Origin of the sequence: Kribbella sp. NPDC058245 (genome assembly GCF_042882005.1) — a bacterium.
Taxonomy (GTDB): domain Bacteria; phylum Actinomycetota; class Actinomycetes; order Propionibacteriales; family Kribbellaceae; genus Kribbella.
Window position 1 is genome coordinate 56,183 of record NZ_JBHVWY010000024.1, and the last position, 55,038, is coordinate 111,220.

At 67.3% G+C, this 55,038-nt stretch carries 56 protein-coding genes (3 of these 56 cut by a window edge); 25 read left to right on the plus strand and 31 right to left on the minus strand.

Annotation, left to right across the window (positions count from 1 at the left end):
• Positions 1-9 carry the start of a LysR family transcriptional regulator gene (locus tag ACFVWG_RS38670; RefSeq protein WP_391548484.1) on the minus strand. The gene continues 918 nt to the left of window position 1, outside the view, so 9 of the gene's 927 nt are visible here — the first part of the coding sequence; the start codon lies at positions 7-9; its stop codon lies off the left edge, out of view.
• Positions 1-184: the 5' portion of a hypothetical protein gene (locus tag ACFVWG_RS38675; RefSeq protein WP_391548485.1), read on the minus strand. It extends 35 nt beyond the left edge of the window; only the first 184 of its 219 coding nucleotides appear in the window; the start codon lies at positions 182-184; the stop codon falls past the left edge of the window. Before ACFVWG_RS38675 ends, ACFVWG_RS38670 begins: the two co-directional genes overlap by 44 nt.
• 84 nt (positions 185-268) lie before the next feature.
• On the opposite strand from ACFVWG_RS38675, the gene ACFVWG_RS38680 reads away from it, so the two are divergent.
• Positions 269-1,162 carry a LysR substrate-binding domain-containing protein gene (locus ACFVWG_RS38680; protein WP_391548486.1) on the plus strand — a complete coding sequence of 298 codons (894 nt, stop codon included), beginning with the start codon at positions 269-271 and terminating at the stop codon, positions 1,160-1,162.
• On the opposite strand, the gene ACFVWG_RS38685 is transcribed toward ACFVWG_RS38680, so the two are convergent.
• From ACFVWG_RS38685 to tdh, 6 genes are all read right to left on the minus strand, one after another.
• Positions 1,159-1,983, minus strand: coding sequence for an aldo/keto reductase (locus tag ACFVWG_RS38685; protein WP_391548487.1), 825 nt, complete (start codon positions 1,981-1,983; stop codon positions 1,159-1,161). The two genes, ACFVWG_RS38680 and ACFVWG_RS38685, sit on opposite strands and share 4 nt — an antisense overlap.
• Before the next feature lie 62 nt (positions 1,984-2,045).
• A complete protein-coding gene (locus ACFVWG_RS38690) occupies positions 2,046-3,131 on the minus strand; it encodes a winged helix DNA-binding domain-containing protein (protein ID WP_391548488.1) in 1,086 nt (361 codons plus the stop codon).
• A 231-nt stretch (positions 3,132-3,362) separates the two neighbouring features.
• Positions 3,363-3,626 carry a hypothetical protein gene (locus tag ACFVWG_RS38695; protein ID WP_391548489.1) on the minus strand — a complete coding sequence of 88 codons (264 nt, stop codon included), beginning with the start codon at positions 3,624-3,626 and terminating at the stop codon, positions 3,363-3,365.
• Between the two features lie 65 nt (positions 3,627-3,691).
• A complete protein-coding gene (locus ACFVWG_RS38700; RefSeq protein WP_391548490.1) occupies positions 3,692-4,816 on the minus strand; it encodes an epoxide hydrolase family protein in 1,125 nt (374 codons plus the stop codon).
• A 93-nt stretch (positions 4,817-4,909) separates the two neighbouring features.
• Positions 4,910-6,091 (minus strand): glycine C-acetyltransferase, encoded by a 1,182-nt coding sequence (locus tag ACFVWG_RS38705; protein ID WP_391548491.1) that lies wholly within the window; start codon positions 6,089-6,091, stop codon positions 4,910-4,912.
• Positions 6,091-7,140, minus strand: coding sequence for an L-threonine 3-dehydrogenase (tdh, locus tag ACFVWG_RS38710; protein ID WP_391548492.1), 1,050 nt, complete (start codon positions 7,138-7,140; stop codon positions 6,091-6,093). Before tdh ends, ACFVWG_RS38705 begins: the two co-directional genes overlap by 1 nt.
• A gap of 106 nt (positions 7,141-7,246) precedes the next feature.
• On the opposite strand from tdh, the gene ACFVWG_RS38715 reads away from it, so the two are divergent.
• The 5 genes from ACFVWG_RS38715 to ACFVWG_RS38735 all read left to right on the plus strand — a co-directional run bounded on the left by ACFVWG_RS38715 (position 7,247) and on the right by ACFVWG_RS38735 (position 13,538).
• Complete coding sequence (locus ACFVWG_RS38715) at positions 7,247-7,873, plus strand: class E sortase (protein ID WP_391548493.1); 627 nt, start codon at positions 7,247-7,249, stop codon at positions 7,871-7,873.
• A 470-nt stretch (positions 7,874-8,343) separates the two neighbouring features.
• Positions 8,344-8,886: an orotate phosphoribosyltransferase gene (gene pyrE, locus ACFVWG_RS38720; RefSeq protein ID WP_391548494.1), complete on the plus strand. Its 543-nt coding sequence runs from the start codon at positions 8,344-8,346 to the stop codon at positions 8,884-8,886.
• A 101-nt stretch (positions 8,887-8,987) separates the two neighbouring features.
• Positions 8,988-9,752, plus strand: a complete 765-nt coding sequence (locus ACFVWG_RS38725) for a LemA family protein (protein ID WP_391548495.1) — start codon at positions 8,988-8,990, stop codon at positions 9,750-9,752.
• Positions 9,753-10,014: 262 nt separating this feature from the next.
• The gene (locus ACFVWG_RS38730) at positions 10,015-12,999 is read left to right on the plus strand and encodes a BTAD domain-containing putative transcriptional regulator (protein WP_391548496.1); all 2,985 of its coding nucleotides are present in this window, start codon (positions 10,015-10,017) and stop codon (positions 12,997-12,999) included.
• A gap of 134 nt (positions 13,000-13,133) precedes the next feature.
• Entirely contained in the window at positions 13,134-13,538 is a 405-nt protein-coding gene (locus tag ACFVWG_RS38735; protein WP_391548497.1) for a hypothetical protein, read from the plus strand.
• 12 nt (positions 13,539-13,550) lie between these two features.
• On the opposite strand, the gene ACFVWG_RS38740 is transcribed toward ACFVWG_RS38735, so the two are convergent.
• Positions 13,551-14,243 (minus strand): DedA family protein, encoded by a 693-nt coding sequence (locus ACFVWG_RS38740; RefSeq protein ID WP_391548498.1) that lies wholly within the window; start codon positions 14,241-14,243, stop codon positions 13,551-13,553.
• A gap of 24 nt (positions 14,244-14,267) precedes the next feature.
• Here ACFVWG_RS38740 and ACFVWG_RS38745 point away from each other — a divergent pair, with 24 nt between their 5' ends.
• From ACFVWG_RS38745 to ACFVWG_RS38755, 3 genes are all read left to right on the plus strand, one after another.
• On the plus strand, positions 14,268-14,939 hold the full coding sequence (locus tag ACFVWG_RS38745) for a TrmH family RNA methyltransferase (RefSeq protein ID WP_391548499.1): 672 nt from the start codon (positions 14,268-14,270) through the stop codon (positions 14,937-14,939).
• A 216-nt stretch (positions 14,940-15,155) separates the two neighbouring features.
• The gene (locus ACFVWG_RS38750; protein ID WP_391548500.1) at positions 15,156-16,325 is read left to right on the plus strand and encodes an alpha-amylase family protein; all 1,170 of its coding nucleotides are present in this window, start codon (positions 15,156-15,158) and stop codon (positions 16,323-16,325) included.
• 138 nt (positions 16,326-16,463) lie between these two features.
• Complete coding sequence (locus tag ACFVWG_RS38755) at positions 16,464-16,670, plus strand: hypothetical protein (RefSeq protein WP_391548501.1); 207 nt, start codon at positions 16,464-16,466, stop codon at positions 16,668-16,670.
• A gap of 148 nt (positions 16,671-16,818) precedes the next feature.
• Here ACFVWG_RS38755 and ACFVWG_RS38760 read toward each other — a convergent pair whose 3' ends face one another.
• The 6 genes from ACFVWG_RS38760 to ACFVWG_RS38785 are packed head-to-tail and all read right to left on the minus strand — an operon-like array spanning position 16,819 to position 23,210.
• Positions 16,819-18,555 (minus strand): FAD-dependent oxidoreductase, encoded by a 1,737-nt coding sequence (locus ACFVWG_RS38760; protein ID WP_391548502.1) that lies wholly within the window; start codon positions 18,553-18,555, stop codon positions 16,819-16,821.
• Entirely contained in the window at positions 18,552-19,382 is an 831-nt protein-coding gene (locus ACFVWG_RS38765; protein ID WP_391548503.1) for an intradiol ring-cleavage dioxygenase, read from the minus strand. Before ACFVWG_RS38765 ends, ACFVWG_RS38760 begins: the two co-directional genes overlap by 4 nt.
• An 11-nt stretch (positions 19,383-19,393) precedes the next feature.
• Positions 19,394-20,599 carry a thiolase family protein gene (locus ACFVWG_RS38770; protein WP_391548504.1) on the minus strand — a complete coding sequence of 402 codons (1,206 nt, stop codon included), beginning with the start codon at positions 20,597-20,599 and terminating at the stop codon, positions 19,394-19,396.
• A gap of 12 nt (positions 20,600-20,611) precedes the next feature.
• Complete coding sequence (locus tag ACFVWG_RS38775) at positions 20,612-21,634, minus strand: maleylacetate reductase (RefSeq protein ID WP_391548505.1); 1,023 nt, start codon at positions 21,632-21,634, stop codon at positions 20,612-20,614.
• Between the two features lie 9 nt (positions 21,635-21,643).
• Complete coding sequence (locus tag ACFVWG_RS38780) at positions 21,644-22,399, minus strand: CoA-transferase subunit beta (RefSeq protein ID WP_391548506.1); 756 nt, start codon at positions 22,397-22,399, stop codon at positions 21,644-21,646.
• A complete protein-coding gene (locus tag ACFVWG_RS38785; RefSeq protein ID WP_391548507.1) occupies positions 22,392-23,210 on the minus strand; it encodes a CoA transferase subunit A in 819 nt (272 codons plus the stop codon). Before ACFVWG_RS38785 ends, ACFVWG_RS38780 begins: the two co-directional genes overlap by 8 nt.
• Positions 23,211-23,274: 64 nt before the next feature.
• On the opposite strand from ACFVWG_RS38785, the gene ACFVWG_RS38790 reads away from it, so the two are divergent.
• Positions 23,275-24,057 (plus strand): IclR family transcriptional regulator C-terminal domain-containing protein, encoded by a 783-nt coding sequence (locus tag ACFVWG_RS38790; RefSeq protein WP_391548508.1) that lies wholly within the window; start codon positions 23,275-23,277, stop codon positions 24,055-24,057.
• Between the two features lie 266 nt (positions 24,058-24,323).
• On the opposite strand, the gene ACFVWG_RS38795 is transcribed toward ACFVWG_RS38790, so the two are convergent.
• Both ACFVWG_RS38795 and ACFVWG_RS38800 read right to left on the minus strand, forming a co-directional pair.
• Positions 24,324-24,731, minus strand: a complete 408-nt coding sequence (locus ACFVWG_RS38795; protein ID WP_391548509.1) for a VOC family protein — start codon at positions 24,729-24,731, stop codon at positions 24,324-24,326.
• A gap of 158 nt (positions 24,732-24,889) precedes the next feature.
• Positions 24,890-25,909, minus strand: coding sequence for an SIS domain-containing protein (locus ACFVWG_RS38800; RefSeq protein WP_391548510.1), 1,020 nt, complete (start codon positions 25,907-25,909; stop codon positions 24,890-24,892).
• A gap of 139 nt (positions 25,910-26,048) precedes the next feature.
• Here ACFVWG_RS38800 and ACFVWG_RS38805 point away from each other — a divergent pair, with 139 nt between their 5' ends.
• Positions 26,049-26,768 carry a GntR family transcriptional regulator gene (locus ACFVWG_RS38805; RefSeq protein WP_391548511.1) on the plus strand — a complete coding sequence of 240 codons (720 nt, stop codon included), beginning with the start codon at positions 26,049-26,051 and terminating at the stop codon, positions 26,766-26,768.
• Positions 26,769-26,930: 162 nt separating this feature from the next.
• Positions 26,931-27,956 (plus strand): class II fructose-bisphosphate aldolase, encoded by a 1,026-nt coding sequence (gene fbaA / locus ACFVWG_RS38810; RefSeq protein ID WP_391548512.1) that lies wholly within the window; start codon positions 26,931-26,933, stop codon positions 27,954-27,956.
• A gap of 89 nt (positions 27,957-28,045) precedes the next feature.
• Here the strand turns inward: fbaA and ACFVWG_RS38815 are convergent, their stop codons facing one another.
• Both ACFVWG_RS38815 and ACFVWG_RS38820 read right to left on the minus strand, forming a co-directional pair.
• Entirely contained in the window at positions 28,046-28,996 is a 951-nt protein-coding gene (locus ACFVWG_RS38815; RefSeq protein WP_391548513.1) for a type IV toxin-antitoxin system AbiEi family antitoxin domain-containing protein, read from the minus strand.
• Between the two features lie 85 nt (positions 28,997-29,081).
• The gene (locus ACFVWG_RS38820; RefSeq protein ID WP_391548514.1) at positions 29,082-29,531 is read right to left on the minus strand and encodes an HNH endonuclease; all 450 of its coding nucleotides are present in this window, start codon (positions 29,529-29,531) and stop codon (positions 29,082-29,084) included.
• 145 nt (positions 29,532-29,676) lie between these two features.
• On the opposite strand from ACFVWG_RS38820, the gene ACFVWG_RS38825 reads away from it, so the two are divergent.
• From ACFVWG_RS38825 to ACFVWG_RS38835, 3 genes are all read left to right on the plus strand, one after another.
• Positions 29,677-30,084, plus strand: a complete 408-nt coding sequence (locus ACFVWG_RS38825) for a DUF3151 domain-containing protein (protein ID WP_391548515.1) — start codon at positions 29,677-29,679, stop codon at positions 30,082-30,084.
• A gap of 43 nt (positions 30,085-30,127) precedes the next feature.
• Positions 30,128-30,883: a 2-phosphosulfolactate phosphatase gene (locus tag ACFVWG_RS38830; RefSeq protein WP_391548516.1), complete on the plus strand. Its 756-nt coding sequence runs from the start codon at positions 30,128-30,130 to the stop codon at positions 30,881-30,883.
• A gap of 143 nt (positions 30,884-31,026) precedes the next feature.
• A complete protein-coding gene (locus ACFVWG_RS38835) occupies positions 31,027-32,238 on the plus strand; it encodes an MFS transporter (RefSeq protein WP_391548517.1) in 1,212 nt (403 codons plus the stop codon).
• On the opposite strand, the gene ACFVWG_RS38840 is transcribed toward ACFVWG_RS38835, so the two are convergent.
• The 6 genes from ACFVWG_RS38840 to ACFVWG_RS38865 all read right to left on the minus strand — a co-directional run bounded on the left by ACFVWG_RS38840 (position 32,218) and on the right by ACFVWG_RS38865 (position 38,600).
• Positions 32,218-33,048 carry a discoidin domain-containing protein gene (locus ACFVWG_RS38840; RefSeq protein ID WP_391548518.1) on the minus strand — a complete coding sequence of 277 codons (831 nt, stop codon included), beginning with the start codon at positions 33,046-33,048 and terminating at the stop codon, positions 32,218-32,220. The genes ACFVWG_RS38835 and ACFVWG_RS38840 overlap by 21 nt on opposite strands.
• A complete protein-coding gene (locus ACFVWG_RS38845; RefSeq protein ID WP_391548519.1) occupies positions 33,048-34,637 on the minus strand; it encodes an alkaline phosphatase D family protein in 1,590 nt (529 codons plus the stop codon). The genes ACFVWG_RS38840 and ACFVWG_RS38845 overlap by 1 nt, the downstream gene beginning before the upstream one ends.
• A 3-nt stretch (positions 34,638-34,640) precedes the next feature.
• Positions 34,641-35,468: a carbohydrate ABC transporter permease gene (locus ACFVWG_RS38850; protein WP_391548520.1), complete on the minus strand. Its 828-nt coding sequence runs from the start codon at positions 35,466-35,468 to the stop codon at positions 34,641-34,643.
• Positions 35,465-36,364 (minus strand): carbohydrate ABC transporter permease, encoded by a 900-nt coding sequence (locus ACFVWG_RS38855; RefSeq protein ID WP_391548521.1) that lies wholly within the window; start codon positions 36,362-36,364, stop codon positions 35,465-35,467. Before ACFVWG_RS38855 ends, ACFVWG_RS38850 begins: the two co-directional genes overlap by 4 nt.
• Positions 36,361-37,647 carry an ABC transporter substrate-binding protein gene (locus ACFVWG_RS38860; protein ID WP_391548522.1) on the minus strand — a complete coding sequence of 429 codons (1,287 nt, stop codon included), beginning with the start codon at positions 37,645-37,647 and terminating at the stop codon, positions 36,361-36,363. The genes ACFVWG_RS38855 and ACFVWG_RS38860 overlap by 4 nt, the downstream gene beginning before the upstream one ends.
• Before the next feature lie 119 nt (positions 37,648-37,766).
• Entirely contained in the window at positions 37,767-38,600 is an 834-nt protein-coding gene (locus ACFVWG_RS38865; protein WP_391548523.1) for a DUF6597 domain-containing transcriptional factor, read from the minus strand.
• 81 nt (positions 38,601-38,681) lie between these two features.
• On the opposite strand from ACFVWG_RS38865, the gene ACFVWG_RS38870 reads away from it, so the two are divergent.
• From ACFVWG_RS38870 to ACFVWG_RS38885, 4 genes are all read left to right on the plus strand, one after another.
• Positions 38,682-39,182, plus strand: a complete 501-nt coding sequence (locus ACFVWG_RS38870) for a VOC family protein (protein WP_391548524.1) — start codon at positions 38,682-38,684, stop codon at positions 39,180-39,182.
• A gap of 310 nt (positions 39,183-39,492) precedes the next feature.
• Entirely contained in the window at positions 39,493-40,773 is a 1,281-nt protein-coding gene (locus ACFVWG_RS38875; RefSeq protein WP_391548525.1) for an adenylosuccinate synthase, read from the plus strand.
• Between the two features lie 70 nt (positions 40,774-40,843).
• Positions 40,844-41,119, plus strand: coding sequence for a hypothetical protein (locus ACFVWG_RS38880; protein ID WP_391548526.1), 276 nt, complete (start codon positions 40,844-40,846; stop codon positions 41,117-41,119).
• A complete protein-coding gene (locus ACFVWG_RS38885; protein WP_391548527.1) occupies positions 41,116-41,523 on the plus strand; it encodes a type II toxin-antitoxin system VapC family toxin in 408 nt (135 codons plus the stop codon). The genes ACFVWG_RS38880 and ACFVWG_RS38885 overlap by 4 nt, the downstream gene beginning before the upstream one ends.
• A 56-nt stretch (positions 41,524-41,579) precedes the next feature.
• On the opposite strand, the gene ACFVWG_RS38890 is transcribed toward ACFVWG_RS38885, so the two are convergent.
• Positions 41,580-43,622 carry a protein kinase gene (locus ACFVWG_RS38890; protein ID WP_391548528.1) on the minus strand — a complete coding sequence of 681 codons (2,043 nt, stop codon included), beginning with the start codon at positions 43,620-43,622 and terminating at the stop codon, positions 41,580-41,582.
• A gap of 39 nt (positions 43,623-43,661) precedes the next feature.
• On the opposite strand from ACFVWG_RS38890, the gene ACFVWG_RS38895 reads away from it, so the two are divergent.
• Positions 43,662-44,033, plus strand: a complete 372-nt coding sequence (locus ACFVWG_RS38895) for a DUF1330 domain-containing protein (RefSeq protein ID WP_391548529.1) — start codon at positions 43,662-43,664, stop codon at positions 44,031-44,033.
• Between the two features lie 25 nt (positions 44,034-44,058).
• Here ACFVWG_RS38895 and ACFVWG_RS38900 read toward each other — a convergent pair whose 3' ends face one another.
• Both ACFVWG_RS38900 and ACFVWG_RS38905 read right to left on the minus strand, forming a co-directional pair.
• Positions 44,059-46,104 (minus strand): sialate O-acetylesterase, encoded by a 2,046-nt coding sequence (locus tag ACFVWG_RS38900; RefSeq protein WP_391548530.1) that lies wholly within the window; start codon positions 46,102-46,104, stop codon positions 44,059-44,061.
• A gap of 290 nt (positions 46,105-46,394) precedes the next feature.
• Complete coding sequence (locus ACFVWG_RS38905) at positions 46,395-47,099, minus strand: SDR family oxidoreductase (protein WP_391548531.1); 705 nt, start codon at positions 47,097-47,099, stop codon at positions 46,395-46,397.
• Between the two features lie 92 nt (positions 47,100-47,191).
• Here ACFVWG_RS38905 and ACFVWG_RS38910 point away from each other — a divergent pair, with 92 nt between their 5' ends.
• Positions 47,192-47,779 (plus strand): TetR/AcrR family transcriptional regulator, encoded by a 588-nt coding sequence (locus ACFVWG_RS38910; protein ID WP_391548532.1) that lies wholly within the window; start codon positions 47,192-47,194, stop codon positions 47,777-47,779.
• Between the two features lie 57 nt (positions 47,780-47,836).
• On the opposite strand, the gene ACFVWG_RS38915 is transcribed toward ACFVWG_RS38910, so the two are convergent.
• A complete protein-coding gene (locus ACFVWG_RS38915) occupies positions 47,837-48,955 on the minus strand; it encodes a glycoside hydrolase family 88 protein (protein WP_391548533.1) in 1,119 nt (372 codons plus the stop codon).
• A gap of 177 nt (positions 48,956-49,132) precedes the next feature.
• Here ACFVWG_RS38915 and ACFVWG_RS38920 point away from each other — a divergent pair, with 177 nt between their 5' ends.
• Positions 49,133-50,347, plus strand: a complete 1,215-nt coding sequence (locus ACFVWG_RS38920; RefSeq protein WP_391548534.1) for an alginate lyase family protein — start codon at positions 49,133-49,135, stop codon at positions 50,345-50,347.
• 77 nt (positions 50,348-50,424) lie between these two features.
• On the opposite strand, the gene ACFVWG_RS38925 is transcribed toward ACFVWG_RS38920, so the two are convergent.
• The gene (locus ACFVWG_RS38925; protein ID WP_391548535.1) at positions 50,425-51,576 is read right to left on the minus strand and encodes a PucR family transcriptional regulator; all 1,152 of its coding nucleotides are present in this window, start codon (positions 51,574-51,576) and stop codon (positions 50,425-50,427) included.
• Positions 51,577-51,632: 56 nt separating this feature from the next.
• On the opposite strand from ACFVWG_RS38925, the gene ACFVWG_RS38930 reads away from it, so the two are divergent.
• Genes ACFVWG_RS38930 through ACFVWG_RS38940 form a run of 3 tightly spaced genes read left to right on the plus strand, consistent with a single transcriptional unit; the run spans position 51,633 to position 54,201 of the window.
• Positions 51,633-51,809, plus strand: coding sequence for a hypothetical protein (locus tag ACFVWG_RS38930; protein ID WP_391548536.1), 177 nt, complete (start codon positions 51,633-51,635; stop codon positions 51,807-51,809).
• Complete coding sequence (locus ACFVWG_RS38935) at positions 51,806-52,663, plus strand: SDR family oxidoreductase (protein WP_391548537.1); 858 nt, start codon at positions 51,806-51,808, stop codon at positions 52,661-52,663. The genes ACFVWG_RS38930 and ACFVWG_RS38935 overlap by 4 nt, the downstream gene beginning before the upstream one ends.
• On the plus strand, positions 52,660-54,201 hold the full coding sequence (locus ACFVWG_RS38940; protein ID WP_391548538.1) for an AMP-binding protein: 1,542 nt from the start codon (positions 52,660-52,662) through the stop codon (positions 54,199-54,201). The genes ACFVWG_RS38935 and ACFVWG_RS38940 overlap by 4 nt, the downstream gene beginning before the upstream one ends.
• A gap of 81 nt (positions 54,202-54,282) precedes the next feature.
• Here the strand turns inward: ACFVWG_RS38940 and ACFVWG_RS38945 are convergent, their stop codons facing one another.
• Positions 54,283-55,038 carry the 3' portion of a siderophore-interacting protein gene (locus tag ACFVWG_RS38945; protein WP_391548539.1) on the minus strand. Its footprint extends 69 nt past the window's final position, so only the last 756 of its 825 coding nucleotides appear in the window; its start codon lies off the right edge, out of view — the gene reads right to left on this strand; its stop codon occupies positions 54,283-54,285.

Genomic DNA, 55,038 nt, shown 5'->3' on the forward strand with positions numbered 1-55,038 from the left:
CTCGATCACAGGCCTCAGCTTGGCACACCTCGCCGCCGACGCGGTTCGGTCGGTCCAGCAGACGCCGTACGGCGTTGGTCAACAGGCGGCGCTTCGGCTTGTGGAGGCGGATCGGGGCGTCAGGGGCGGCGGAGTGCATTTCCTGATGGATGGATTTGACGAAGGAGAACGGGATGTAGCTCATGTCTTCGACGGTAAGAACTGACGAGGTGATACGTCCAATGAAAGTTATCCACACTGTTGATACATCCTGTGCATAATGTCGGCCATGGAGCTGCGGCAGTTGCGGTCGTTCGTGGTGGTGGCCGAGGAGCTGAATGTCGGGCGCGCGGCGGTGCGTCTGCACCTGACCCAGCCCACCTTGAGCCGGCAGATCGCGGCGCTCGAGCGGGATCTCGGGGTGGAGCTGTTCGCGCGGATCAAGAAGCGGTTCGTGCTGACAGCGGCGGGGGAGACGTTCCTGGCGGAGGCGCAAGATCTGTTGCGGCGGTCGGACGAAGCGGTTCGGGCGGCACAGCGGACGCAACGCGGTGAACTGGGGACGCTGCGGCTGCGGTTCGTGCAGTCGGCGACCTTCGAGGTGCTGCCGCGACTGCTCGGCGCGTTCCGGACGGCGTACCCGAAGGTGGTGCTCGACCTGGAGACGATGACCACGCTGCACCAGACGGAAGCCCTGCGGGACGGGCGAATCGACGTCGGGCTGCTGCGACCGAGTGCACCGTCGGGCGGTACCGAGAAGGTGGAGCTGGCGCCTGGGCTCTCGTCGAGGGTGGTGTCGTCGGATCCGGTGCTGGTTGCGCTGCCCGCGCGGCATCGACTGGCGCGACGGAAGCGATTGCGGTTGAGCGAGCTGGCCGATGAGTCGTTCGTGTTCTATGCGCGGCCGACCGGGCCGGTCGTGTACGACACGTTGGTCGGCTTCTGCCGGGCGGCGGGTTTCACACCGCGGATCGAGCAGGACGCGGCCGACGTACAGACGATCGTCTCGCTGGTCGCGGCCGGGCTCGGGGTCTCGCTGCTGATCGCGCCGACACCGCCGTCCGACCCGACGAGCGTGGTCTACCGCGAGTTGTCCGACGACCTACCTCCTTGGCAACTCTCCGTCGCCTGGTCGCCGGACAATCGGTCCCCGGTTCTGACGCGGTTCCTCGAGGTGATTTAGCCGAGGGTGTCGGGGTCGCCGCCGGTGCGGACGCCGGTCTCGAGGTCGGCGATCGCGGCCATGTCGTCGTTGTCGAGCTGGAAGTCGAAGACCGCGATGTTCTCCTGGATCCGGCCGGCGGTCACCGACTTCGGGATCACCACGTTGCCCAGCTGCAGGTGCCAGCGGATCATCACCTGGGCCGGCGACTTGCCGTGCTTGTCACCGAGCGCCTTCAGCGTGGTGTCGCCGAGCAGCTCGCCCGAGGCCAGCGGGCTCCACGCCTGGGTGATGATGTCGTTCTCCGCGTTGAACGCGCGCAGCTCGTCCTGCGGGAGCGCCGGGTGTAGCTCGATCTGGTTCACCGCCGGTCGGATCGTGGTCTCATCGAAGATCCGCTTGAGCGCCGGCTCGTGGAAGTTCGACACACCGATCGCGCGGATCCGCTTGTCGGCGTACAACTGCTCGAACGCCTTCCACGTCTCGACGTACTTGTCCTTCTTCAGGCACTGCCAGTGGATCAGGTACAGGTCGACGTACTCGAGGCCGAGCCGTTCCACACTGGCGTCGAAGGCGGCCAGGGTGCTGTCGTAGCCCTGATCGTCGTTCTGCAGCTTGGTGGTGATGAACAGGTCGTCGCGCGGCAGGCCGCTCGCCGCGATCGCACGCCCGACACCGGGCTCGTTGCCGTACGCCGCGGCGGTGTCGATGTGGCGGTAACCGGCCTCGAATGCGGTCGTGACCACATCGGTCGCGATCGCGTCCTCGACCTGCCAGACCCCCAGGCCCAGCTGCGGGATCTCGACGCCGTTGTCCAGAGTGATGGAGGGGACTGTGTTCATCTATCCATTTCACCGGGCCGACGGGTTCTGGCCCAGTCATCTGATGTGTGACAACAACCTCATCAACCGCCCGTAACCACCTCGTAGGTCTTCGCAGCGGGCTCCAGGAACCCCAGCAGGGCCGTCCCTTCCCGCTCCAGCGCCGCCAGATCCTTCTTCAGCAACCGCCCGAACGGGGTCAGCGTGAGAGTCGCCACATCACGCTTCTTCGCTGCCGTCCACAGCCCGGCGACCACGCCGTCCACCGTGTACGTCGCTTTGATCCGCAGGTTCTTCGTGAACACGGCCGGGCGGTGCTCGTCGGCAATGATTCGTTGGCGTTTCGCGTGTGCCAGCAACAGATTGTCGAACTCCGGCAGGAACCGCACCGGAACCGTGGTGTCGGGATCAGGGTGCGGCGCATCCGGTACGTCGTACAGGGTCTTGCCGTCTTCGTCGGTGAACTGCTCGAGATCGAGGCTGTCGAACACCGGCTTCGCTTTTGATAGTCCGGACCACGTCTGGAAGTCGGCCGGCGTCGCGGGGCCGAACGCCTGCAGGTACCTGGTGACGAGCTCGCCCTGCTCTTCCTTCTGATGCAGCTTCTTCCCGAGCCAGTCCTCCGCCGGGGTGAACCGCGCATTCGCCGGCCACCCCCACCGCACGCCCGTCGGATACATCACCAACGGAACCAGCATCCGCGTGCAGAACCCCAGCGCCCGCTCATTCACCTCGGGAAACTCAGCCTGCAAAGCATCCCGAACCTCCGTGAACGTCAACGGCTCCTTCTTGAGAATCCGCTCCGCCGCAGCCACCACCTTCGCGGGCTCCATCCCCTCCGCCCGCTCCTTCAACATCCGCAAACCCGCCTCCAGCACCGGAGCCATCGTGGTGCGAAACCGCAGGTAGTCCTCCGCCGTCACCAAATGCAAAGTCCCCCGGAAAAGCGTCGCCCGGACAACCTCCCGCGCCTCGACAGCCCGATCCAGGTCACCCTCCGCAAACCCGGCAACCCGAGACCACAACCCGACGTACGGATGCTTGGCCTCCTGCCCCTGCATCCCAGCGAGCCGCTCAACCGCCGTACCGACGGAGACGTCCGCCCGCTCCACCAACATCTGCCGAGCCAACGTCGCCCGCCCAACCGCCCGCCCACTCAAAACCACCATCCCCGCATAATCCCGCACCCCACCGACAAACCGCTCCGCGATGGCAACCCAGCCCCCCGGCCCCTCGCGGCATCTGATGGGTTTACCCACGAGGTTGCGGGTTCTGTACTCGCATGCGATGGGGGAACCCACAAGCGGATGGGGGAACCCATCAGAGTGTGGAGGAGGCACGCGGCCGGCAGTACGGGCTCTGCTCTCCTGCCAGCATGGTGGCCCGGGCACGCGGGCGCCTTAGAAGCGGTCGTCGCGGTCTAGGAGATCGAGGGTGGTGGAGTTGGCCGGGGGTAGAAGGCGCGGCTCGACCTTGCGGTAGGGGATCCGTGCGGGCTGGACGAGACCTTCCGCGCGCGCACGCTCTCGGTCGGAGCCGGGTGCGCCGTTGCCGGACAGGCGGTGAGCGATGGCTTCGTGGACGAGTTCTTCCGGGGATTTGCCTGTGCGCTCGGAGGCGATCTGCAGGGTGGACGCGAGTTCCGCGCTCAAGTCCAGGTTCATGGCTCAATGGTGGCGCGGGGGAGTTGGCCTGTGCCACTCAGTAACCGGGTCGGTGGGACCGATCGTCAGGTGAGGGTGTTGAAGAAGGTTTGGATGTCGGCGGCGAAGAGGGTGGGTTGTTCAAGAGCTAGGAAGTGGCCGCCTTGGGCGGGTTCGTGCCAGAGGCGGATGTCGGGGTAGGTGCGGTCGGCCAGTTCGCGGGGGTAGGCGATTGAGGAGGGGGCAGCGATCCAGTGGTCTTCGGCGCTCAAGGTCACGGCCACTGGGACGATGATCGGCGGGCGGGGTGGGTTGTGGGGGTAGTCGTAGTACGAGCGGAACGACGTACCGATGGTGTTCGTGGCCCAGTAGAGCGTGAGCAGGGTGAGTAGCTCGTCGCGGTCGAAGGCCTCGGTGATGCGGCCGTCGGCCCAGGCGTCGAATTTGTCGACGATCCAGGACGCCAGGCCGGCCGGTGAGTCGGCCAGGGCGGCGGCGACTGTGTCGGGGCGGGTCGCTTGCAGGTGGCTGTAGCCGCCGTCCCGCTCCTCTTCGAGGACGTCGCGCTGGTGCAGGTAGGCCTGCTCGGCTTCGGAGAGGGGGCCGCCCTCGGTCGATGCCTTCGGGTGGATGGTGTGCAGTCCGACGACGTGGTCCGGGTAGAGGCCGGCCATCCAATGCACGACATCACCGCCGACGTCTCCGCCGACCACGCCGTACCGCTGGTAGTCGAGGACATCTGTCATCAGCCGGTGCCATTGCTCCGCGATCCACTTCCGCGTCACCGGTCCTGCTGGGACCTCGGAGTACCCGTGCCCCGGCAGCGACGGAATGACCAGGTCGAATCCGTCCTGCAGCTTCGCGGCCAGCGGCAGGTATTCGGTGAACAAGCTCGGCCACCCGTGCGCGAGCACCAGGGGCAGCGCGTCCGCGCGACCCGATCGAACGTGCACGAAGTGAACCTGGACGCCGTCGAGCATCACTGTGTACTGCGGCCATTCGTTGAGCCGCCGCTCCTGCGTAGGCCAGTCGAACCCGTCTGCCCAGTAACCGACCAGCTCTTTCAGATAGCCGATGTCGGTCCCGGCCTGCCACGGCTCGCCCGGCGTCGGCGGAGGGAACCGGGTCCGCCGCAATCGCTCACCCAGGTCCCGCCAGACCGCGTCGTCGACCCGAATCTGGAACCGCTCCGGTACTCCCGATACGTCCACAGATCAGAGCTTGCCAACGCTCACCGACAATTCCCGCGCTGACGTCCGAAGAACCGGAGAGCCCGCCTCCGATCTTTCGGACGTCAGTGAGGGTCAGGCGAGGGCAGCGCGGGCTTCGATGAAGGCGGCGATGGCTTTTTCTACGTCTTCGGTGGAGTGGGCGGCCGACAGTTGCACGCGGATTCGGGCCTTGCCGTGGGGGACTACGGGGTAGGAGAAGGCGATGACGTAGATGCCTAGGGCGAGGAGCTTTTCGGCCAGTACGGCGGCTTGGGCGGCGTCGCCGATCATGACGGGGGAGATGGGGTGGTTACCGGGGAGGACGTCGAAGCCGGCCTCGGTCATCTTGGTGCGGAACAACTCGGTGTTCGAGTCCAACTGGTTGCGAAGTGCGGTGGAGGTGGCGATCAGTTCTAGGGCCTTCAGGGACGCGGCGGTCACTGAGGGGGCCAGGGAGTTGGAGAAGAGGTAGGGGCGGGAGCGCTGCCTCAACAGCTCGACGATCTCGCGGCGGGCGGAGACGTAGCCGCCGGAGGCGCCGCCGAGGGCTTTGCCGAGGGTGCCGGTGACGATGTCGACGCGGTCCTTGACGCCGAAGAGGGACGGGGTGCCGGCGCCGTCGGGGCCGACGAAGCCGACGGCGTGCGAGTCGTCGACCATGACGAGGGCGTCGTAGCGCTCGGCGAGGTCGCAGATCTCGTCGAGCGGGGCCACGTAGCCGTCCATCGAGAAGACGCCGTCGGTGGCGATCAGGCGGTAGCGGGCGTCGGCGGCGTCCTTGAGCTGGGCCTCGAGGTCGGCCATGTCGCGGTTCTTGTAGCGGAAGCGCTTGGCCTTCGACAGACGGATGCCGTCGATGATGCTGGCGTGGTTGAGCTCGTCGGAGATGATCGCGTCCTCGGCGCCGAGCAGGGTCTCGAAGAGACCGCCGTTCGCGTCGAAGCAGGAGCTGTAGAGGATCGTGTCCTCGGTCCCGAGGAAGGTGCTCAGCGCGGCCTCGAGGTCCTTGTGGATCTGTTGGGTTCCGCAGATGAAGCGGACCGACGCCATCCCGAATCCCCAGGTGTCCAAGGCGTTCCGGGCCGCGGCGATCACCTCGGGGTGGTCGGCCAGGCCGAGGTAGTTGTTCGCGCAGAAGTTCAGTACCTCGTTGCCGCTGGCAACCGAAATGAGTGACTGCTGCGGCGAGGTGATCACCCGCTCGGACTTGTACAGTCCCGCGTCCCGGATCTCGCCGATCGTCGTCGTCAGGTCGTCCCGCATCTGCCCGAACATCAGTGCTTCTCCTCCAGCGTTTCGTGAGTCCAGTCCAAGATGACCTTGCCGCACTGCCCCGCGCGGGCGACGTCGAAGGCCCGCTCGAAGTCGCCGTACCCGAACCGGTGCGTGATCACCGGGGTCAGGTCGAGGCCGCGTTCGAGCATCACCGACATCGAGTACCAGGTCTCGAACATCTCCCGGCCGTAGATGCCCTTGATGGTCAGCATGTTGAGCACCACCGTGCTCCAGTCGATCGCGATCTCGTCGGCCGGCAGGCCGAGCATCGCGATCTTGCCGCCGTGGTTCATGTTCGCGAGCATGTCGCGCAGCGCCGCCGGCTGGCCGGACATCTCCATCCCGACGTCGAACCCTTCGCGCATCCCGAGGCTCTGCTGGGCCTCCGCGATCGTCTCCGAGCCGATGTTGACCGCGCGGGTCACGCCGATCTTCCGGGCCAGATCCAGCCGGTACTCCGAAAGGTCCGTGATCACCACGTTCCGCGCCCCGGCGTGCAGGGCGACGGCCGCGGCCATGACCCCGATCGGCCCGGCGCCGGTGATCAGCACGTCCTCGCCGACCAGCGGGAACGACAAAGCAGTGTGTACGGCGTTCCCGAACGGATCGAATACCGCCGCGACATCGAGGTCGACCGGATCCTTGTGGACCCACGCGTTCTGCGCGGGGAGAGCGACGTACTCGGCGAAGGCGCCCGGGTGGTGCACGCCCAGGCCGCGCGTCTTGATGCAGAGGTGGCGGCGGCCGGCGCGGCAGTTGCGGCAGCGGCCGCAGACCAGGTGACCCTCGCCGCTGACCAGGTCACCGACCGCGACATCGCGGACCCCGACGCCGGTCTCGACGACCTCACCGACGAACTCGTGCCCGGTGACCATCGGTACCGGCACGTTCTTCTGGGCCCACGGGTCCCAGCTCTGGATGTGCAGGTCGGTACCGCACAACCCCGTCCGCAGCACCTTGATCAGGACCTCGTCGGCCTCGATCTTCGGCTCCGGAACCTCCTGCAACCACAGACCGGGCTTCGCCTCAGCCTTGACCAGCGCCTTCACCGCATACCTCCGTTGATCGGTCGCCCACATCGTCGTCCCGGGCAACCACCCGCGTCCATCGACACGTCGTACACAGCCTTTGCAGTTGAACTGCATACTTGGGGCCATGCGGGGAGTCGTGCGGGGGCTGGGGATCGTCCTGCTGGTGGCGGGTCTCGGGTTGCTCGGCTGGGTGGGGTGGCAGTACTTCGGGACCGGGATCACCTCGAACAGCAAGATGGGTGAGGCGGAGAACGCGCTCCGCGAGCAGTGGAAGAAACCTTCCAAGACCAAGGCGGCCGAGGGCGATCCCGTCGTACTGGTCCGGATCCCGAAGTTCGGTAAGGACTGGGAGAAGCCGGTCATCGAGGGTGTCGGCAAGGGCGAGCTGGCGCGCGGGATCGGGCATTACCCGCAGACGGCGATGCCTGGTGAGCCGGGGAATTTCGCGATCGCCGGTCACCGCGTCACGCATGGTTCGCCGTTCCGCAAGCTGCTCGAGCTGCGCAAGGGCGACCAGGTGATCGTCGAGACCGCGGACGCGATCTACACCTACGAGCTGGACGGTTCCCCGCGCGACCTGACCGTGAAGCCGGCCGACAACTGGGTACTCGAACCGGTCCCCGGCAAGCCGCGGGATACCGCGACAAAATCCATCATCACCCTCACCACGTGCCAAGACCTCTTCCACTCACCGGACCGCTCGGTGGCCTTCGGCCAACTGGTGAAGGTCACCAAAAAGCCCCAGAGGTAAGCGGTGTGGCGACCGACCGACGATGCCCTTCCCACAACGTCCGAAGGATCGGAGGGCCCGTCTCCGGTTTTTCGGACGTTGATCACATCGCGGCCGTAACGTCCGAAGGTTCGGAGGGCTCGTCTCCGGTTTTTCGGACGTTGTGGCGTGGTGGGGTGGGGTGGGGTTTGCGGGGAACTGCTGCCGCTATACGGCAGTAAGTCCACGCAAAGGTGGGGCGGGGGCGTGGGTTCGCCCGCCTGCGGCGGGTACTGAGCCTTCGGGTTGCGCGTCGTGGTGGCTGGGTGGGAACCTCAAGCAACCGGTACGTCGGTCACCGGGGCTCGCCATCTCCCTCAGCCGAAGGCGGCCCCAGCCACCCTTCCACTGTCAATCGGCCGCAGCGGCGACCGACCACGGCGGACGGATTCCGGCCGCATCGGAGCGACGGAGCGACTGGTGAGGATGACCAACAAGTAAGCTGACCGCTCATGAGCTATGACCGGGACGCACTGCTGGAGCAGGTCAAGACGAAGGCCGTCGTGCACGGCAAGGTGACGCTGGCGTCGGGCAAGGAAGCCGACTACTACGTGGACCTGCGCCGGATCACGCTGGACGCGGCCGCGGCGCCGCTGATCGGCCCGGCGATGCTCGAGCTGACCAAGGACATCGAGTACGACGCTGTCGGCGGCCTCACGCTTGGTGCGGACCCGGTCGCGATGTCGATGCTGCACGCGGCGGCGCACGAGGGTCGCACGCTGGACGCGTTCGTGGTCCGCAAGGCCGAGAAGACGCACGGTCTGCAGCGCCGGATCGAGGGCCCGGACGTCAAGGGCCGCCGGGTGCTCGCGGTCGAGGACACCTCCACCACAGGTGGTTCGGTGCTGACCGCGGTCGAGGCGCTGCGTGAGGCCGGTGCCGAGGTGGTCGCGGTCGCGGTCATCGTCGACCGGAACACCGGAGCCAAGGAAAGAGTCGAGGCCGAGGGCCTCGAGTACCGGACGGTGTTCGGCCTGGACGACCTGGGTCTGTAGCCCGCGCCGGCGGGGAACGCGGGCAGGCCCGGTTACGTCCGAGTGGCACTCGGCTCCCCGTAGAGTCGGGGCCAGCATCGCCAACACTCGGGAGCAAGGCAATGACCTTCGTCATCATCGCGATCGTGGTGATCGTCGTGATTCTGGCCATCGCGCTGATCACGTCGTACAACCGGTTCGTCAAGCAGCGGAACCTGATCCAGGAGTCCTGGCGGCAGATCGATGTCGAGCTGCACCGTCGCTATGACCTGATCCCCAACCTGGTCGAGACCGTCCGGGCGTACGCCGCGCACGAGCGGCACGTGTTCGAGGAGGTCGCCCGGCTGCGCACGCAGGCCGTGAACGTCCAGGGTGCGACCCCCGAGCAGCGGGCCGCGGCCGAGGGTGAGCTGTCCGGCGCCCTGCGGCAGATGATGGTGTCGGTCGAGGCCTACCCGCAGCTGCAGTCGAACCAGAACTTCCTCGGTCTGCAGCGCGAGCTGACCGACACCGAGGACCGGATCGCGGCCGGCCGCCGGTTCTACAACGCGAACGTCGGCGACTACAACACCCGGATCGAGGCGTTCCCGTCGAACATCGTCGCGGGTTCGTTCAAGTTCGAGAAGGCCGGCTACTTCGAGGTGAAGGACGAGTCCGTCCGCGCGGTGCCGCAGGTCTCGTTCGGCACGATCGGTTCGGTCGCGGGTGAGCAGGCGCCGCCGCAGATGCAGCAGGGCGGGCAGTCCTCGGGCCAGATCCAGCCCCCGCTGCCCGGCGAGCAGCCCCAAGATCAGCCCCAGTACGGCGCTCCTCAGGGACCGCCGGTGGGCGGCCCGCCTGCGGGTTCCCCCAGCCCGCAGGACGGACAGCCACCCTTTACGGGCTAACACCGGCGGCCACTGATCGGAGTGCCTGGCGGACACTCCTAGGCACCGGTTCCCCGTGGCTCAGGACCCCCGATCCCGAACTCCACTCCGGTGCTGGGTCCAGGGCGCGGCGGCGGTCGGTCGCCGTGCCCCAGGCCCTGCCTCCCCCCGGTACCTGTGTCAACAGTGCCCGACTGAGATACATCCGGCGTACATCGGGCTTCCCGCGCAGTACGGCGAGATGTGACGATGGGTCGGTTCGAGTCGTGGAGAGGGTAGCCAAGTGGACAGTCCGAGGTACGGGATCCTCGGGCCGCTGCGCCTCAGCCACGGGCAGGGGCAGCCGCTGAAGGCCGCGAAACCGCGGCAACTGCTGGCCACCCTGCTCCTGCACCCGAACCGTTTCGTCTCCACCGACCTGATCGCGGATGCACTCTGGGAGAGCACTCCACCACGCTCCGCGACGGCGAACATCCGCACGTACGTCCGCGCCCTGCGCGCAGTGCTGCAGGACGCCGGACTGCCGGCCCCGATCGACACCTCGGCGGCCGGCTACAGCATCGAGGTGGGCGTCGACGAGCTCGACGCCAGCCTGTTCGAATCACTCCTCGCCGAGGGCGGTCACCTCCGCGACGCCGGTGACGGCCGCCACGCCATGCAGGTGCTGTCCCGGGCCTACGCGCTGTGGCGCGGCCGCCCGCTGGAGGACCTGATCATCCCGGCCGCCTGGGAGGGCTCGCTCAATCGGCTCGAGGCCCAACACCGCGGACTCGTCGACAGCCTGCTCGACCTGCGTCTGGAGTACGGCGATGCCGGCGGCGCCGCCGTACTGCTGAGCGCACGTCTCACTGAGGACCCGTACGACGAACAGCTGTGGCGACGGCTCGTGGACGCGCTCCTGGCCGCTGGTCGGGTCGGGGAGGCGCGCGCGGCGTACGGGAAGGCTGTTCAGACCCTCGCAGATGACCTGGACATCAAGCCTGGGCCGGAGCTCGAGGCCGCCGGTGCGCGCGCCGAGAACGGCCGCTCGGCCAACTGGCCGAACCCAGGCATCCCAGCAGCAGTCCGTACGACGGCAGGTCCGGCGGAGGCAGCAGCTCCCGGCCCGATGGCGGCGCCGGAGCTCACGGATCCGCTGCGCGCACCGAGCCAGCTGCCACTCGATCTACCCGACTTCAGCGGCCGCGCGGACCATCTGGATCAGCTCCGCGACCTCGTCTGCGGTCGCGACCCGGTCCGGCCGCCGATTGCGGTCGTCTCGGGTGCGCCAGGAACGGGCAAGACCTCACTTGCCGTTCGGCTGGGTCATATGGTCAGGGATTCTTTCCCGGACGGGCAGATCTACCTCGACATGCATGGCGCCACGCAGCCCCGCGATCCGGCGGCCGCGCTGACCGATCTGCTGCTCAGCCTCAACCTGCCCGACTACGCGATCCCGACCGATCCCGAGCGACGCTCGGCGATGCTGCGGTCGGAGCTGGCCAGCCGGCGCGTGCTGATCATCCTCGACGATGTCGCGACCGCTGGTCAGGTCACGCCGCTGATGCCGGGCACCGGGGCGTCCGCGGTGGTGGTGACGAGCCGCAACCGGCTGGCTGATCTCGCCGGGGCGGACAGCCTGGCCTTGGACACGTTCGACGATGGTGAAGCCGTTGCCCTGCTGGAGTCCGTGGCCGGCGCTGGTCGAGTCGACCGTACGACGTCCGCCGCTGAGGAGATCTTGGCCGCCTGCGGGAACCTGCCGCTCGCGATCCGGATCGTCGGCAGCCGACTGGCCCAGCGACCGGACCTGAGCCCGGGCGAGCTCGCCCGCCGGCTGCGGGACGAGAGCTCGCGGCTGGACGAACTGAGCATCGGCGAGCTGGCCGTCCGGACCAGTGCGGACCTGAGCTACGACGCGCTGAGCGCCGACGAGGCCCGGCTGTACCGGCTGATCGGGCACTTCGCCGTCGGCGTCTTCTCCGCACGAGCGCTGGAGGCGATCGCGTCCCCAGCCTCGGTACGACGTAGCCTGGACCGCCTGATCGAGGTCAACCTGGTCCGGATCAGTTCGGTCGATCATCGCGGTACGGCGCGCTACCGGATGCACGATCTGCTGCGCCTGCACGCGATCGGGGTCGGCGACGAGAGTCAGCAGGCCGAGGCGGTCAAGGACGTGGCGACTGTGGTCGACGCGATCCTGCAGAAGATCCGTCGGGCCAACAAGGCGCTCGCGGTGGAGTACTTCGGCGTACCGGAACACAGCGGGCCGCTGACGTCACCGGACCCGGCGCCGTTCACCGAGACCGATGCGATCGCGTGGTTCGACAGCGAGCGCAGCACCTTCGTGCCCGCGATCCGGGCGGCTGCCCAGAACGGCCTGCACGAGTATGCGTGGCGGATCGCTTCGGCGTGGGGCCCGTACCTCGACATGCGGGCCGGGTTCGACGACTGGGGTGAGTCGCACCGGCAAGGACTGCAGAGTGCGATCGAGTCGGGCGACCGCTGGGGTGAAGCGATCATGCATCGCAACCTCGGTCAGCTCGGGATCTACCAGGACGACTGGGATGCGGCCTCGCATCACCTCGACCAGGCGGCGACGATGTTCGCCGAGGTCGGCGACCGGCTCGGTGACGGGGTCAGCGCGGTCGGCCTCGGGACCTGGCTGCGTGAACGCGGCCGGCCGGACGAGAGCCTTGCCCAGTACGAGAAGGCGATCCAGGCCTTCATGGAGGTCGGCAACGCGAACGGCGAAGCGGTCGCGCGGACCGCGGCGTCGTCGATCTGGCTGTCGCGCGAGGACACGGTCACGGCCGGTCGCTACCTGGCCGAGGCGTTCCTGCTCGGTCACCGTCTCGCTGACGCACACCGCGTTGCCAAGGTACGGCGGCGGATCGCGGAACTGCGGATTCACCAGGGCCGCCACTACCAAGCGGTCCGGCAGTTGCGGAACTCACTCGACATCTTCACCGGTCTCGGCGATGACCACTGCGCGGCGTACGCGCGAGCCGATCTCGGCCATGCGCTGATGGAGTGCGGCGAACTGGCCGCGGCGCGCAAGATGCTGCTGGACTCGATGGAGATCGGCCGCCGGCTCGGCGACCGCAGTGTCGAGGGCCAGGCCGCGCAGCACCTCGGGCGGCTCTACCTCAAGACCGGCAACCTGGACCGGGCCCGCCGGACGCTCGACCGCGCCGCGCGCGTCTGGCAGCAGGCCGGTCACGACGCCCGCGCGACCGCGTGCCGTCGCGAGCTCGCCAGCTTCGAAACCAACGCCGCAGCCGGCTGATCGCCGTACAGCGCTGATCGTCGTACAGGGCGGATCGTCGTACAGCGGAGCAATGTACGGCGGCTGTATCGGGCTGCGGCACGCTTTCTTCAAGCACGGCAACAGAAGGCCGGCGGTTCAACGGGGATCGGGGGATGCCTATGGCCTGGGGGGATGTTGTCGTGGAGCGCCGGGTGGCCAACCCGCGGGATACCGAGGCGGCGTTGAACTGGCAGCTGGAGCGATTGGGCTCGACGGCCTGGCAGGACTGGCCGTTGAAGTTCCAGCGGATGGCGTTCGGCTACGCCCAGGACAGCGGTTGGCACGATGCGACCGATGCAGTGCGATGGCTCGACCACCACGCCCTTCTCCAGGAAGGGGCGGCGCCACGGGGGGCGCTGGTCTGGTACCAGGCGGTGGACCGGATCCGAGTGGCTTGTGCGCTCGGTTCCGGTCAGGTGGTCGGTCCGCTGATCGACGGTCCGGTCGCCATTGCCGTGCTCAGTGAGGTGAGCACGGACTGGGTCTGGTCGGAACCGGTGTTTCCGTTCGGGCAGTAACCGCAGTAACGCTCAGTCTTTGGTGGCGGCGTGCTTCGGACCCGCGTGCTTCGCGCCGTCACCGCCGGCTGCCTTGTTCCGGCGGCGGGCCAGCAGGATCTCGACAGCCATCGGGATCAGCGAGATGAACACCAGCAGGATCAGCGCCGACTCGAGGTGGGCGTGGATGAACTCCACGTTGCCCAGCGCGTGCCCGAGCAGGGTGATCCCCGGCGCCCAGATGACCGCGCCGACACCGGTCCAGAGGAAGAACTTCTTCGGGTCCATCTTCCCGGCACCGGCCACGACCGTGATGAACGTCCGGACGATCGGCACGAAGCGGGCCAGCACCAGCGCCCGCGGGCCGTAGCGATCGAAGAACTCGTGGGTCTGCTCGATGTACTTCGGTTTCAGGAACCGCGCGTTCGGGTTGGTGAACAGCGACGTCCCGAGCACCCGGCCGATGTAGTAGCCGGAGACGTTGCCGAGGAACGCGGCCGCCGTCAGCAGCACGCAGGCCAGCCACAGCGGGACGTCGATCGAGCCGCGCGCGATGAACAGGCCGACCGCGAACAGCAGCGAGTCACCGGGCAGGATCGGGAACAGCACCCCGCACTCGATGAACACCACCGCGAGCGTGCCCCACAGGGCCCAGTCGCCCAGCCAGTTCAGCAGGAACTCCGGGTCCATCCAGTTCGGCATCAGCATCGCGAGTTGTACAAGCACGCGCACAGGGTAGCGTCCCAACCTGTGCAGGAGCTGAATCGCGATGAGAAGGACCTCCGCGGGACCGACGTGGTCGGCCCGCACGAGGTCGGGGTCGGCCCGTGGACGGGTGACTGGCCGGACGACCCGCGCCTGGATCCGGAGCTGCTGACCGGCGGTGACCGGCGCAACGTGGTCGACAAGTACCGGTACTGGCGGCTCGAGGCGATCGTCGAGGACCTCGACCGGCAGCGGAACCCGTTCCACGTCGCGATCGAGAACTGGCAGCACGACCTGAACATCGGATCGGTCGTCCGCACTGCGAACGCGTTCCTGGCCAGCGAGGTCCACATCGTCGGTCACCGGAAGTGGAACCGCCGTGGCGCCATGGTCACCGACCGCTACCAGCACGTCCGTCACCACCCGCAGTTGGCCGACCTGGCGTCGTACGCGGCCGAACGCGAGCTGCCGGTGATCGGCATCGACAACCTGCCCGGCTCCGTGCCGCTGGAGACCTTCGACCTCCCAGCCGGCTGCGTCCTCCTCTTCGGTCAGGAGGGGCCAGGCCTCACCGACGAAGCGCACAAGATCTGTACGGCGGTGCTGTCGATCGCCCAGTTCGGATCGACCCGCTCGATCAACGCCAGCGCGGCGGCCGCCATCGCCATGCACGGGTGGATCCGGCGACACACCTTCGGTCAGCCGTCGAGCACCTAACGTCCGATGCGGGCTCGCGCCACCAGTTGTGGCCGGAGACAGGATGTTCGGGCTGGAGACAGCGGGCAACAGGTCTCCAGCAACCACAAGGTGTCTCAAGGCATCAGTGAGGGCGCGAGAGCCGGCTCCTGAACTGGCTACGATCGGGTACCGGCTAGTCGATACCGTTCTCGGCTGCGTGATCGCCGTCGTACCGACCCCTCTGGAGGAGACCTGATGTGGGCTGACCACGCGATCTGGTGGCAGGTGTATCCGCTCGGCTTCACCGGTGCGGATTCGGCGGCCGCGCATCGGTTGCCGCGGATCGAGAACTGGCTGGACTATGCGATCGAACTTGGTTGCTCAGGGCTACTACTTGGGCCGGTGTTCGCGTCGGAGACCCATGGCTACGACACGGTTGACCATCTGCGGATCGATCCGCGGCTGGGCGACGACGCGGACTTCGATCGGTTGGTTGCGGCCGCGCATCAGCGAGGGTTGAAGGTTGCGCTCGACGGGGTCTTCAATCATGTCGCTCGGTCCTTCGACGCTCCGGACGACTGGTTCCGGCGGCAGGCGGACGGCACGCTGGACACCTTCGAGGGGCACGAACACTTGGTGGCGCTCGATCACAGCAACCCGGCGGTCGCGTCGTACGTGGCAAAGGTGTTGGAGCATTGGCTCGACCGTGGAGTCGACGCGTGGCGGTTGGATGCGGCTTATGCGGTGCCGGCGGAATTCTGGCGGGCGGTGTTGCCGCGGGAGCGCTACCCGGACGCGTGGTTCTTCGGCGAGGTGATTCACGGGGACTACGCCGGGTACGTCGCTACGAGCGGGCTGGATTCCGTCACGCAATACGAGCTGTGGAAGGCGATCTGGAGTTCACTGAACGACGGCAACTTCTTCGAGCTGTCGTATGCGCTCGGTCGTCACAACGCGTTGCTGGACACGTTCGTGCCGCAGACCTTCGTCGGCAACCACGACGTGACCCGGCTCGCTACTCGGTTGGAGGACGAGCGGCACGTCGGGCATGCGTTGGCGATCCTGTTCGCGGTGGCTGGGGTTCCGAGTGTGTACTCCGGTGACGAGCAGGGGTTCCAGGGGCTGAAGGAGGATCGCGTGGGTGGTGACGATGCGATCCGGCCGGAGTTCCCCGAGTCGCCGGCTGAGCTCGCGCCGTACGGGGAGGCGACGTACCGGACGCATCACGAGCTGATCGGCGTACGGCGGCGGAACCCGTGGCTGACGCGGAGCCGGACGACCGTCGAGCACCTGGCCAACCGAACCATGGCGCTCCGGTCGGTCAGTGGTGACGAGTCCGGGGTGCTGTTGCTGAACATCAGCGACGACGAATTCCGCTTCGAGGGAGAGTCCGTTCCCCCGCACAGCTGGAGATTGTTGACGTAACGCGTAACCCCCGGGCCGGGTGCGCCGTTGTTCCTCTGACAGAAGTGAGGCTTCTCGACCAAAGTCAGCCCCTCGGGTGGGGCGGCGCGCCCTCACGCGCGCCGTACTGGGTTTGTGACGGGAAAACAGGGGATGTAGATGAGTTCACTGTGGGACGAACTGATCCATGAGCTGGGGACGGTGCGCGCCTTGAGCGCGGCCGCTCTGGAAGCGCGCTCCGAGTCGTCGCGGGTCGCGTTGATCACGTTGCTGGATGCCGAGACCGCGGAGATCTCGGCCATCCTCGACCAGATTCTCCGCGATGCCCGGCAGCGGGCAGAGGCCCAGCAGTCGTCAGCGGCCTAGGGCATATCCCTCAACTCCCCGCCTACTGCGCTGCACTCGGCACGGCACCTCGCCGCACTGGAGGAAAGACCACGATGGAAAAGCATCGAGGCCTCCCCTCCAGCACGCCGATGCACCGCACCGAGCACATGCTCGCTACGGCGCGGAGTTAAGCGATACGCCCTAGCAACTGGCTGACGGCTGCCTGCAGGGCTTCGGTGGGATCGGCGGGTAGCTCGGACGCGCGGTAGGCGATGTGCGCGTCCGGGCGGACCAGGAGACAGCCGTTGTCCGCGATCTCGCGGACGCGCGCCCAGTCGCCGTACAGGTCCTCGAGTTCGCGGCCCGGGCCGATCACGAAGGGCTCGATCGGTACGCCGAGCTGTTCGGCGACCGACTGGGCTGCCTTCACCCACGCCTCGCCACCGATGCCGGTGAGCAGGGTGAACCGGCCTTTGCCGACCACGTCGAGCGTGCTGACGGTGTCGGATCCGCGGGTCAGCCAGCTGTGCGGGATGCGCGCGCCCGGCCAGGTCGTCGGGTGGTAGAAGAGCTCAGGATCCCGTTCGTACGACGGTTCCGGCGTACCGTCGGTGATGACCGCGGCCGACCGATAGCGCTGGCCCAGTTCGACGCCGTGCGCGTTGAACTCGTAATCCTTGAGTTCGATCGCGGTCCGCAGCTCCTCGCGCTGCACGATGCCCTCGGGAGTGTCGTCCTTGCGGGACTCGATCGTGCGGCCTTCCGGGGCGTCCGGGGTCATCCCCAGCGCCTTGAAGATCTGACCGAACTGGGTCCGGCTCTTGTTCGCCCGATCGACGATTTGCTTGGCGATCGGCGTCCGCTCCTCGTCGTACGTCTTCAAGAGGTCAGGTGACGCGTGGCCCTTGAGGACGTGCGCGAGCTTCCAGGCCAGGTTGTACGCGTCCTGGATGGACGTGTTCGAGCCGAGGCCGTTGCTCGGCGGATGGCGGTGGATCGCGTCGCCCATGCAGAACACCCGGCCGGAGGACGCCTTCTCGGCGTACATGTGGTTGACGCTCCACACCGAGGTGCCCTTCAGCTTCACGTCGATCGTGTCGTCACCCACCAGGTTGTGCACGATCTCGGTCGCCATCGCCTCGTCCACCACCGGCGCCGGCTGGGTGATGTCGTAGCCCCAGACGATCAGCCACTCGGTCCACGGGCGGACCATCCGGATCAGGCCGGCGCCGATCCCACCGATCTGCGCGCCCGGCTGGAGCACCCAGTAGAGGACGCTCGGCCGGTGGGCGACGTACTTGGACAGGTCGGCCTCGAAGACGATGTTCATCGAGCCCTCGATGTCCATCGCGCCGGCCATCGGCAGATTGATGTCCTGGGCAACCTTGCTCCGGCCGCCGTCCGCGCCGATCAGGTACTTGGCCCGGATCTGGTAGGTCTTGCCGCTGAGCCGATCGCGGACGGTCGCGGTCACGCCGTCGTCGTCCTGTTCGAGGGACAGGTACTCCGTGTTGAACCGGACCTTCGCGCCGCGAGAGGCCGCCGTACTGATGAGGATCGGTTCGAAGAGGGTCTGCGGCAGGTCTAGCGGCAGTGTTGGGCTGGCTTCGGTGTAGTCGGCGAGGCGGCGCGGATGGGTGCCCCACGTGCGGATCCGGCCGATCTCTTCACCGGCGAGGCTGGTGCAGAACGCGGTCTGGCCCATCAGGTGATGCGCGGTGCCCTTGCCCGTCACCTGATCCTCGATGCCCATGTCCCGCATCAGTTCGACCGTGCGCTGGTTGGTGATGTGGGCCCTCGGGGTGTTCGCGGTCCAGCCGTAGCGGGTCAGCACGATGTTGTCGACGCCGTACGAGGACAGGAAGAGAGAGGCAGCTCCACCGGCCGGGCCGCTGCCGACGATCAGGACGTCGGTGGTGATCATCGCGACTCCTCAGCGAGTACCAGGTCGTAGTTGACGGAGTAGTGGCCGTCGGGATGTTCGGTGAAGTCGGTGACGAGGGAGTCCTTGACGCCGAAGACGGCGTCTTGGTCCAGGTACGGGTCGCCCTTTTCGAACACGTGGGTGATCAGGCGGCGGTAGCCGGGCGCAGCGACCATGAAGTGAATATGCGCCGGGCGCATCCAGCCGCGACCACCGGCGCGGAGCAGCTCACCGACCGGCCCGTCGACGGGGATCGGGTACGCGACCGGTTTCACCGCCCAGAACGAATAGTTGCCGTCGGCATCGGTTGTCAGATGGCCTCGGTTCTGTGGCCCGGTGAGACCGTCCTTCTGGACGTCGTAGAACCCGTCCTCGTCGGCCTGCCAGGTCTCCACCTGGGCGTTTGCTATGGGCTCGCCGCGAGTGTTCAGGACCCGCCCGCTCACCAGGCACGGGAGTCCGGGCGCGCCGTTCGCGATGTCGTCGCCGTTCTTCACCTCGGGTGAACCCTCGACGAAGAAGGGCCCGAACACCGTCGACTCGGTCGCGTTGTCTGCCGCCGGACTGCCCAGACCCACCGTCAGCATCGAGAGTCCGAGGACATCGGCGAGCAGGACGAACTCCTGCCGCTTGTCGTTCGAGATCTGGCCGGTGCGGGTGAGGAAGTCGATCGCGTGGAAGTACTCGTCCTCGGTGAGGTTGACCTCGTGCGCGAACGCGTGCAGATGCCGCACGAGCGCCTTCATCACCTCCGCGGTCCGCGGCTCCATGCTCCCGTCGAAGCTGGCCACCACCGCGGCCGTCAGCTCGTCTCCTTGCAGATCCATCGAGTCACCTTTCATGCTTCGATCACCATGGCCAGCCCCTGCCCGACGCCGATGCAGAGGGTGGCCAGTCCGTAGCCGCCGCCACGCCGCTTCAGCTCGTGCGCGAGGGTGGTGAGAATGCGGGTGCCGGAGCTGCCGAGGGGGTGCCCGAGGGCGATCGCTCCGCCGTTCACGTTGACCTTGGTCGGGTCGAGTTCGGGCCATTGGCCCAAGCAGGCAAGGCTTTGCGCGGCGTACGCCTCGTTGAGCTCGACCAGGGTGAGGTCGTCCCAGCCGATGCCTGCCTTGGCCAGCGCCTTGTTCGATGCCTCCACCGGACCGATGCCGAAGTACTGCGGCTCCACGCCGTGCACCGCCCGGCTGACGATCCTTGCCAATGGTGTGATTCCAAGCCTTTGGGCAGCTTCATCGTCACCGACCAGTACGGCGGATGCTCCGTCGTTCAAGGTGGAGGCGTTGCCGGCGGTGACGGTGCCGTTGTCACGGAAGGCGGGCTTGAGCTTCGCCATCAGCTCCGGGGTGCTGCCGTCGCGAATCGACTCGTCCCGGGTCAGCGGGGTGTGCTTCTTGGGCAGGATCTCAGTGAGGTGATCCCACGGCAGGACCTCATCGTCGAAGGTGCCGGCGGCCCACGCCTTGGCGGCCTTCTCGTGGGATTCGAGGGCGAACAGATCCTGTGCCTCCCGGGTGATGCCGTACTTCTCCGCGAGCTGTTCGGTCGCCTCACCGAGCGAGACCGTCCACTCCTTCGGCATCCTCGGGTTGATGAATCGCCAGCCCAGCGAGGTCGACTCCGCCTGGAGACTGCCGTGCGGGAAGGCTCTGTCCGGCTTGGGGAGGACCCACGGTGCGCGGCTCATCGACTCGACACCGCCCGCGATGAGTAGGTTCGCGTCGCCGGTTTCGATGGCACGGGCCGCCTGGATCGCGGCTTCCAGACCCGATCCGCAGAGCCGGTTGACCGTCGTACCGGGGACGCTGGTGGGGAAGCCGGCCAGCAGGGCAGCCATCCGGGCGACGTCGCGGTTCTCCTCGCCGGCGCCGTTCGCGTTGCCGAGGATGACGTCATCTAGCTCGGCCGGGTCGAGGCTCGGGTTTCTTTGGGTGAGCTCTTGCAGGGTGACGGCCGCCAGGTCGTCGGGGCGGGCGCCGGCCAGCGCGCCGCCGAGTTTGCCGACCGGGGTGCGGACGGCGTCCAGCAAATAGGCCGATCTCATGGTGCTGCTCCTTCAGGGCCTGGTGCCGGCCCACGCTCTCGTCACGATCTCTTCCACGTCGCCAGGGAAACGGTCAGCGGCCTCAAGGGCCTGCTCCCGCGTCAGCCCGAGCGCTTGCAGGCTCGTCGGAACCTTCGCCGCCTCGAACAGGTCGAACAGGCCCGTTGCCAGGTCGTCGGTTTGCAGTGCTTCTTCCAGTCGTGCCTTCGCCCGCGGTACCTCGGGTGCCTTCACCCGGGTGACTTGGGGGAGGACCGCTGCGTGTGTCTCTGCGTGCGGGAGGTTGTAGGTGCCTCCGAGGAGGTGACACAGCTTGTGGTGGATGCCGGTGCCTGCGGAGGCCAATGCGGTACCGGCGAGACAGGCGCCGTACAGGAGGTTGCTTCGAGCATCTATGTCGGTCGGGCTGGCGATGACCGCGCGCAGTCCGGTCGTGAGAGCCCGAGCGGCTTCTACCGCGGTCGTTTCGGTGATCGGGTTCGCCTTCTCCGTCCACACGGCTTCCACGCAATGCGCGAGCGCATTGGCGACGCTCGCCGCAGTCACGGCGGGTGGGAGGTGGAGGGTGAGTTGAGGGTCGTAGACGACCGTCTTCGGCAGCACCCTCAGGTCGGTGCCGGTGGTCTTGCTGCCGCCGCTGGTCTCACCCCACACCGGTGTCATCTCGGATCCGGCGTACGTGGTTGGAACCGCCACGATCTGTACGTCGGCGGTCAGCGCGATCGCCTTCGCCAGCCCGACGGCCGATCCGCCGCCGATGGCGATGACGCCGTCTGCCTGGACTTCTTGGGCCTTGGTCCGGGCCGCCTCGGCGACTTCGGTGGGGACGTGTTGCCGGACGCCGTCGATGCGCCCGGCGAAACGTTCTCTCAATCCTGCTTGGACTTCATTGGCTGCTTGCTGTGCGGATCCGGTCGCGATGACGAGGGCGCTGCGAATGCCGAGGAGTTCGACCTCCGCGGCGACCTGGTGCAGGCTGCCTGGTCCGAAGACCACGCGACCGGCGTATGAGGTGTGGATGAACGACTCGGTCATCTTGTTGCCTTAGGCCTCGATGACCTCGCGGGCGCGCAACCGGCGCAGCATGTCCAGCTCGACCTCGGTCGGTGCCGGGACGGGTTCGATGTTCTCGGCGATCTTCAGGTCCCAACCCGTGACCGCGCGAGCTTGCTCGACCGTCACGCCGGGGTGCAGACGCGTCATGGTCAGCTCGTTGGTCTCCGGGTCCGGCTCGAGGACGCCGTGGTCGGTGATCACCAGCGTCGGACCGGCGCCGGGCGCCTGCCGTTCGCGGCCGGTCGGTCCGTAGCCGACGCTCGTCACGAAGTCGAGCCGGCCGACGAACGTTCGCGGCGATTGCTTCACGATCACGATCACCCGGCCGGCGTTCGCCGCGATCTCCGGTGCGCCACCGGCACCCGGCAGCCGGGTCTTCGGTGCGTCGTGATCGCCGATCACCGTCGTGTTGATGTTCCCGAACCGGTCGATCTGCGCGGCACCGAGGAAGCCGACGTCGATCCGGCCGGCGCCGACCCAGTAGTTGAACATCTCCGGCACCGAGACCACCGAGGTCGCCGTCGCGGCCAAGTCGTCGTCCCCGATCGACAGCGGCAGCCGGCGCGGCTTGGCGTCGATCGCGCCCGACTCGTAGACCAGCCGGCAGTCGGGCGCATGCGTGTGCCTGGCCAGGTTCGCCGCGAGGTTCGGCGGACCGACACCGACCAGGCACACGTCCCCGTCATGCAGTTCGCGGGCGGCGGCGACGTTCATCATGTCCGCGCTGTTCCAGCTCTCAGACATCTGCAGCTGCCTCCAGTCCATACTCCTTGGCCCAGGCGAGGAAGGAGCCGCGATCACGCGACACCGCATCCCACTGCTGGTAGAAGTCGTTGTCCCGCGTCGAGTAGCCGAGCGCGTACGACGGCCACGCCCCACCCGGTACGACGCTGACCGCCTTCAGCACCCACTCCGGCAGAATCACCGCTCCGGTGCGCTCGGGGAACTCGTCCACGATGTCCTCGACCGTGACGATCGCCCGGTCGGCCGCGAGGATCGCCTCGCGCTGGACGCCGGTGAGACCCCACAGCATCACGTTGCCCTCGCGGTCGGCGAGCTGTGCGTGGATGACCGTCACATCGGGGTTCACGGCTCGCACCGCGGCCAGTTCTTCGCCGGTGAACGGGCAGGTGACCCGGCTGATGATGTCGCTCTGCTGCTCGAGGTCGGTGCCGCGGTAGCCCCGCAGTACGGCGAAGGGCAGTCGACCGGCGCCAGCGACGTACGCGTTGGCCAGGCCGGCATGGCTGTGCTCGTGGACGACCAGCTTGTGCGGCCAGTGGTTCTCCACGGCATCACGCAGGCGGTGCAACGAGCCGACGCCCGGATTGCCGCCGTACGAGAAGACAAGTTCGTCCGCGACGCCGAGGCCGATCAGCTGGTCGTAGACGACGTCGGGCGTCATCCGGACCAGCTTCAGGTGCCGGCGGCCCTGGCGGGCGATCTCGTGCGCGGCGGCGAACGGGATCAGGTGGGTGAAGCCCTCGAGCGCGACGGTGTCACCGTCGTGGACGTGAGTCGCTATCGCTTCGTCGAGGGGGACTGGACGGGGCATGCGCGGCTCCACTATGATTTCGCTGAGCGAAAAGTTCTTCTTTCAACGAAAAGTAGGTTAACCGATGGCCGGTGAGGCGTCCAGTGGGACCTTCCTGCAAGGTCTCGAGCGTGGGCTTGCGGTGATCCGCGCCTTCTCCACCGCGGCGCCCGCGCTGACGCTGAGCGAGGTGGCGCGCGACGTCGGCATCACGCCGGCCACCGCGCGGCGGATCCTGCTCACGCTCGAGCAGCTCGGCTACGTCCGCACCGACGGCCGCCAGTTCTCGCTGACCCCGCGCGTGCTCGCGCTCGGTTGGGCCTACCTGTCCTCGCTGGACCTCGGTGAGCTGGCCGGGCCGTACATGGAGGAGCTGAGCGCCGCAACGCGCGAGTCCTGCTCGATCGCGACGCTCGACCTCCCCGACATCGTGTACGTCGCTCGCGTCCCCACCAGCCGGATCATGACCGTGGCCCTCGGGGTAGGCGCTCGACTCCCCGCCTACCCCACCTCGATGGGCCGCGTCCTGCTGTCCGGTCTCCCGCCAGCCGACCTGGATGCGTACCTGTCGTCCCTGCAGGCCGAGTCCCTCACCGACCGCACAGTCACCTCACCCGAAGCTCTCCGCGCGGCCGTCGACCAGGCGCGCGTCGACGGCTACGCCCTGGTCGACCAGGAGCTCGAGCTAGGCCTCCGCTCCCTGGCTGCCCCCATCCGCAACTCCCGCGGCCGGATCATCGCCGCCCTCAACGTCTCCGCCCACGCCTCCCGCTCAACCCCCGACTCCCTCTGCCAGGAAGTCCTCCCGCACCTCCTGTGCGCCGCCGACCACATCACCACCGCCCTAAAACACCGCGGCCACCTCTAGCCCCCGGCTCACGCCATCTGATGGGTTACCCCACGAGCTTGTGGGTTCTGCACCCGCATGCGGGTCCAGAACCCACCATCGGATGGGTGAACCCATGAGATGCCGGAGGGGTGGGTGAGGCGAGGCGAGGAGCATGCCGACGATCCTCAGTGCTCAGTGCTCAGTGCTCAGTGCTCAGTGCTCAGTGCTCAGTGCTCAGTGCTCAGTGCTCAGTCCGGGTACGACGAAGCCCACGCCGACTGACTGGCGTGGGCTTCGAGGGCGACTTAGGCGCGGGTGGCGTTGAAGATCTCGAGGTAGTGCGGGTTGTTCATGATGCCGATGATGTTGCCGAACGGGTCCGTGACCGAGGCGGTGATGAAGCCGGTGTTCTGACCGCGCTCGGTGATCTCCTCGACGAGGGTGGCGCCGAGTTCGAGCAGCCGGGCGAGTGACGCCTCGACGTTGTCCACGTGCCAGTAGAGGATCGATCCCGCCGGTCCGCCGCCCACGGTGTGCGGGGCGAACTTGGCGTTGATGATGCCGAGCTCGGCCTGGAAGTCGCCGATCCGGAATTCGACGTACTGCGGGTCCTCCGCGGTCGGAACCGCGAAGTACGCCTCGACCCCGAGGAGCTCCGCGTACCAGTCGCGCGCCGCCTTCACGTCGTCCGCGTAGAAACTCACCGTCGCCATGCCTCGCAACATCTGCCCACATCCCTCATCCGCTGTGCTGAGGTCTCTACTCTCACAGCAGAAGCGGCCAGCTTCTGTCCGCTACTTCGACGATTCCTGCTGCTCGGATGCTTCCGAGCAGCAGCTGAAACCGTGGCCTTTGGGCACAGTCAAAGTCGTCAGTCGGTCTGGGTGACCTTGCGGAGACCGCGCGGGGCGTCGGGGTCGAGGCCGAGCTTGCGGGCGAGGGCCTCGATCGCGCGCTGGGCGGGGATGACGAGGGCCAGCGGGGCCAGAGTCTCGGGGAGATCCGGGCCGGGCAGGTTCACGTCGCAGCGGGAGGCGAAGTTCGGGTCGCCGCCGATGCCGAGGATCTTGCTGCCCTTCTCGCGGACCAGACCGGCCAGCTCGGTCATGCCGGGCAGGGCCGGGCCTTCGCCGGCGGCGACCAGGATGGTGACCAGGTCGGCGTCGACGACCGCGATCGGGCCGTGCTTCAGGTCGGCGTACGAGAGACCGCGGACCGGCTGGAGGCAGGTCTCCTCGAGCTTGAGTGCGACCTCGAGGGTGGTGCCGAAGGTCAGACCGCGACCGCTGGCGAGGACGTCGTGCGCAGCGGCGAGCAGCGCGGCGGCCTCCTCGACCGAACCCTCGAGCATCTTCGCGGCCGCGTCCGGAACGCGGGCGATGTCGGCGTCCAGCGTGCCCGGCTTCTGCGCGAGCGCGTCGACGACGACCGTGATCGCGGCCAGCTGGGTGGTGTAGGTCTTGGTCGCCGGGACCGCGAGCTCCTTGCCGGCCTGGGTGATCAGGGCGATGTCGGCGGTCGAGGCGAGCTGGCTGTCGCCGTCGTTGGTGATGCCGACCACCGCGGCGCCGTTGCGCTTGGCCCACTCCGCGGTCTCGACGATCTCCTGGGTCGCCCCGGACTGGCTGACCGCCACGACCAGCGAGTTCGACAGGTCGAGGTTGGCGCCGTACAGCGTCGCGACCGACGGAGCGGCCAGCGCGGCCTGCCGGCCGGCGTGGATCTCGGTCAGGTAGCGCCCGTAGACGCTCGCGTTGTCGGACGATCCCCGGGCAACGAAGATGACGTTGCGGCGTCCCGCGGCCAGCCGCGTGATGTCGTGCCGCAGCGGGAGAACATGCTCGAACGTCGCGGCCAGGGCGGCCGGCTGTTCGGCAATCTCGCGCGCCATCTGGGTTTCCGGGGCGGGAACAGACACCACTCAGATCACTGGTCCTATCTGGTCTTAACAGGTATGCTGCGCACGATAGCAGTGAGCGGCGTCCCGGGGCACCCCCGAGTCCCGCCCAGGTCTGGAGGATCGAGTTTCGATGGTGGCGACGAAGCGGGCCCAGGTCCGATCGGTGCTGGAACGGCTGATCGATGTCGAGCTGCATCCGGGGGATCCGATCCCCTCGGAACGGGCCTTGGTGGACAAGCTGAACGTCTCCCGGGTGACCGTGCGGCAGGCGATCAGCGACCTGGTCGAGTCCGGCGCGCTGGAGCGGGTGCACGGCAAGGGCACCTTCGTCACCGGCCCGCAGGTCGACTCCCAGTTGCACCTCACCTCGTTCTCCCGGGAGATGCGGGCCCGGGGCCTGGAACCCGGCACGGTGGTGCTGTCGGCCACCGAGATCGAGGCCTCCGACGAGACCGCGAAGGGCCTGCGGGTCGCCAAGGGCACCAAGGTGATCCGGGTCGAGCGGCTGCGCACCGCGGACGCCTCGCCGATGGCCTACGAGGTCGGCTTCTATCCGTCCGCGCTCTTCCCCGGCCTGCTCGGCCGTGAGCTCGGCACCCTGTACGACGTCTTCGCCAGCGAGTACGACGTCGTCGTCACCTCCGGTGAGCAGACCGTCCGGGCGGACAACGCCGATGGTCACGTCGCCCGGGTTCTCGGCGTGGCCAGGCGGGCACCCCTGCTGGTCCTCGAGCGCACCACCTTCGCCGGCCGCAAGGTCGTCGAGCTGTCCTGGTCGGCCTACCGGGCCGACCGCTACCGGCTGCACATGGCCCTCACCCCACGGGGCCCGCGGACCGGTTCGGCCTGACACACACTGGACCGGTCCTGTCATCAACTGGTCTGTTCTTCTGCTGTTCGCTCCCCGGTCACCTGGCCGGTCAGCAGACGGGCCGCCGGGTACGACGAAGTACCTGGCGGCGATACTGGAGCTCAACACACAGGAACTTTGTTGTGAGGAGTACCGCGAGACATGCCTATTGCCACCCCTGAGGTCTACGCAGAGATGCTGGACAAGGCCAAGCAGAACCGCTTCGCCTACTCGGCCATCAACGTCAGCTCCTCGCAGACGCTGATCGCCGCACTGCGCGGTTTCGCCGAGGCGGGCTCGGACGGCATCGTCCAGGTCTCCACCGGCGGCGCCGAGTACCTGTCCGGCTCCACCGTGAAGAACATGGTGACCGGATCCGTCGCGCTGGCGGCCTACGCGCACGAGGTCGCCAAGAACTTCCCGGTGAACATCGCGCTGCACACCGACCACTGCCCCAAGGACAAGCTGGACGGCTTCGTCCGGCCGCTGCTGGAGATCTCCGCCGAGCGCGTCGCGCGTGGCGAGAACCCGCTGTTCCAGTCCCACATGTGGGACGGCTCCGCGGTCCCGCTGACCGAGAACCTCGAGATCGCCAAGGACCTGCTGGCCAAGGCCGCGGCGGCCAAGATCGTCCTGGAGATCGAGGTCGGCGTCGTCGGTGGCGAGGAGGACGGTGTCGCCAACGAGATCAACGAGAAGCTCTACACCACCGTCGAGGACGGCCTGGCCACGGTCGAGGCGCTCGGCGCCGGTGAGCACGGCCGCTACCTGACCGCGCTGACCTTCGGCAACGTGCACGGCGTCTACAAGCCGGGCGCGGTCAAGCTGCGTCCGGAGATCCTCAAGGAGATCCAGGACCAGGTCGGCGCCAAGATCGGCAAGGAGCGCCCGTTCGACCTCGTCTTCCACGGTGGCTCCGGCTCGACCCTGGAGGAGATCCGGGCCGCGGTCGACCACGGTGTCATCAAGATGAACGTCGACACCGACACGCAGTACGCGTTCACCCGCCCGGTCGCGGCGCACATGTTCGCCAACTACGACGGCGTCCTGAAGGTCGACGGCGAGGTCGGCAACAAGAAGGCCTACGACCCGCGCGCCTGGGGCAAGGCCGCCGAGGCCGGCATGGCCGACCGCATCAAGGAAGCCTGCGAGAGCCTTCGCTCCACCGGCACCTCGCTGAACGGCTGACATCACGGTTTCTCCTTCCAGGGCTGGGTTCTGCTGAGCTTGCGCTGGGACTTCGAAGGGGCTCGTCGCTGCGGCGATGGGCCCCTTCGTCACATCCGGGCGAAATCGACGTGCCGGATGTCGGTCCGCCGGACCGCCCGCTCGAACGTGCTCGTGATGCGGTCGAGCACGGTCTTCGGGTGGTCGAGGTCGGGCCAGGAGATCCAGCACCTCTCGACTGGTGGCGGACCGTCTGCGGTGGGCGCCGGTGTGGGGTGCTCGACGTCCTCGTCGGGCTCCGCGAACCAATAGGGCCGGCGCGGCTCGAACTCGACGAGCGTGCGCTGATCCGGGAACCAGAGCGCGGCCTCGAGCTCCGGTACTTCAACATCCGGTGGCAAGGCCCTCGCCGGGTCGGGCAGGCCGGCGGTGCCGAGGATGAACCGCAGTCGCGACTCGGCCACCGAGGCCGCACCGCGGCAGTGGGCGAGGACGCCGCGGGCCCGGCCGCCGCCGTACTCGAGGAGGTCGGCGGCTCGGCGCAAGCTGCGTTTGGTGACGAGACCGGCGTACAGGGCGGCGTCGGCCAGGGCGATCGCCGGCATCGTCGGTGCTGACGACGCGACCTCGGCGACTGCTCGCGCTGCGGAGACCATCGGCAACCTGTTCCAGACCAGTACGCCGGGACCGACCGGATCCCGGATGTGCCGGTACACGCTGCCCACGCGGCCGCGGCGCCCTGCGGGAGCCGTCACGTGGACGGTCGACAGGTCGAGCCCCCAAACGGGCAGCGCATGCAGCGCCGCGGCCGACTGATGGCTCGCGAAGACCTCGCCACCCGTCGCCTGGAGCGCACGATGCACCCGCCGGACATACAGCACCTCCGGCGTCACCACCGAGAGCGCACCCTGCTCCGCATACGTCCCGTGCCGGATCCGCCGCCACCCGCCGCTCGCCAGCAGGTAGTCGATATCCGCGTCGTCATATCCACAAGCCCGGGCATCCGCCCGCCGAAACACCCCACCCCGAAGGCTGGCCATCACTGCAAGTTGAGGATTCATACCAAGAAGGTGCAGCAGTCAGCGGCCCGATCTCACCATGACTTCCAACCTGTGGAGAACTCTCAAAGGGCATAAAAAATGCTCGTCATGTGACTATGACGAGCTCGGCGCGGGTTGGTACCCAGGGTTGCCAGAGGAGGGGCATGTTGGCCTCACCGGGGGTGCGGTTGCCCTTGCGCTCGTTACAGGAGGCGTGGGCGGCGACCGCGTTGAGCCACTCGGTGCGGCCGCCTCGGGACCTGGGTTGGACGTGGTCCATGGTGTCGGCGTTCTCGAGACCGCAGTAGGCGCAGCGGAACTTGTCGCGGCGCAGGACACCGTGCTTGCTGTACTTCATCCGGCCGGCGGCGTAGCGCCAGTGGGTGACGACGTAGCGGACCAAGCGGAGCACTCTGGGCACCGGAAAGGGGCCGATGTATCGCTCGCCGTGCGCCTCTTCGACCACTGCCACCTCGCGGACCAGCATCCGGATGGCGTGCTGGATCGAGACAGTGTGCAGCGGCTCGTATGACGCGTTCAGGACTATGACGCTCATCCGGTGCCTCCTTCCGGCCGTAGCTGGGAACCACGGCGGTCTTGACGCAGGGTCTCAAGCATCCGTGGCCGGTCGGTGAACGGTCAACGGATTTCGTCAGACGGTCACGTGCCGGGCCGGCGGCGTGATCGGCGAAGATGTGCTTATGGAATTGAACAATCTGCTCTCAGGCCCACCCGAGACACTACTCCCAGTGGACCCGGCCGCGGCGGAACTCGCCGCCGGTGCCCCCGCGGTGGAGGTCGCGGCCAAGTTCCCGGCCTCCTCTTTGGCGTGGGGGACGCTGGCCGAGGCGGCCCTCGCCGAGGGAAACACCATCGAGGCGTACGCCTACGCACGGACCGGATACCACCGCGGCCTGGACGCGCTCCGGCGCAACGGCTGGAAGGGCCACGGGCCGGTTCCGTGGGAGCACGAGCCGAACCGCGGCTTCCTGCGCTGCCTGGCCGTCCTCGGCAAGGCGGCCGGCATCATCGGGGAGACCGAAGAGGCCGAACGCTGCACGACCTTCCTGCGCGACTCGTCCGCGACCGCCGCGGACGCCCTGGCCTGAAACCAGGTTGCCGGGCTGGTCACCCGACGGCAGGATGCGACGGATGACCAGCCCGTACTCCCAGCGCGGTTTCCGCGTCGGCTTCGACTGGGGTCCGGTCGGCGCCGGCGTGGTGACCGGCAACCTGGTGGCAGTCGTCGACGTGCTCTCGTTCACCACGGCCGTCACCGTCGCCACCGACCTCGGTATCGACGTCTACCCGTACCGCTGGCGTGACGAGACTGCCGTTGCCTACGCCAAGCAGTACGACGCTCACCTCGCCGTCGGCCGGTCCCAAGCCGGCCCCGGTGACGTGAGCCTGTCCCCGGTCACCATCCGGAAGGCGACCGGAGTCACCCGGCTGGTGCTCCCGTCACCCAACGGCTCGACCATCACCCAGCAGCTCAGCGACAGTGGTGCCACCGTCATCGCCGTCTCACTCCGGAACCGCTTGGCGGCTGCAGCTTGGGTCAACCAGCGGCTAGCCGCAGATCCGGGTCTGAAGGTCGTAGCGATCGCCGCCGGAGAGCGCTGGCCGGACGGGTCGCTCAGACCGGCCGTCGAGGACCTTTGGGGTGCAGGTGGCTTCCTCAGTGCACTCGAGACCGACGAGCTGTCACCGGAGGCCCGGGCGGCAGCGGCGGCGTACGACGCGGTCGCCGACGAGCTGCCCACTCTCCTGCACGACTGCGCCGGCGGTCGCGAGCTCACGCAGTACGGGTATGCCGACGACGTCCGGATCGCGGCCGAGGTAGACGAGAGTCACTCCGTACCGGTGCTGAAAGACGGTAAGCTGAGCAACGTCAATCTGAAACGATGATTTCTGCCCGTTGACAGAGCCGGCAGGCGGTGTGCGTCCCCACTTCCTGCCAACACTGGACGGTTGTAGGCGGATTCGACGGACCGGTGAAGCAGGACGCCCACGGTCTGTCCCCGCCCCGACGGGCAGCGGAAGGCTTTGCCGTGCCGGCACTCACCGGACGGATCACCTATGCCCAGGTACTACGTACTCCCGGGGCATGGAAGTTCTACCTAGCGGCCGCACCGGCCCGTATCGGGATCGCCATGACGAGCCTCGGCATCGTCTGGCTCGTCCACGCATCCACTGACTCCTACGCCATCGCCGGCACCGTCACGGGCGGCTTCGCCGTCGCCGAGGCGGTCGGCGGCCCACAGGTCGCCAAACTCATCGACCGCTTCGGCCAGACCCGCACCCTGCCCATCATCCTGCTCACGCATGCGATGGCGATGGCGGTGCTGATCGGACTCACCGTTTCGCAGACGCCCTTGTGGGTGCTGGTCGGAGCAGGTGTCCTGGCAGGCGGCTCTCTCCCGCAGCTTGGCGCGCAGACGTCTGCCCGCTGGGCCTACGCACTCAGAGGCTCAGGACTGCTGTCGTCGGCCTTCGCACTGGAGGCTCTGAGCACCAGCATCGCGTTCCTGGTCGGCCCAGGTCTGGTCGGCCTCGTGAGTTCGTTGTGGAGCCCAGTAGCTGGCACTGCGCTGGCGACCAGCCTGCTTCTGGCCGGCGGCTTCAGCCTGGTGGCACAGCGTCGGACAGCTCCGCCACCAGCATTGGCTGGTCAACAGGTGAGCTCAAGTGCCTTGCTACACAAGCGATTCCTCTCCTTGGTCGCCGCCACCGTCGGCATCGGGCTGTTCTTCGGCAGCATGCAGGTGTCGGTCACCGCCTATGCGGTGGAGCGCGGAACGCCAGCACTGGCCGGTCCGCTCTACAGCATCACCAGTCTGGTCAGCTTGGTCGCCGGGCTGGTCTATGGCGCCAGACGCTGGCCCATGGCGGTCGGCAACCAGTTCGTCTTGGCGCTGAGCGTCCTAACGGTCACGACAATGCCGCTGCTGGTCGTGAATGCGCCCTGGGCGGTCGGAATCGCTCTAGCCCTGCCAGGGCTAGCGATTGCGCCGTTCCAAACCCTCTCGGCAGTGATGACCGAGTCATCCGTGGAACCGACCGTACTGACGCAGGCGTTCACCTGGCTGAACTCAGGAAGCGCCGCAGGCATCGCCCTCGGCGCCGCCTTCGCCGGCCGAATCGTTGACGCGAACAGCCCGCATTACGGCTTCGCCGTCGCGCTACTAGCCGGCCTACTCTCGGTCCTGATGGCCACCGTGGTCAGATCGACCGGCCGAAGGCTAACCCGCGTAGGCCTCTAGTTCGACGATTCTTGAGTAGGTGGGGCCTTCGTTGCTGGCGAGGGTGCGGATGCGGATCGCGGTGGCCGTTATTGGGGTGAAGGTGGAGCTCTTGAGGCCTGCTGTGTTGCCTCGCACCTCGGCGACGGTCTGCCAGTTGGCGCCGACCTGGGCTTGGACGTCCCAGTCCTTCAGGCCGTAGCGGGCAGCTGGGTACTGCTTGGAGTTGAGGGTGTACAGATCGACTCGGCCGACGCTTTGTGGCTGGTCGAAGGTGACCTGGAGCCAGTCCGGGAAGTTGCCCTTGGTGGCGTCGTTCCAGCCGGTGGTCTTGGCCCAGTGCTCGGAGTCGCGGTCACCGTCGACGGCGCCGCAGGCCGGATAGACCGGCAGGTGCTCGCTGGAGGCGGTGACCGGCACGTAGCGGGCGAGGTTGCCGGTCGTGTCGGTCGGCGGCTCACCTACCTGCACCGGGAGCGTGAGCTTCTGGCCTCCGGCCTTGACGACGATCGAGTAGCTGCCGGGTGTGGTGCCCCGGGGCGCGTTGACGCTGATCGGGACCTTCAAGGTGTAGCCCGGCGGGAGATAGCTGGACACCAGCTTGCGCGAAAGAGTCAGCGACGTACCGGCGTCGAGGAAGGCATCGGCGTACACAGCAGTCTTTCCGCTGTTGCCGAAGCGCAACTCGAAGCCTGAGGTCGAACACGGCACGGGCGTCACCGCGACCTGCGCGACATCAGTCGCGAGAGTCAACGACTGCCGATCCGCACTTCCAGGCACAACTGCTCCCAGCACCATTGCAGCCAGTACGACGATCGCGCGCGCCCTCATCACACCGCCTCCAGACCCGGGTTGCCGGCCTCGACCACGAACGAATGGATGGTGGAGACCGGCGCGTCCGGCCGGTCGATGTAGGGCACCGCGCGGAAGTCGACGCGGAGCTCTCGCTCGGTGAACCGGAGCACGGAGTAACCCCGATTCTCGTTGACCAGCTTCAGGTGCGGATTCGCGGCGAGGAACTTCTGGCCGTTGGCCGAGACGTCGACGCCGTTGCCACCACTGCTGAACGAGGTCGGAACGATCTCCACCCCGTAGGTCTGCGACGACGGATCAGCGAAGTCGCGCTTCATGTCCATCGCGTAGCCCGCGTGCACATCGCCGGTCAGGACGACCGGGTTGCGGTGCCGGTTGGCGGCGAGACCGTCGAGCATCACCTTCTGCTCGGCGCCGTAGCCGTCCCAGGCATCCATGTTGTAGAGGTCTGCCGGGGTCGGGTCGAGATCCATCCGGCTCATGATCACCTGGTTGGCCAGCACGTTCCAGGTGGCACGAGAGCGATCGAGACCGGCCAGGAACCACCGCGTCTGCTCAGCGCCGGCCAGCACGCGCGCGGGATCACGACGAGCGTCGGAGTCCGCCTTCCACCCGTCGCCGGCTGCCTGGTCGGATCGGTACTGCCGCGTGTCCAGCACGCTCAGCTCGGCAAGCCGACCGAAGGTGAGACGCCGGTAGAGCAGGTAGTTCGGTCCCTCGGGGGCAGGTCCGCGCAGCGGCAGGTGCTCCCAATACGCGCGGTAGGCGTTGGCACGCCGTACCAGGAAGTCTTCGACCGGAGCGTTGCTCTTCGACGTCAGCCCGGCGTAGTTGTCCTGGACCTCGTGGTCGTCCCAGGTGGTGATCCAGGGAGCGTTGAGATGGGCCGCCTGCAGGTTCGGGTCCGACTTGTAGAGCGCGTACTGCAGGCGGTACCGGTCGAGCGTGTCCGCCTCGGTGCGGAACTGGTCCGGGACGGGGTCGGTCAGGTTCCGGAGCCCGCCAGCCGCTGCGACGCCGTACTCGTAGATGTAGTCGCCCAGGAAGACCACCGCGTCGACGTCCTCGTCGGCCAGATGCCCTTGCGCTGTGTAGTACCCGTCCGGCCAGGACTGGCAGGAACTCACACCGAGCGTCAGCCGCCCACCACGCTGGCCGGGCGCGGGCGCCGTACGGGTGCGTCCGGTTTGGCTGAGGTAGCCGTCGACGCGGAAGCGGTACCAGTAGTGACGGCCGGGCTGTAGGCCTCGGACGTCGACGTGCACACTGTGCGCGAACTCCGGCCGAGCGGTGGCGTGGCCGGAGCGCACGATCTTGCGGAAGTGCTCGTCAGCAGCGACCTGCCAGTCGACACCGACCTTCTTGTACGGCGCTCCGCCCAGCGGCTCGAATGGCCGTGGCGCGAGGCGGGTCCAGATCACGACCGCGTCGGGCAGCGGGTCACCTGACGCAACGCCGAGCGTAAAGGGGTTGCCGGTCAGGCTGCCGGACGGTTTCAGGGCTGTGCCCGGCAGGTTGGTGCCGAACGCCACCGCGGTGGCGGCGCCGGTAAGGGTGAGGAACCGGCGTCGGGCCAGCCTCACTGCGGGTCTCAGATCTTCGGTCACCGGTTATCCCTTCAGACCACTGGAGAAGCCACGGATGACATAGCGCTGCAGGACCAGGAAGACGAGCAGGATCGGCAGGGCGGCGAGCACCAGGCCGGCCGCGACCAAGCCGTAGTCGGAGGTGTATTCGTTGACGAAGGCAAAGATCCGGACCGGCACGGTTTCTCGGCCCGAGCCGCCCAGGTAGAGCAACGGCGTGAAGAAGTCGTTCCAGATGTGGACGGCGTTCAGGATCAGGACGGTGCCGGTGATCGGCCGGAGCAGCGGGAAGATCACGTGGCGGAAGGCTTGCAGGTGTGAGGCTCCGTCGATCAGCGCCGCGTTGGTGTAGTCGGCCGGCAGGGACCGGATGAAGCCGGTGTACAGGAACACGGTGAACGGCAGCTGAATCCCTGTGTAGAAAAGGATCATGCCCTGGTACGTGCCGAGCAGGCCGAGGTCGTTGACGAGTTGGTAGAGCGGGATCATGCCGAGCTGGAACGGCAGGATGATCCCGACCAGGAACAGGATGTAGAGGCTGTAGCTCAGTCGCGAGGCGCGGCGCGCGAGGAAGTACGCCGCGAGTGATCCGAGCACGATCAACGCGAGCACGCTGGACACGGTGATCAGGGTGCTGTTGAGCAACGCCGACCCGAGGGACGCCGACTGCCAGGCCGTGCCGAAGCTGTCCACCGACGGTGGGTCGGGCGGCGACAGCGGCGCGTTCGCGATCTGGCCGGGATCCTTGAACGCCAGCGTGACAAGGGCATAGACCGGGAACAGGAAGGCGACCGCGACGGCCACCATCACGAGCTCCAGGACGAACGTGCGTGGCCGGTACGCCGTCCTCATGCGGCCGTCTCCCTCGAACGCAGGTAGCCGATCTGGATGAACGAAACCGCCGCGACGAAGATCGCCAGCACCAGCGCGACCGCGGTGCTGTAGCCGAACTTGCCGAACACGAACGCCTGTTTGTAGAGCACGGTGGACAACGTGTCGGTGGCATAGCCGGGACCACCGTTCGTCATCGCGATGATCTGGGTGAACAAGGTCAGCCCACCGACTGTCGACAGCATCACGTTGATCGTCACGGCCGGTGCCAGCAACGGCCAGGTGATGTGCCGGAAGCGCGCGACCGTCCCGGCGCCGTCCACCATCGCCGACTCGTGCAGCTCCGGCGGCACGCCTTCCAGTCCGGCCAGGAAGATCACCATCGAGTAGCCGGCGCATTGCCAGATCACCGTGAAGGCGACCGACCAGATCGCCAACGACGGGTTGCCCAGCCAGTCCTGCCGCAGTGAACCCAGACCCACTGCCCCGAGCGCGGCGTTCAGGCCCGCGTCCGGCGCCGGGTTGTAGACGTACTTCCACAGGAACGACACCATCACCGGACTGACCACGACCGGCGCGAAGAAGATCACTCGCAGCACCATCCGGCTCTTGATGGCGGTGTGGACCCCGAGCGCCAGAAGCAGTCCCAGCCCGTTCTGTACGACGACGATCGCGACCGTGAGGAACAGCGTGTTCCGCAGTGCACCAAGAGCCTGGTCGTCGTGGAGCAGTTGCTGGAAGTTCGCCAGGCCGACGAATGACCGCTGCTCGCCGACACCGGACCAGTCCGTGAACGCCGACCCCGCGCCGACGATGCTCGGATAGAGCATCACCAGCGCATACACGAGCAGGGCCGGCGCCGCGAAGAACCATGGCGGCGCGATCCCACCGCGCCCGCCAAATCGTCGTACCGTCATGCCGTCTTCCGGTAGGCCTCGTCCATCTTTTTCAGGGCGCCGTCGACCGTGGTCTTGCCGCCGAGAAGCTCTTGTACGACGGCGAAGTGGGTCGGCTGGACCTCGGCGTTCGGCCAGCGCTGGTCCATGAACGGGACCGCCTTGTTGTCCGCGAGGTAAGGCAGGAAGGGTTTCAGGACCGGGTCGACCTTGGCCTCGCCGTCGGAGTACAGCGGGACGCAGGCGACGGCCTCGGCCCAGGCACTGACGACGTCCGGTTGCCCGCAGAACTCGATGAACTTGCGCGCCTGGTCGGCCTTCTTGCTCTTGGCGCTGACGGCGAGGCCGACCACGATGCCGCCCGGGATCCAGTTGTCCGCGACCGTGTCGGTCGCGGGGAAGGGGAACATCCCGAGGTCGTCCGGCTTCGGTGCGGCCGCGCGGTAGGCCTGCAGGACGGCCGAGACCTGGACGGCCATCGCCGCCTTGCCGGTGCCGACCATCGAGGTGGCCTGCTCGTACGTCGTACCGTTCGGGTTGTCGTTGAAGAACCCGCGCTTCTGCAGTTCCAGGTACTTGTTCATCGCGTCGGCCCAGCCGGAACCTGCGAACGTCGCCGAGCCCGCCGCCATCTTGTCGTCGAAGTCGGGCTGCTTGGCGTAGACCGTGCCAGGGACCAGCGCGTAGTTGATCAGCTGCGTCACCCACGGGGTCTGCGCGCCGAGTGCCAGCGGCACAATGCCCTTGTTTTTCAGGGTTTCGCAGACCTTCAGCAGCTCGCTCCACGTCGTCGGCGGCTGAACCCCGGCCGCCGCGAAGGCCTTCTTGTTGTAGATGGCGCCGAGCACGCTGGTGCCCGGCGAGAAGATGTAGGTCTTGCCGTCCTGCTGGTAGGCGCCCTTGAACCCGGTGGGGATCTTCTGGGTCCAGGCCTGGTCGCTGAGATCCGCGAGCAGCTTCGCCTTGCTCAGCTGGACCATCGACATCGCGCTGCCGTTGCCGGGATAGACCGCGTGCAGATCGGGAGCGTTGCCGGCCGCCAGTTGGGCCCGCAGCGCCGTCTGCAACTGATCCGCCGGCGAGAAGGACAGATTGAAGTCGAAATCCGGGTTCTTCGCCTTGTACTCGTCCAGCGCTTTGCGCAGACCGGCCTCCTGGCTGCCTGCGCCGATCACCTTCAGCGTGCCGCCGCTGCCGCCGGACGAACTGCTCCCACAGGCTGCGAGCGTGCCGGCCGCTACCGCACCACCCGTCAGCTGCAGGAGACGCCGACGGCTGACGGAACGCTCGAATACGGATGCCACGGTTCCTCCTGAGCACGGAGCGGACGACGCTCTGGAAATATCGTCGATTAACGTGAACTCAACGTGAAGAAGTGTTAACTTCTCACGCCGCGCACGCTACGGACGCCGTGGAGCGGGTGTCAAGACCTGAGTTGAAAGGATTCATCCGCGGCGGCCCGGGCCGCATACTCGGCCGGTGTCAGGCCGATCTGGGCTTTGAACTCCTTGGAGAAGTGCGCCTGGTCGAAGTACCCGAGGGCGGCCGACAGCTCGGCCAGCTCGGCGACCTCGCCGCGCGCCAGCAGTTCGGCGCCGTCGTGCAACCGGTAACGGCGCAACACCCACTTCGGCCCAACGCCGACGTACCGGCGGAAGAGGCGTTGCAGCGTCCGGATCGGTACGTCGAAGCGGTCGGTGATCTCGTCGACCCGCGCCAATGAACGGTCCTCGGCCATGGCCGTGACGATCCGCCGGACCAGCTCGTACGACGGGTCCGGCGGAGCGAGGTGATCACTGAGGAACGCCTCGAACACAGCCCGTCGCCGTACGTCGGACTCTTCCGCGAACACGAGGTCGGACAGCCGGTCGTCATCGGGGAAGACGGTGGTCAGCGGCACCACCTGGTCGCTGAAGGAGGCGACGTCCAGCCCGGTCACCGCACCGAAGCCGCCGGCCCAGAACTTCACTCCGAAGACCCGGCCGCGGCCGCTGAGCTGCCGCTCGAACTTGCGCGTGTAGACGCCGTTCACGAACGCACCGCCGGGCTGCTCGAAGGTGACATTCACACTCGGGAACGGGAGCACCTCGGCGGTGTAGGGCTCGTCCAGGTCCCACTCGACGATCCAGTACCACTCCACGAACCGACCGGCCGCGGGGCCGGGAGCTAGCCGGTTCAGAGTGCGATGCCGGGCCTGCTCCCTCGGGTGCAGGATGCCCTTCTCACCTGACCGAGGTGGTGGGGTGGGGTCAGTCATCAATACTGTCTTCGGGCTGGCTCACAGGGGCTGTCGCTTTCTTACAAGACCGGTCCGGCGGTCGACGGGTTGACTAAGAGCATGACGACGGACACCGACAAAAACAGCGTAGTAAATCCCATCCCCGACGGTTATCACTCGCTCACGCCGTACCTGGCGGTTCCGGACGGCCCGAAGGCGATCGCTTTCTACGAAGAGGTCTTCGGCGCCCAGGTGATCAGCCGGCAGGACCTGCCGGACGGCCGCGTCGGTCAGGCGGAGTTGCTGTTCGGGAACTCGATGCTGCAGCTCAGTGACCAGATGCCGCAGATCGGGCTGCAGGCGCCGAACGGGGAGTGGGTGCACTCGTCGCTGGTGCACTACGTGCCGGACGTGGACGCGACGTACGCGAAGGTGATCGCGGCGGGAGCGAAGCCGGTGGAGCAGGTGCAGACCTTCATGACCGGCGACCGGTTCGGGACGGTGATCGACCCGTTCGGGCATCGCTGGGCGATCCTCACGAAGGTCGAGAACGTGTCTCGCGAAGAGGCCGATCGGCGGGTCCAGGAGTGGCTCGACGCCAACCCGGCGGAGCTGTCCTGAGCCAGACATAAGCCTGTCTGCCTCAAGAAATGAGACTGTCTGCCTCAAGAAATGAGGAAGCGGCCCGCCGGAACCGTCCCCTGCGGCAGTTTCGGCGGGCCGCTGACTAAGAGTGTGCACGTGATCACGGAAATTGGCAACCCGTTGCGTGATGAAACACTTACTTCAAGTGGTTGTTCCGCGCGGCCGGACAAGGAATCGGGTCGGTGGACCGAGGTCCGGTAGGCTTCGGTCGTAAGAGCCTGGAAGCGTCACCGGATGAACGATCGGTGAACGTCTCCGGGCTTCACCGTTTCAGAGGAGGGCTGAGATGCCCGCAATCGTGCTCGTCGGTGCCCAGTGGGGCGACGAGGGTAAAGGCAAGGCGACCGATCTGCTCGGCAACACGGGCGAGGTCATCGACTACGTGGTCAAGTTCAACGGCGGTAACAACGCCGGCCACACGGTGGTGATCGGCACCGAGAAGTATGCGCTGCACCTGCTGCCGAGCGGCATCCTGACTCCCGGTGTGACGCCGGTGATCGGCAACGGGGTCGTGGTCGACCTCGGTGTGCTGTTCGAGGAGCTGGACGCGCTGCAGGCGCGCGGCGTGGACACGTCCCGGCTGGTGATCAGCGCGAGCGCGCACCTGATCCCGCCGTACAACCGGACTCTCGACAAGGTCGCCGAGCGCTTCCTCGGCAGCCGCAAGATCGGTACGACGGGTCGCGGGATCGGACCGACGTACGCCGACAAGATGAACCGGATCGGCATCCGCGTCCAGGATCTGTACGACGAGAAGATCCTGGAGCAGAAGGTCACCGGGGCGCTGGAGCAGAAGAACCAGCTGCTGGTGAAGGTCTACAACCGGCGTGCGGTCGAGATCCGCGAGGTGCTGGACGAGCTGCTCGGGTACGCCGAGCGTCTCCGCCCGATGGTCGCCGACACCAGCCTGCTGCTGAACAAGGCGCTGGACGACGGCAAGACCGTACTGATGGAGGCCGGCCAGGCCACGCTGCTCGACGTCGACCACGGGACCTACCCGTTCGTCACTTCCTCGAACGCGATCTCCGCCGGTGCCTGCACGGGTACCGGGATTCCGCCGACCCGCATCGACCGCGTGATGGCGGTCGTGAAGGCCTACACGACCCGTGTGGGTGAGGGCCCGTTCCCGACCGAGCTGCTCGACGCCGACGGTGAGTGGCTGCGCCAGCAGGGCTTCGAGTTCGGTACGACGACCGGCCGCCCCCGCCGTTGTGGCTGGTACGACACGGTCATCGCCCGCTACGCAGCCCGCGTGAACGGCGTCTCCGACTTCGTCCTGACGAAGCTGGACACGCTCACTGGTCGCGAGAAGATCCCGGTCTGCGTCGCGTACGACGTCAACGGCGTCCGGCATGAAGAGATGCCGATGACCCAGACCGACTTCCACCACGCCACCCCGGTCTACGAAGAGTTCGACGGCTGGTCCGAAGACATCACCGGCTGCCGCAACTTCGAGGACCTCCCGAAGGCGGCCCAGTCCTACGTCCGCGCCGTCGAGTCCCTCAGCGGCGCCCGCATCTCCGCCGTCGGCGTAGGCCCCGAACGCTCCCAGATGGTCCAGCTCTAACCCACCGTCGGCTGCCCACCCCAGGCAGCCGACGGTCATACCGTGGTCATACTTGCGCTAAGCTGATGCCATGGCGGTCAAGAAGAAGACCTTGTCCTTCGATGCGGAGACCTGGGCGGCAGTCGAGCGCCGTGCGCGGAGCGCCCACACGACGCCGTCCGCGTACGTCAATGAGCTGATCGAGAAGAGCGAACGGCTGTATCGCGGGCTGGAAGCGGTCTCGGACTGGGAGGCCGAGCACGGCGCGATCGCTGCCGCTGACCTCGACTGGGCAGATAAAGCATTGGCCGAGGCGCAGCGGGAGGCGGCTGATGACCGCCTTGCAATGGAGGATCCTCAGGCGTGACACGGTTGGTGTATGACGCCGGTGCGCTGATTGCAGCCGAGCGGAACGACTCTCGGCTATGGGCCATGCATCTGCGTGCGTTGACACGCGGCCTCGAGCCGACCGTGCCCGCCGCCGTTCTGGCACAGGTTTGGCGTGGTCAGCAGCAGCGAGGACTTCGGCGACTGATCCAGGGATGTGAGGTCGTGCCGCTCACGCAGGAGTTGGCGACTTGGGTTGGTGAGTTGCTGGCGATCGCCGGCCGGTCTGACGTGGTCGATGCTCAGGTTGTCGCGTGCTGTCTGCAGCAAGGCGCGACCTGTGTTACCTCGGATCGTGGGGACATCGCGCACTTGGCTGAGGCGGCCCGGGACAGTGCGTGGCGTGGGAACACCCGATGGAAGATGCCGATCATCTCGCTCTGAGGCGAGGGGTGGGGCTTGGGCGAGCTCGTTTGTCCGACTAGCCGTGGCTGTGCGTGTTAGTTGAGGCCGATGATCGGGATGTCGCGGATGAACGGGGCCTGGCGGAGGTCAGTGAGGGTGGGGCGCTGGTAGGTGACGTTCTCGACGGGGTTGCGGGCCCAGTCGGAGCCAGCGCCTTGGCTGGCCTCGTAGAAGCCGTAGGCGCCGATGGCGAGGAAGATGACGGCTGCGGTGGTGGCCAGCCAGCGAGGGCGGAAGATGTTGCGGGCGGTGATGTGGGCACCGCGACGGAGGGAGTTGCCGCCCGGACCCCACCAGGCGGTGAAGAGTGCGGTGAGGCCGGCGGCGGCGAAACCCACTGCAGACAAGGGCTGCCAGGTGAGGCTCTTGGCCGTGGCGGTCACGCCAGTGACGATGCCGCCGACTACTGTGCCCATCACGAGCGGCAGGATCATGCAGACCAGAGTGATCAGTCCGGCTGTTACGAGCTGCACTGGTGATGAGGCGACTGCTACAACGCTGTCTGAGCGTCCGGCGCGTCCGCGGACCTGGCGGCGGCGCATCAACGCCGTACTGCTGCGGTCGACGGTTCGCGCGATCACGAAGCACACTGCGGCGGCTAGCGCGCCCAGCAACGGGTAGAGCGCGATCAGTCCGGTCAATCCGACCATCAGTCCAACCACCACCGCCGTACGGCGTCCTGTCGCAGGAGCTCGGTGTGGTTCGACACCCTGCGCCGGCTGCTGGTGCGGCACGACGTCCTTCGACGGCGGCCTGTACGGCGCTACGTCACGAGGAGGAGCCTGGTACGGCGCTATCGGTTGCGGCGTGCTCTGGTAACCCAACGGCATCGCCGCAGGTGCAGCCGCGACGGGCGCGGGACTGTAGGTCGCTGGGTGAGCGCCTGGGCCCCAACCACCAGCACCCGTGCCTGCGACTGCACCGCCGCCGGCTCCTGCGACATAACCCCCAGCAGCACCCGGAGTGCCCGCGGCCAGGCCGGTGCCCGAACCGGCGGCGCCTGCGGCTGCTGCGGCTTTGGTGGCTTTGCGGGCGGCGGCTGCGTCGCGGACCTTGTTGGCGATGGGGGAGAACGCGGAGAGGGGTGGAATGACTTGGGGGACGAGATTGGCTACCTCGGTGGGGGAGGGCTCGGGGGTAACCGGGTCCGGCTCCTCGGTGGGCATCACGCGGGTCATTTGGCGCGTGGGGGGATGCATTTGGACGGTGTCTGCTGCGGCTGGGGCTGAGCGCGGTGGTAGGGCGTCGCGGCCTTCGGCGTAGCGGGTGAGGCCGGTCATGATCTCGGCCTGGGTGGGGCGGTCCTGCTTCTTCGGAGCGAGGGCTGCGGCGAGCAGAGTCTTGAGGCGGGGGTCCAGACCCTCGAGATCTGCCTGACCGGTGTGGACTCGGTGCAGGACGGCTTCGAAGGGGCCTTTGCCGAAAGGACGGCGGCCGGTGGCGGCGAACGTCACGGTGGCTGCCCAGCCCCACCAGTCGGCGGACTCGGAGACCATCTCGCCTTCGATGAGCTCGGGTGCCAGGTAGCCCGGCGTGCCGATCACGAGGCCGGTCTGGGTGAGGCGGAGGTCGTCGGCGGCCTGGGCGATGCCGAAGTCGATCATCACCGGCTTGCCGTTGAGCATCATCACGTTGCCGGGCTTGAGGTCGCGGTGGATCACTCCGGCCAGGTGGATCGCTTGCAGCGACTCGGCGAGACAGCCGGCCAGCGGGAGCCACTTGCGGGGAGTCAGCGGACCACGGTCGTCGACCTGCTCGTCCAGCGGACGACCGGGGACGAACCGCGTCACCAGGTACGGGCGGTCGGCTTCCAGGTCATGGTCGAGGATGCCGGCCACACCGGGGTGGCTCACCTTCTGCAATGTGGTCGCTTCACGCTGCAACCGGGCGCGTGCGGTCTCGTCGTGCGCGACGTGCGGCCGCAGCACCTTGACCGCGACCTCCTGCAGGTCCGGTCCCTCTGCCAGGTAGACGACGCCCATGCCACCTTGGCCGAGGCGCCGGATCAACCGGTACGGGCCGATGCGCTCCTCCACCTCCCCGGCAGGCATGGAAGGCGTTCCCCCTGTGACTGACATGCCATCGACTGTACGTCGACAGCAGATCACCCAGCCACGATGACGTCAGAGGTAGTCGCCGAACGGCGCTCCCCGGCGGACGCTGATGCCATGACTCACTACGCGATCGCCAACCTGCAGAACGTCAACGTCGGCCACGACATCGTCGAGTACCTGGAGCGGATCGACGCCACGCTCCAGCCGTACGACGGGCACTTCATCATCCACGGTCATCAGCCGGAGCCGGTGGAGGGCGAGTGGGCCGGGACCCTGATCGTGATCGAGTTCCCGGACTACGCGAGTGCCCGCGGCTGGTACGACTCACCGGCGTACCGGGAGATCCTGCCGCTCCGCACCAACAACTCCGACGGCGTCACGATGCTGCTCGAGGGTGTCGACCGCACCCACCAAGCGACCGACGTACTGGGCTGACAGCACCCAGTACGTCGGGCAGGGTTCAGCTCACGGGCAGCCGGAAGGCGAGCAGGCCGGTTCCGGTGGCGTTGGTGATCCAGGGTCCGGCTCCGATGTGGCTCTGGTAGATCAGAGCGGTCACTCCGGTTGCCGGACCGGACAGCGTGAGCACCAGACTTCCGCCGGCGCGGTAGGCCACCGAAGACACCGTCACTGCAGAGCCCTCGACCCGGAAGCCCGCAGCTGACCCTGCGGCCACAGTGAGTGGGTCACTCGTGCGGAGCTTCACTACGAGCTGTGAGCCGGTCGCCGTGACGGAGGCCGGGTTCGGTGCGGACACACCGGCCGAGGTGCCGCCGTACAGGTCGCGGGCGATCACTGCGAAGTTGTGGTCGCCCAGGTCGCGGTAGCCGCCGAGGTACGCGTAGTGGCAGCCGTCGTGACCGGACAGCCCAGTGGTGGAGAGCAGGGTGACGCCGTCGGTGTCGCCGAGTGCACGCTGCGCTTCCCGCAGGCTGATGCTGGTGGTGTTGTTGCAGGGCGACGTGCGGACCTGGTTCACGTAGTAGCGGGTCGCACTGCCGAAATCGGCTCGCCAGTCCGCGAGCAACGCCCGGAACCCAGCTACGTGCACTGCTGCGTTGTCGTTGTCGCTCTCGCCTTGGTACCAGAGCACTCCGCGCACCGAACCGATCACACCGGCAGCCTTCAGTCGCTTCCGCAGCCGGCCATAGTTGGTGGTGAGGTCGTCCGGGTTCGCGTCGTTCCGCTGGAAGAAGCTGATCGGCTGACCACCATGTGCGCCCTGAACGATCGCGACCGGCACCTTGTAGGTGTCGACGATCCGCCGGCCCATCCGGATCGCCCACTGTCCAACCGAGCCGGACTGCACTGTCACGTCACCAGTCGCGTAGTGCCAGACCCGGTCTGCTCCGGAGATCTGCCCGTCCGAGGTCGGAGTGCCGTAGCTACGCAGCCATGGTGACTCCTCCACGTTCGCATTGCCGTTGAACTTGGCCGCCTCCGCATTGGACTGGCCTTGGATGACAAACACGTCACCCGAGACCACACCGGTACGGCGAGCCACCACCCGGTCGATTCCGCTGCCCAGTGCACGCAGTTCGAAGTTGTACTCCTGCAGTGCCGCCCTGATCCGCGGAGTGAACCGGAAGTCGCGCGACTGCGAGGTGTACGTGTCGGTGTGCCCATTGCTGGTCACCCGCAACTGCACCTGGGTTACCTGGGGATCAGTGATCCGCCCGGCCACCGGCACGTTGGCGCCATTCGCTGCGTCGCGTGGGATCAGCTGCCGATCCTGTGGCGATTCGGACAGCGAAACGAGCGACGTCCGCACAAAGGCAGTCAGCTTGCGCTGGGTGTACCGCGCGGAGTTACCAGCGAACGTCCAGTCCGGCTGCCCGGACGCAGCGGTCCCGATCCCGATCGACAGCGGTACGTCGGCCGGCTGGGTGAACGAGTTGATCGCCAGCACCGTCTTCGCCGCAGCGTTGGACGGCCGGGTCGCACCGATCTGCGAGATCTGGAACGACCCGTACGCACCAGTGGTCGGGCTGTCGTCCACGTCGTACGTGATCGGGGAGGTGTTCGCTACCTGGGTGCTGGTCTGTTCGGCGTAGGTGTTCGGCCACATCTCCAGATAGCCGGTCTGTCCGAGGCCAGTGGTCACATTCGGCACGTTGGACGCGACCTCAAGGTCGTCCACCCGTTGCCTGGTGACCTGTCCGGCCTTGGTGGGCAGTCCGATCTTGCTGGCGTCAGTGGAGAACGGCTCCATCGCGGACCACACGCGCTGTGGTCCGTCCGGCCCGTTCAGCTCGAGGCAGTAGCCGACGCGGTCGAAGTTCGAGCCGACCTCGGTACGGCGGTCCAGGGTGTACGGCAGTTCCTTGTCGAGCCACCCTGCCTTCTCGGGCAGCGTCAGTTCCAGCACCGGCGTGTAGCCGACTGCTGCTGCCGCACAGCCGGTTCCTGGATCTCGGAGTGCGGGAAGAATCGCATGGGCCTGCACAGTGACTGTCGAAGCCAGCAGAGTGGCTACAACAGACACAGCAAGAAGACGTCGAGGCATGGGCGGACCTCCGGGGCGGGGAGACTGTCAGACTCTTGGTAAGCGACCTACCGCCTCGGCGGCTTGGGTCGGACCGCAACCGTGCGGTCAGCGGTCCGAACCCTGCGCCCAACGGACCAGGTGTCCTGAGTCGGAACTTCGACGGCACTGGAGGCGCCCAGGCACGCACCTCGCGGCGTTGGAGAAACGTCCACGATGAACCCCGCATCGAGGACGCTTCTCCGCCTTGCGATGCACGCACCTGGACACCTCCAGCACTCGCCGAACTCCCGACTCAGGACACCGCGTTGTCAGCTCTTCTGCAGCTCGGGATACGCCGCCACGAGGTCACCGGAGACGGACTGCTTGGCCCACCGGGCGGTGTCGTCGGCGAGCACCTCGTAGGCGCCGGACTCGATCCCGTCGAGGGCTTGCTTGGCGACGTCCTCCGGCTGCGTCTTCGGCCCTGGGACTCCGGTCGTCATGTCGGTGTCGACGTACCCCATGTGCAGTCCGGTGACACCGATGCCACGGTTCACCAGCTCGACCCGCAGTGAGTTCGACTGGTGCCAGAGCGCTGCCTTGGTGGCGGAGTAGGCGCCGTGCCGCGCGACCCAGGACAGTGCCGAGTGCGCGTTCAGGATGTGGCCGCCGCCGTTGCGCTCGATGATCGGGACGAAGGCCTTGGTGACCTCGAGCGGACCGAAGAAGTTCGCCTCGAAGACAGCGCGGAGTTCGTCGGTCGGCGCGTCCAGGTAGGTGTCCGGCGCACCCGCGCCGGCGTTGTTGATCAGCACCGTCACATCAGGCGCCGCTGCGGCCAGCGCCGCGATCGAGGCAACGTCGGTGACCTCCAGCGGCAGCGGTACGACGCGCGGGTCGGTGCTCGGCTTCGGCGTCCGGGCCGTCGCGTAGACCTTGGCGACCCCGCGGGTGAGCAGGTCGTCGACGAGAGCCTTGCCAATACCACGCTGTCCGCCGGTGACGAGGACGACAGCACCGTCGAGAGAGGTCATGAGTACGCTCCAATGAAGAAGGAAACCGATCTGTTTCCAGCAAGGTAAACCGATCTGTTTCCGAATTCAAATCGAGCCGGTACCCTCGTCGTATGAGCAGCTCGGCGACACCCCGCGAACGCCTCCTCGAGGCAGCGGGCGACCTCTTCTACCGTGACGGCGTGAACATCGGCGTGGATGCGCTCTGCAAGGCCGCCGGAGTCTCGAAGAAGTCGATGTACCAGCTGTTCCGCTCGAAGGACGAGCTCATCGCCGAGAGCCTGGCCAGCCGCGGCCCCGGCTACCAGGCGCTGCTGACGCCGGGCCCGGACGACCGCTCACCGCGGGAGCGGATCCTGGACGTGTTCGAGCGCCAGGACGATGTGGTTGCTCACGGCAACTTCCTGGGCTGCCCGTACGTCGGCACCGCGGTCGAACTGAAGAATCCGGAGCACCCGGGTTCGGTGGTGGCGCGGCACTTCAAGCAGCAGCTCACCGACTTCTTCCACCGCGAGCTGGTCAAGGCCGGCGCCGAGGACCCCGGCACGCTGGCCATCCAGCTGACGATCGCCTTCGACGGCGCGAGCGTCCGCTCGGTCATCCGCGCCCAGTCGCTGGGAGGCATCGGCGTACTGACCGCAGGCGCGCTCCTGGACGCCGCCGGCATCCGCGCAGCCGAACTGGCCGGTCACCTGAGCTGAGCCGAGTCGCGAACTCGGTCACCCCTGACGCCCCGCGGCCGCCAGGGGTGCCGGTGATCAGCTGGTCAGCTGGGCGAGTTCAGCGCCGGCCAGCAGGAAGCCGCCGACGCCGAAGTCGGCGGTCGAGTCGTAGGTGATCGGCTGGCTCGACTCCGGCCGGTCGCCGACCTTCTGCACGTAGCCGAGGAAGCCGTCCGCATGTACGGCGGTGGCCACCATCCCGTTCCAGGCCTTGGCCGCCATCGGCAAATAAGTGGCCGAGGGCAACAATCCGGTCCGGACGGCATAGGCCGACGAGTACGCGAAGAACGCCGTACCGCTGGTCTCCGGGCCGGGCAGGTGCTGCGGGTCGGCCAGGTTGACGTTCCAGAAACCGTCCGAGCGCTGGATCGACCGCAACGAACCCACCAGCTGCGTCAGGCCGGTCTTGTACTCGGCGACATTCGCCTGATCGGCCGGAAGGGCCTTCAGGGTCTTCACGTGCGCGGCCGCGACCCAGCCGTCGCCACGCGACCAGACGACCGGTTTCCCGTTGGGAGAAAGAATTCCGGTCGGGAGGAAACGGTCGTCGCGGTACCACAGTCCGTTCGACGTGATCCACAGCTTCCGCGTCCGCTTGGTGTAGTTGTAGAGCTGGTAGAGCTTCGTCCAGTACGCCGGATCCGCGCGCAGCCGGCCGATGCGGGCGAACGGCGGCATCGCCATGTGGAGCGCGTCGCACCACCACCAGTCGTCGATCTTGGTGCTGTTCACCATCCGGCTCAAGGTGTCCGTCGCCGCGGTCAGTTTGTTGGCGGACGGTTCGAGCTCGTAGAGGTCGAGATAGGTCTGGATGCAGTTGTGGTTGTCGGCGTGCCGGGTCGTGACGCCGCCGGGGATGCCGTAGTTGTGCCGTTCGGCCCAGGCGCGCGCGTAATTCAGGTAGCGCACCTCACCGGTCAGCTTGTACGCGGCCATCAGGCCGCTGAAGAACGTGGCGCGGGCCCAGCCGTTGTCGCCGGAGTCGCTGTGCGTGGCGATCCACTGGTCGGCGACGCGGCGAACCACCGCGATGATGTCGGCCCGCGGCGGGAGCGCGCTCGATGGCGGAGCGGCCGCAGCGGTAGTGGTGACAGAGGGTAATGCCGGGGCGGCCATGACTGCGGTTCCAGCGAGCAGGAACTGGCGTCTTTTCATGGGACAAGTCCTCACTTAGTTCCACTGAACTGGGAAAACAGGATGAATTGTTCCAGCGTGAATTAATGCTGCTGAGATGTTGACGCCCTTACGGTCCGTCGTCAAACTTTCGCAAAGACTCTGCGGATTCTGGGGGGACTGCAGAGCCTTCCGCCCCCACACGCAAGGAATCCGCCCATGAGAATCAAACCCCTTCTGGTGGCTCTCGTCAGTGCCGGTCTGGTGGCCGGCGCTCTGAGCAGCCCGGCAGTTGCAGCTCCCACGGCCGAGCAGTCCTCGGATGCCGTCAACGCACCGGCCGCGCCGGCTGTGTTCGCCCATCCTGGAGTCGGTGTCAGCCGGGCCCAGCTGGACTTCGTGAAGGCGAAGGTCCAGGCCGGTGCGCAGCCGTGGACCGACGCCTACAACCAGGCCAAGAACAGCGCGTACGGCTCGCTGTCGCGGACCCCGACTCCGCGTGCGGTGGTGGAGTGCGGCCCGTACTCCGACCCGAACCTCGGTTGCACCAACGAGCGTCAGGACGCGATCGCGGCGTACACGGACGCAGTCATCTGGTACATCAGCGGCGATGTGCGGTACGCGCAGAAGTCCATCGCGCTGATGGATGCCTGGTCGGCGACGATCACCGACCACACGAACAGCAACGCGCCGCTGCAGACCGGCTGGGCCGCGTCGTCGTGGCCGAAGGCGGCCGAGATCATCAAGCATGTCTACGGAAACTGGCCGAACTCGGGCCGCTTCGGGACCATGCTGCGCAACGTCTACGTGCCCGAGATCATCAACGGCTCCAACTCCAACGGCAACTGGGAGCTGACCATCATCGAGGCCCTGCAGGGCATCGGGGTGTTCCTCGAGGACAAGACGATCTACGACAAGGCACTCTCGCTGTTCGCCAACCGCGCTCCGGCGTACGTGTACCTGGCCTCGGACGGCGCGCTGCCGAAGACGGTGCCGAGCCAGAACCTCAACACCCGCGACAAGATCGTCAGCTACTGGCAGGGGCAGGGCACGTTCGTCACCGGTCTGACTCAGGAGACCTGTCGCGACTTCGTCCACACCGGCTACGGCATCTCCGCGATCTCGCACGTGCTGGAGACCTCGCGGATCCAGGGCATCGACCTCTACCCGACGTACGGCGAGCGCCTGCGCCAGGCACTCGGCTTCCAGGCCAAGTACGAGCGTCAGGCCGAGGCGGTCCCGTCCTGGCTGTGTGGCGGTTCGGTGAACCGTGGCCTCGGCCCGATCACCGAGGTCGGCTACAACGCACTGCACACCCGTCTGGGGATCGCCATGGCGAACACCCAGGCACTCACCGAGGCCAACCGGCCCGCCGGTACGAACGCCTTGTTCGTGGCGTGGGAGACGCTGACCCACGCGGAGAACCCCGCCTGAGGTAGCAGACTCAGGCTTCTGAAGGTGGTCCGGGAGAGCTGGGGACTCTGCCCCCTCAGCTCTCCCGGATCGCCAGGTCAGTAAGCAGTTACTCGTAGCGCGCTCAGTGCGGTGACCAGCTCAGCCAGCTGCTGTGGATCGCGCAGTGACCGCCCGCTGAGCGTCTCGATCCGCCGCAGCCGGTAGCGGATCGTGTTGGCATGGCAGTGCATCTGCTCAGCCGTCCGACTGGGTGACCCCTCGTTGGCACACCACGTCCGCAGCGTCTGGATCAGTACCGACCGCTCATGTACACCGAGTGCGAGTAGCTCACCCAGTACGGCGGCGCTGATCCGCTCCGCCTCGACAGGTGCCGCACTGACCAGCATGGCCAACGGGCTGGGGTCGTACTGGACCACCTTGCCGCCACGATGAGTCAGAGTGGTCAGAGCGATCCGCGCATCATGCAGTGCTCGCGGAGTGTCCCGCAGATGCTCGAAGAGCGCGCTGACACCCATGTCCTCACTTGCACAGTTCTCAAGGTCATCCAGTACGCCGGCCTCCGCCGTACTGCCGATGGACAGCAGCCCGGTCAGTGCGTCCGGTTGCCAGCGCCACGTCGAGTGAACGCCGTGCCGTCGTAACCGCGCAGTCAGCTCAGGACCGTCTCCGGCTCTGGTGATCGCGACCAGGAAACGCCCACTGAGCGGCGTACCGAGTGCCTCGCCGATCTCCCACAGGGTGGTGGTATCGGTAGTGGTGCCAAGGAAGAGTGCATCGAGCAGTGCGAGCCGTCGGTGCTCGAGCTGTACGGCGAGCTCGGTCGAGGACGCACGGTAGGCGATAGCAAGCGCGTCGGTGCACTCACCCGCCAGCCGCCAGACTGTGGTCGCCGCGTCGACCAGACTGGTGTCGCTGGCGATCCCCGTGGTCCGCGCTGCCGTCACTAGGTCATGCCAGAGCTCCTCGAAGCCGATCCGGAACGCGCGAAGCACCTCTGGCAGCGGTGCGTTCTGCTCTGCCCGCTCACGGCCGGTAGCTCGAGCAGGTCCGAGGTCAAGCGGTTCGGCGGCGCTCATGCTACGCAGTACCGGCACGAGGTTGCTGTAGATCGACCGGCGTAGGTCGACTGCCGAGACATCGCCTTCGGAGTAGAACGGCAGCTCCGAGTAGACGCGGCGGCTCATCGACTCGACCACGGCGTCGAGCCGCTCCAGCACCAGGTAGCTGAGGGCCGACAGCTCACTCATTGCAGCAGCGTAACTCTGCAGGTCAACGCACAGGAATTGGTACGGCGAACAATCGCGTGCCCTGGATCTCGCTCGCCGGGGACATTGTCCGGGCGCCCGCGCGGATCGACGCTGCGACGATGGTGCTCGAATCCCTCACAGCGATTGCATGTGCCGGCCATGACATCGCCTTGGAGCTGAACAACACCGCCGGCTTCGACCGCGCGGCTGACTGGCTGGAGGCCAAGTTTTGAGCCCAGGGCGGGACCACAAGGGTGAGCTGTCCGGACGGGTCGCAGTGGTGACCGGGAGCAGCCGGGGGATCGGCCGTGCGCTGGTGCTGGCGCTCTCCCAGGCCGGAGCGGACGTGGTGGTCAGTGGGAAGAGCGAGACCGAGGATCCACGCGTACCAGGGACGATCCACTCGGTGGCCGAGGAGGTGCGGGCGCTCGGCGGCCGCGCCCTCGCCGTACGGACTGATGTGCGGGACGAGGCTGAGGTCGAGCGGCTGATCCAGCGCACGGTGGACGAGTACGGCCGGGTGGACATCGTGGTGAGCAACGCTGGTGCGCTGTGGTGGGAGCGCGTCATCGACACGCCACCGAAGCGGTACGACCTGATGTGGCAGGTGAACGTGCGGGCTGCCTACCTGGCCGCGTACTACGCGCTCCCGCACATGGTCGAGCAGGGCTGGGGACATCTGCTCACCAACAGCCCGGAGGTGACGACCACAGCCACACCGGGCAAAGCGGCGTACATGACGACCAAGATGGGCATGAGCCGGCTGCAGCTCGGCATCGCTGCCGAGCATCTGGCCGACAACGTCGCTGCCAACGCCCTCTGGCCGGCCGCGCCCGTCGACACCGCTGCGACCCGGAACTGGGGCGCTGAGCGGATGGGCGACCCGACGCAGTGGCGGCGGGTAGACATCTATGTGGACGCCGCGATGGAGATCCTGACGAGCGAACCGCGGACGTGTACCGGCAGGATGCTCACCGACGGAGAGATCCTCACCGAACGCGGCTGGACGGCTGAGGAGCTCGACTCCTACTGGCTGACCGGTGCGGCGCCAGCGGAGCCGTTCTGGATCGACGGGAGAAGCTCATGATCGCTGAGGAGACGGTGGGGTCCGTCCTGCGCTGGGCGGCCGAGCAGGCGTCGTCGACGGTCGCACTGGTGGAGGGCACTCCGACTGACCGGCGCCGCTGGCGCTACGCCGAACTGCTGGCCGAATCCGAGCAAGTCGCGCAAGCCCTGCTCGGCCGGTTCGCACCTGGTGAGCGGATCGCCGTCTGGGCCAACAACCTCCCCGAGTGGACCCTGCTCGAGTTCGCCGCCGGTCTGGCCGGTCTGACCCTGGTGACGGTCAACCCAGCGCTACGGGAGCGAGAGCTCGTGCACCTCCTCCGGCAGTCGCGCTCGGCTGGGATCTTCCTGATCCGCGAGTACCGCGGCAACCCGATGCTCGACACGCTCACCGCCGTCCGCGACGAGCTCCCCGACCTGCGCGAGGTGCTGCTCTTCGAGGACTGGAAGAGCTTCCGCGAATCGGGGTCGCCGACTCAGGCGCTCCCGACAGTCCAGCCCGACGACCCGGCACAGATCCAGTACACCTCCGGTACGACGGGGGCTCCGAAGGGCGCCGTACTCCGGCATCGGTCGATCACGAACAACGCGCGGCTGTCGTATGTCCGCGCCTTCGACATGCAGCCGGGTGAGGTGTTCGTCAACACGATGCCGTTGTTCCACACCGCGGGTTGTGTGCAGGGAACGCTTGCTCCGTTGACCAGTCTGGGCACCCAGGTTCTGTTGCCAGGCTTCGATCCTGGGCTGTACCTGCAGTTGATCGAGTCCGAGCGCGGCGCCCAGTTCTGCGCCGTACCGACGATGTACCTGGCCATCCTCGGCCACCCGGCCTTCGCCAGCACCGATCTCTCCTCGGTGCGCTACGCGGTGTCAGGCGGTGCCACGGTCGCCCCCGAGCTGGTACGGCGGATTGAGGCGACCCTCGAGGTTCCGTTGGCGATCATTTATGCGCAGACCGAGGCCTCGCCCGTGATCACGATGACGAGCCTGGAGGACACTCCCGACGACCGGGCCGAGACCATCGGCCGGCCGCTGCCCGGAGCCGAGGTGAAGATCGTCCGGCCCGGCGATGGTGCGCCCGCGGCGGTGGACGAGGTCGGCGAGCTGTGGACCCGCGGGTATCACGTGATGGCGGGCTACTTCGACGATCCGGTCCAGACGACCGCTGCCCTCGATGAGGACGGCTGGCTGCACACCGGCGACCTCGCGAGCATGGACGAGCGTGGCTACTGCCGGATCGAAGGCCGGCTGAAGGAAGTGATCATCCGCGGCGGCGAGAACATCTACCCGCGGGAGATCGAGCAGCTGATCGCCACCCATCCGTCGATCGCCGACGTCGCCGTGGTCGGCGTACCCGATGATCACTGGGGCGAACAGGTGGCTGCCTTCGTCAGACCAGCAGCCGGTACGACGCCCTCCGCGGCCGAGCTGGAGGAGTTCCTGCACGGGCGACTGGCGCGGCACAAGGTCCCGAAGGTGTGGCGGGTGGTCGAGGAGTTCCCGACCACCGCCTCGGGCAAGATCCAGAAATTTGCCCTCCGCAACCAATTGAGTCAGTAGCGACCCCGTCGTGCGGCTAACGTCCGAAAACACGCCGACCTTGCACTGCGGTTCTTCGGACGTTGGTGGGGTTACTGAGAGCTAGCCGATCGCTTCGCCGCGTTTCCAGTAACCCTGGAAGGAGATCGCCGGCTTCGGCAGGCCGACCACGTTGACCAGATGCCGCCGTACCGCCTTGATCATCGAGGACTCACCGGCCACCCAGGCGAAGTCGACGGTCGCGGGCAGGTCGGCTGCTTTGAGGGCCTCGAGCAACGGCATCGTCTCGTCGTCCGAGTTGAGCCAGGTGACGTCGGCGGTACCGGGCGTCGGCAGCGGACGGCGATCACGCTCGTCCGGGACCTGCGCGAAGACGGTCGCGTGCACGTCCGGCGGCAACTGCTCGAGGATGCCGGTCAATGCCGGGAGCGCGGTCTCGTCGGCGATCAGCACACGGTGCTTGCTGGTGCTCGGCGGCACGTAGTCGACGCCGGAGTTCAGCAGGCCCTTGGCGCTGGTCGTGTCGACCGCGAACGCCAGGATCAGCCCGACCGAGTCACCCAGTACGACGTTGGTCGCCCACGCCGAGGCGGGTCCGTTGACGCCGTGCAGCACGAACTCGATGTCCATCTCGCACTGCTCGGGGCGAAGCTCGCGGACCGTGTAGGTGCGCATGATGAACCGGTCGGCCTCGGGCTGGGCGCACCAGTTGGCGTACCAGTCCGGGCCTGACGGGAGCGTGAACTCGGCACCGCTCGGCGGCGGTAGCAGGACCTTGATCCGCTGGTCGGGACCGGCGGTGACGGCCTCGGCGATCCGCGGTGCGACGAAAGTCACGCGGCGCAGATGGGGGCTCAG

Excerpts from the sequence above, each read along its gene's own strand:
- ACFVWG_RS38680 (WP_391548486.1), top strand. The coding sequence starts at position 269 with ATGGAGCTGCGGCAGTTGCGGTCGTTCGTGGTGGTGGCCGAGGAGCTG.
- ACFVWG_RS38685 (WP_391548487.1), bottom strand. The coding sequence starts at position 1,983 with ATGAACACAGTCCCCTCCATCACTCTGGACAACGGCGTCGAGATCCCG.
- ACFVWG_RS38690 (WP_391548488.1), bottom strand. The coding sequence starts at position 3,131 with ATGGTGGTTTTGAGTGGGCGGGCGGTTGGGCGGGCGACGTTGGCTCGG.
- ACFVWG_RS38695 (WP_391548489.1), bottom strand. The coding sequence starts at position 3,626 with ATGAACCTGGACTTGAGCGCGGAACTCGCGTCCACCCTGCAGATCGCC.
- ACFVWG_RS38705 (WP_391548491.1), bottom strand. The coding sequence starts at position 6,091 with ATGTTCGGGCAGATGCGGGACGACCTGACGACGACGATCGGCGAGATC.
- ACFVWG_RS38715 (WP_391548493.1), top strand. The coding sequence starts at position 7,247 with ATGCGGGGAGTCGTGCGGGGGCTGGGGATCGTCCTGCTGGTGGCGGGT.
- pyrE (WP_391548494.1), top strand. The coding sequence starts at position 8,344 with ATGAGCTATGACCGGGACGCACTGCTGGAGCAGGTCAAGACGAAGGCC.
- ACFVWG_RS38725 (WP_391548495.1), top strand. The coding sequence starts at position 8,988 with ATGACCTTCGTCATCATCGCGATCGTGGTGATCGTCGTGATTCTGGCC.
- ACFVWG_RS38735 (WP_391548497.1), top strand. The coding sequence starts at position 13,134 with ATGCCTATGGCCTGGGGGGATGTTGTCGTGGAGCGCCGGGTGGCCAAC.
- ACFVWG_RS38750 (WP_391548500.1), top strand. The coding sequence starts at position 15,156 with ATGTGGGCTGACCACGCGATCTGGTGGCAGGTGTATCCGCTCGGCTTC.
- ACFVWG_RS38755 (WP_391548501.1), top strand. The coding sequence starts at position 16,464 with ATGAGTTCACTGTGGGACGAACTGATCCATGAGCTGGGGACGGTGCGC.
- ACFVWG_RS38760 (WP_391548502.1), bottom strand. The coding sequence starts at position 18,555 with ATGATCACCACCGACGTCCTGATCGTCGGCAGCGGCCCGGCCGGTGGA.
- ACFVWG_RS38765 (WP_391548503.1), bottom strand. The coding sequence starts at position 19,382 with ATGGATCTGCAAGGAGACGAGCTGACGGCCGCGGTGGTGGCCAGCTTC.
- ACFVWG_RS38770 (WP_391548504.1), bottom strand. The coding sequence starts at position 20,599 with ATGAGATCGGCCTATTTGCTGGACGCCGTCCGCACCCCGGTCGGCAAA.
- ACFVWG_RS38775 (WP_391548505.1), bottom strand. The coding sequence starts at position 21,634 with ATGACCGAGTCGTTCATCCACACCTCATACGCCGGTCGCGTGGTCTTC.
- ACFVWG_RS38780 (WP_391548506.1), bottom strand. The coding sequence starts at position 22,399 with ATGTCTGAGAGCTGGAACAGCGCGGACATGATGAACGTCGCCGCCGCC.
- ACFVWG_RS38785 (WP_391548507.1), bottom strand. The coding sequence starts at position 23,210 with ATGCCCCGTCCAGTCCCCCTCGACGAAGCGATAGCGACTCACGTCCAC.
- ACFVWG_RS38790 (WP_391548508.1), top strand. The coding sequence starts at position 23,275 with ATGGCCGGTGAGGCGTCCAGTGGGACCTTCCTGCAAGGTCTCGAGCGT.
- ACFVWG_RS38795 (WP_391548509.1), bottom strand. The coding sequence starts at position 24,731 with ATGGCGACGGTGAGTTTCTACGCGGACGACGTGAAGGCGGCGCGCGAC.
- ACFVWG_RS38800 (WP_391548510.1), bottom strand. The coding sequence starts at position 25,909 with ATGGCGCGCGAGATTGCCGAACAGCCGGCCGCCCTGGCCGCGACGTTC.
- ACFVWG_RS38805 (WP_391548511.1), top strand. The coding sequence starts at position 26,049 with ATGGTGGCGACGAAGCGGGCCCAGGTCCGATCGGTGCTGGAACGGCTG.
- fbaA (WP_391548512.1), top strand. The coding sequence starts at position 26,931 with ATGCCTATTGCCACCCCTGAGGTCTACGCAGAGATGCTGGACAAGGCC.
- ACFVWG_RS38815 (WP_391548513.1), bottom strand. The coding sequence starts at position 28,996 with ATGAATCCTCAACTTGCAGTGATGGCCAGCCTTCGGGGTGGGGTGTTT.
- ACFVWG_RS38820 (WP_391548514.1), bottom strand. The coding sequence starts at position 29,531 with ATGAGCGTCATAGTCCTGAACGCGTCATACGAGCCGCTGCACACTGTC.
- ACFVWG_RS38825 (WP_391548515.1), top strand. The coding sequence starts at position 29,677 with ATGGAATTGAACAATCTGCTCTCAGGCCCACCCGAGACACTACTCCCA.
- ACFVWG_RS38830 (WP_391548516.1), top strand. The coding sequence starts at position 30,128 with ATGACCAGCCCGTACTCCCAGCGCGGTTTCCGCGTCGGCTTCGACTGG.
- ACFVWG_RS38840 (WP_391548518.1), bottom strand. The coding sequence starts at position 33,048 with ATGAGGGCGCGCGCGATCGTCGTACTGGCTGCAATGGTGCTGGGAGCA.
- ACFVWG_RS38850 (WP_391548520.1), bottom strand. The coding sequence starts at position 35,468 with ATGAGGACGGCGTACCGGCCACGCACGTTCGTCCTGGAGCTCGTGATG.
- ACFVWG_RS38855 (WP_391548521.1), bottom strand. The coding sequence starts at position 36,364 with ATGACGGTACGACGATTTGGCGGGCGCGGTGGGATCGCGCCGCCATGG.
- ACFVWG_RS38865 (WP_391548523.1), bottom strand. The coding sequence starts at position 38,600 with ATGACTGACCCCACCCCACCACCTCGGTCAGGTGAGAAGGGCATCCTG.
- ACFVWG_RS38870 (WP_391548524.1), top strand. The coding sequence starts at position 38,682 with ATGACGACGGACACCGACAAAAACAGCGTAGTAAATCCCATCCCCGAC.
- ACFVWG_RS38875 (WP_391548525.1), top strand. The coding sequence starts at position 39,493 with ATGCCCGCAATCGTGCTCGTCGGTGCCCAGTGGGGCGACGAGGGTAAA.
- ACFVWG_RS38880 (WP_391548526.1), top strand. The coding sequence starts at position 40,844 with ATGGCGGTCAAGAAGAAGACCTTGTCCTTCGATGCGGAGACCTGGGCG.
- ACFVWG_RS38890 (WP_391548528.1), bottom strand. The coding sequence starts at position 43,622 with ATGTCAGTCACAGGGGGAACGCCTTCCATGCCTGCCGGGGAGGTGGAG.
- ACFVWG_RS38895 (WP_391548529.1), top strand. The coding sequence starts at position 43,662 with ATGACGTCAGAGGTAGTCGCCGAACGGCGCTCCCCGGCGGACGCTGAT.
- ACFVWG_RS38900 (WP_391548530.1), bottom strand. The coding sequence starts at position 46,104 with ATGCCTCGACGTCTTCTTGCTGTGTCTGTTGTAGCCACTCTGCTGGCT.
- ACFVWG_RS38905 (WP_391548531.1), bottom strand. The coding sequence starts at position 47,099 with ATGACCTCTCTCGACGGTGCTGTCGTCCTCGTCACCGGCGGACAGCGT.
- ACFVWG_RS38910 (WP_391548532.1), top strand. The coding sequence starts at position 47,192 with ATGAGCAGCTCGGCGACACCCCGCGAACGCCTCCTCGAGGCAGCGGGC.
- ACFVWG_RS38915 (WP_391548533.1), bottom strand. The coding sequence starts at position 48,955 with ATGAAAAGACGCCAGTTCCTGCTCGCTGGAACCGCAGTCATGGCCGCC.
- ACFVWG_RS38920 (WP_391548534.1), top strand. The coding sequence starts at position 49,133 with ATGAGAATCAAACCCCTTCTGGTGGCTCTCGTCAGTGCCGGTCTGGTG.
- ACFVWG_RS38925 (WP_391548535.1), bottom strand. The coding sequence starts at position 51,576 with ATGAGTGAGCTGTCGGCCCTCAGCTACCTGGTGCTGGAGCGGCTCGAC.
- ACFVWG_RS38940 (WP_391548538.1), top strand. The coding sequence starts at position 52,660 with ATGATCGCTGAGGAGACGGTGGGGTCCGTCCTGCGCTGGGCGGCCGAG.